53 protein-coding genes, 1 tRNA gene and 1 pseudogene (1 of these 55 only partly in view) are annotated in these 55725 nt (G+C 74.1%); 22 read left to right on the top strand and 33 right to left on the bottom strand.

Annotation, left to right across the window (positions count from 1 at the left end; all coding sequences use genetic code 11):
• Positions 1–382, top strand: partial view of a RecB family exonuclease gene (locus JOE61_RS00275; protein WP_193668830.1) — the 3' end only. The gene continues 509 nt to the left of window position 1, outside the view; only the last 382 of its 891 coding nucleotides appear in the window; the start codon falls outside the window, past its left edge; its stop codon occupies positions 380–382.
• Here JOE61_RS00275 and JOE61_RS00270 read toward each other — a convergent pair.
• The 5 genes from JOE61_RS00270 to metH form a co-directional block, all read right to left on the bottom strand.
• Positions 379–1005, bottom strand: a complete 627-nt coding sequence (locus JOE61_RS00270) for a response regulator (protein ID WP_193668831.1) — start codon at positions 1003–1005, stop codon at positions 379–381. The genes JOE61_RS00275 and JOE61_RS00270 overlap by 4 nt on opposite strands.
• A complete protein-coding gene (locus tag JOE61_RS22365; RefSeq protein WP_193668832.1) occupies positions 1002–2342 on the bottom strand; it encodes a sensor histidine kinase in 1341 nt (446 codons plus the stop codon). Before JOE61_RS22365 ends, JOE61_RS00270 begins: the two co-directional genes overlap by 4 nt.
• Positions 2339–2764, bottom strand: coding sequence for a hypothetical protein (locus JOE61_RS00260; protein WP_193668833.1), 426 nt, complete (start codon positions 2762–2764; stop codon positions 2339–2341). The genes JOE61_RS22365 and JOE61_RS00260 overlap by 4 nt, the downstream gene beginning before the upstream one ends.
• 313 nt (positions 2765–3077) lie before the next feature.
• Complete coding sequence (locus JOE61_RS00255) at positions 3078–3749, bottom strand: HAD family hydrolase (RefSeq protein ID WP_307822719.1); 672 nt, start codon at positions 3747–3749, stop codon at positions 3078–3080.
• 3 nt (positions 3750–3752) lie between these two features.
• Entirely contained in the window at positions 3753–7490 is a 3738-nt protein-coding gene (gene metH / locus JOE61_RS00250) for a methionine synthase (protein ID WP_193668939.1), read from the bottom strand.
• A gap of 186 nt (positions 7491–7676) precedes the next feature.
• Between metH and JOE61_RS00245 the strand changes: the two genes are divergently transcribed.
• The gene (locus JOE61_RS00245; RefSeq protein WP_193668835.1) at positions 7677–8525 is read left to right on the top strand and encodes a PAC2 family protein; all 849 of its coding nucleotides are present in this window, start codon (positions 7677–7679) and stop codon (positions 8523–8525) included.
• A 19-nt stretch (positions 8526–8544) separates the two neighbouring features.
• Here JOE61_RS00245 and mshC read toward each other — a convergent pair whose 3' ends face one another.
• Genes mshC through JOE61_RS00225 form a run of 4 tightly spaced genes read right to left on the bottom strand, consistent with a single transcriptional unit; the run spans position 8545 to position 11978 of the window.
• Entirely contained in the window at positions 8545–9783 is a 1239-nt protein-coding gene (mshC, locus tag JOE61_RS00240) for a cysteine--1-D-myo-inosityl 2-amino-2-deoxy-alpha-D-glucopyranoside ligase (protein ID WP_193668836.1), read from the bottom strand.
• Positions 9784–9839: 56 nt separating this feature from the next.
• The gene (locus tag JOE61_RS00235) at positions 9840–10649 is read right to left on the bottom strand and encodes an SCO1664 family protein (RefSeq protein ID WP_193668837.1); all 810 of its coding nucleotides are present in this window, start codon (positions 10647–10649) and stop codon (positions 9840–9842) included.
• Positions 10639–11214, bottom strand: a complete 576-nt coding sequence (locus JOE61_RS00230; protein ID WP_193668838.1) for a DUF3090 domain-containing protein — start codon at positions 11212–11214, stop codon at positions 10639–10641. The genes JOE61_RS00235 and JOE61_RS00230 overlap by 11 nt, the downstream gene beginning before the upstream one ends.
• Positions 11215–11219: 5 nt before the next feature.
• Positions 11220–11978, bottom strand: coding sequence for a histidine phosphatase family protein (locus JOE61_RS00225; RefSeq protein WP_193668839.1), 759 nt, complete (start codon positions 11976–11978; stop codon positions 11220–11222).
• Between the two features lie 54 nt (positions 11979–12032).
• On the opposite strand from JOE61_RS00225, the gene JOE61_RS00220 reads away from it, so the two are divergent.
• A complete protein-coding gene (locus JOE61_RS00220) occupies positions 12033–13013 on the top strand; it encodes a magnesium and cobalt transport protein CorA (protein ID WP_193668840.1) in 981 nt (326 codons plus the stop codon).
• 15 nt (positions 13014–13028) lie between these two features.
• Here JOE61_RS00220 and JOE61_RS00215 read toward each other — a convergent pair whose 3' ends face one another.
• Together JOE61_RS00215 and JOE61_RS00210 are read right to left on the bottom strand one after the other, a co-directional pair.
• On the bottom strand, positions 13029–13247 hold the full coding sequence (locus tag JOE61_RS00215) for a DUF5703 family protein (protein ID WP_227491662.1): 219 nt from the start codon (positions 13245–13247) through the stop codon (positions 13029–13031).
• A gap of 96 nt (positions 13248–13343) precedes the next feature.
• Entirely contained in the window at positions 13344–14291 is a 948-nt protein-coding gene (locus tag JOE61_RS00210; RefSeq protein ID WP_193668841.1) for an aldo/keto reductase, read from the bottom strand.
• Positions 14292–14364: 73 nt separating this feature from the next.
• Between JOE61_RS00210 and JOE61_RS00205 the strand changes: the two genes are divergently transcribed.
• Entirely contained in the window at positions 14365–15189 is an 825-nt protein-coding gene (locus JOE61_RS00205; RefSeq protein WP_307822718.1) for an undecaprenyl-diphosphate phosphatase, read from the top strand.
• 22 nt (positions 15190–15211) lie between these two features.
• Here the strand turns inward: JOE61_RS00205 and JOE61_RS00200 are convergent, their stop codons facing one another.
• Entirely contained in the window at positions 15212–16564 is a 1353-nt protein-coding gene (locus JOE61_RS00200) for a M20/M25/M40 family metallo-hydrolase (protein WP_193668842.1), read from the bottom strand.
• A 148-nt stretch (positions 16565–16712) separates the two neighbouring features.
• On the opposite strand from JOE61_RS00200, the gene JOE61_RS00195 reads away from it, so the two are divergent.
• From JOE61_RS00195 to JOE61_RS00180, 4 genes are all read left to right on the top strand, one after another.
• A tRNA-Leu gene (locus JOE61_RS00195) sits at positions 16713–16798 on the top strand.
• Positions 16799–16887: 89 nt separating this feature from the next.
• Positions 16888–17265: a hypothetical protein gene (locus tag JOE61_RS00190; protein ID WP_193668843.1), complete on the top strand. Its 378-nt coding sequence runs from the start codon at positions 16888–16890 to the stop codon at positions 17263–17265.
• A 107-nt stretch (positions 17266–17372) separates the two neighbouring features.
• Positions 17373–18401 (top strand): sodium:calcium antiporter, encoded by a 1029-nt coding sequence (locus JOE61_RS00185; RefSeq protein WP_204797111.1) that lies wholly within the window; start codon positions 17373–17375, stop codon positions 18399–18401.
• Positions 18402–18473: 72 nt separating this feature from the next.
• Positions 18474–20021, top strand: a complete 1548-nt coding sequence (locus tag JOE61_RS00180; protein ID WP_307822716.1) for an alpha/beta hydrolase family protein — start codon at positions 18474–18476, stop codon at positions 20019–20021.
• A gap of 24 nt (positions 20022–20045) precedes the next feature.
• Here the strand turns inward: JOE61_RS00180 and JOE61_RS00175 are convergent, their stop codons facing one another.
• The 3 genes from JOE61_RS00175 to JOE61_RS00165 are packed head-to-tail and all read right to left on the bottom strand — an operon-like array spanning position 20046 to position 23211.
• Positions 20046–20759 carry a glycosyltransferase family 2 protein gene (locus JOE61_RS00175; protein ID WP_193668844.1) on the bottom strand — a complete coding sequence of 238 codons (714 nt, stop codon included), beginning with the start codon at positions 20757–20759 and terminating at the stop codon, positions 20046–20048.
• On the bottom strand, positions 20756–22147 hold the full coding sequence (locus tag JOE61_RS00170) for a PIG-L family deacetylase (protein ID WP_193668845.1): 1392 nt from the start codon (positions 22145–22147) through the stop codon (positions 20756–20758). Before JOE61_RS00170 ends, JOE61_RS00175 begins: the two co-directional genes overlap by 4 nt.
• A complete protein-coding gene (locus JOE61_RS00165; protein WP_193668846.1) occupies positions 22123–23211 on the bottom strand; it encodes an acyl-CoA dehydrogenase family protein in 1089 nt (362 codons plus the stop codon). Before JOE61_RS00165 ends, JOE61_RS00170 begins: the two co-directional genes overlap by 25 nt.
• A gap of 188 nt (positions 23212–23399) precedes the next feature.
• Here JOE61_RS00165 and JOE61_RS00160 point away from each other — a divergent pair, with 188 nt between their 5' ends.
• Positions 23400–23987, top strand: a complete 588-nt coding sequence (locus JOE61_RS00160; RefSeq protein WP_193668847.1) for a LysR family substrate-binding domain-containing protein — start codon at positions 23400–23402, stop codon at positions 23985–23987.
• 16 nt (positions 23988–24003) lie between these two features.
• Here the strand turns inward: JOE61_RS00160 and JOE61_RS00155 are convergent, their stop codons facing one another.
• The gene (locus tag JOE61_RS00155; RefSeq protein WP_193668848.1) at positions 24004–25437 is read right to left on the bottom strand and encodes a GuaB1 family IMP dehydrogenase-related protein; all 1434 of its coding nucleotides are present in this window, start codon (positions 25435–25437) and stop codon (positions 24004–24006) included.
• Positions 25438–25468: 31 nt separating this feature from the next.
• Entirely contained in the window at positions 25469–25864 is a 396-nt protein-coding gene (locus JOE61_RS00150; RefSeq protein ID WP_193668849.1) for an ankyrin repeat domain-containing protein, read from the bottom strand.
• A gap of 53 nt (positions 25865–25917) precedes the next feature.
• Between JOE61_RS00150 and galK the strand changes: the two genes are divergently transcribed.
• Positions 25918–27117 (top strand): galactokinase, encoded by a 1200-nt coding sequence (galK, locus tag JOE61_RS00145; RefSeq protein WP_193668850.1) that lies wholly within the window; start codon positions 25918–25920, stop codon positions 27115–27117.
• A 7-nt stretch (positions 27118–27124) separates the two neighbouring features.
• Here galK and JOE61_RS00140 read toward each other — a convergent pair whose 3' ends face one another.
• Positions 27125–28474, bottom strand: coding sequence for a DUF2252 domain-containing protein (locus tag JOE61_RS00140; RefSeq protein WP_193668851.1), 1350 nt, complete (start codon positions 28472–28474; stop codon positions 27125–27127).
• A 117-nt stretch (positions 28475–28591) separates the two neighbouring features.
• Here JOE61_RS00140 and JOE61_RS00135 point away from each other — a divergent pair, with 117 nt between their 5' ends.
• From JOE61_RS00135 to JOE61_RS00125, 3 genes are all read left to right on the top strand, one after another.
• Positions 28592–28879 (top strand): YiaA/YiaB family inner membrane protein, encoded by a 288-nt coding sequence (locus JOE61_RS00135; RefSeq protein WP_193668852.1) that lies wholly within the window; start codon positions 28592–28594, stop codon positions 28877–28879.
• Between the two features lie 96 nt (positions 28880–28975).
• A complete protein-coding gene (locus JOE61_RS00130) occupies positions 28976–29398 on the top strand; it encodes a hypothetical protein (protein ID WP_193668853.1) in 423 nt (140 codons plus the stop codon).
• A gap of 122 nt (positions 29399–29520) precedes the next feature.
• On the top strand, positions 29521–30213 hold the full coding sequence (locus tag JOE61_RS00125; RefSeq protein WP_193668951.1) for a hypothetical protein: 693 nt from the start codon (positions 29521–29523) through the stop codon (positions 30211–30213).
• 84 nt (positions 30214–30297) lie between these two features.
• Here JOE61_RS00125 and JOE61_RS00120 read toward each other — a convergent pair whose 3' ends face one another.
• Together JOE61_RS00120 and JOE61_RS00115 are read right to left on the bottom strand one after the other, a co-directional pair.
• Positions 30298–31527, bottom strand: coding sequence for an acyl-CoA dehydrogenase family protein (locus JOE61_RS00120; RefSeq protein ID WP_193668854.1), 1230 nt, complete (start codon positions 31525–31527; stop codon positions 30298–30300).
• A gap of 13 nt (positions 31528–31540) precedes the next feature.
• Entirely contained in the window at positions 31541–32917 is a 1377-nt protein-coding gene (locus tag JOE61_RS00115) for an acyl-CoA dehydrogenase family protein (RefSeq protein ID WP_193668855.1), read from the bottom strand.
• Positions 32918–33030: 113 nt separating this feature from the next.
• On the opposite strand from JOE61_RS00115, the gene def reads away from it, so the two are divergent.
• A complete protein-coding gene (gene def / locus JOE61_RS00110; protein ID WP_193668856.1) occupies positions 33031–33618 on the top strand; it encodes a peptide deformylase in 588 nt (195 codons plus the stop codon).
• A 53-nt stretch (positions 33619–33671) separates the two neighbouring features.
• On the opposite strand, the gene JOE61_RS00105 is transcribed toward def, so the two are convergent.
• Genes JOE61_RS00105 through cobA form a run of 3 tightly spaced genes read right to left on the bottom strand, consistent with a single transcriptional unit; the run spans position 33672 to position 36424 of the window.
• Complete coding sequence (locus JOE61_RS00105) at positions 33672–34280, bottom strand: hypothetical protein (protein WP_193668857.1); 609 nt, start codon at positions 34278–34280, stop codon at positions 33672–33674.
• A 34-nt stretch (positions 34281–34314) separates the two neighbouring features.
• Positions 34315–35118 (bottom strand): TrmH family RNA methyltransferase, encoded by an 804-nt coding sequence (locus tag JOE61_RS00100; protein ID WP_193668858.1) that lies wholly within the window; start codon positions 35116–35118, stop codon positions 34315–34317.
• 1 nt (position 35119) lies between these two features.
• On the bottom strand, positions 35120–36424 hold the full coding sequence (gene cobA / locus JOE61_RS00095; protein ID WP_193668859.1) for a uroporphyrinogen-III C-methyltransferase: 1305 nt from the start codon (positions 36422–36424) through the stop codon (positions 35120–35122).
• A gap of 86 nt (positions 36425–36510) precedes the next feature.
• Between cobA and JOE61_RS00090 the strand changes: the two genes are divergently transcribed.
• Positions 36511–37041 carry a YbhB/YbcL family Raf kinase inhibitor-like protein gene (locus JOE61_RS00090; protein ID WP_193668860.1) on the top strand — a complete coding sequence of 177 codons (531 nt, stop codon included), beginning with the start codon at positions 36511–36513 and terminating at the stop codon, positions 37039–37041.
• A gap of 19 nt (positions 37042–37060) precedes the next feature.
• On the opposite strand, the gene JOE61_RS00085 is transcribed toward JOE61_RS00090, so the two are convergent.
• From JOE61_RS00085 to JOE61_RS22360, 4 genes are all read right to left on the bottom strand, one after another.
• On the bottom strand, positions 37061–37690 hold the full coding sequence (locus tag JOE61_RS00085) for a CE1759 family FMN reductase (RefSeq protein ID WP_193668861.1): 630 nt from the start codon (positions 37688–37690) through the stop codon (positions 37061–37063).
• Complete coding sequence (locus tag JOE61_RS00080) at positions 37687–38775, bottom strand: LLM class flavin-dependent oxidoreductase (protein ID WP_193668862.1); 1089 nt, start codon at positions 38773–38775, stop codon at positions 37687–37689. The genes JOE61_RS00085 and JOE61_RS00080 overlap by 4 nt, the downstream gene beginning before the upstream one ends.
• Before the next feature lie 78 nt (positions 38776–38853).
• The gene (locus JOE61_RS00075; protein WP_307822715.1) at positions 38854–39519 is read right to left on the bottom strand and encodes a class F sortase; all 666 of its coding nucleotides are present in this window, start codon (positions 39517–39519) and stop codon (positions 38854–38856) included.
• An 83-nt stretch (positions 39520–39602) separates the two neighbouring features.
• Positions 39603–40766, bottom strand: coding sequence for a PP2C family protein-serine/threonine phosphatase (locus JOE61_RS22360; protein ID WP_193668863.1), 1164 nt, complete (start codon positions 40764–40766; stop codon positions 39603–39605).
• Positions 40767–40890: 124 nt separating this feature from the next.
• Here JOE61_RS22360 and JOE61_RS00065 point away from each other — a divergent pair.
• The 4 genes and pseudogenes from JOE61_RS00065 to JOE61_RS00050 form a co-directional block, all read left to right on the top strand.
• Positions 40891–42330, top strand: a pseudogene (locus JOE61_RS00065) (catalase); the annotation flags it as partial.
• Positions 42331–42437: 107 nt separating this feature from the next.
• Positions 42438–43289 carry a glycerophosphodiester phosphodiesterase gene (locus JOE61_RS00060; protein ID WP_193668865.1) on the top strand — a complete coding sequence of 284 codons (852 nt, stop codon included), beginning with the start codon at positions 42438–42440 and terminating at the stop codon, positions 43287–43289.
• A gap of 12 nt (positions 43290–43301) precedes the next feature.
• Positions 43302–44282: an alpha/beta hydrolase gene (locus tag JOE61_RS00055; protein ID WP_193668866.1), complete on the top strand. Its 981-nt coding sequence runs from the start codon at positions 43302–43304 to the stop codon at positions 44280–44282.
• A 22-nt stretch (positions 44283–44304) separates the two neighbouring features.
• Positions 44305–44694: a DUF4267 domain-containing protein gene (locus tag JOE61_RS00050; RefSeq protein ID WP_193668867.1), complete on the top strand. Its 390-nt coding sequence runs from the start codon at positions 44305–44307 to the stop codon at positions 44692–44694.
• On the opposite strand, the gene JOE61_RS00045 is transcribed toward JOE61_RS00050, so the two are convergent.
• From JOE61_RS00045 to JOE61_RS00030, 4 genes are all read right to left on the bottom strand, one after another.
• Complete coding sequence (locus JOE61_RS00045; RefSeq protein ID WP_193668868.1) at positions 44695–45465, bottom strand: sulfite exporter TauE/SafE family protein; 771 nt, start codon at positions 45463–45465, stop codon at positions 44695–44697.
• 10 nt (positions 45466–45475) lie between these two features.
• On the bottom strand, positions 45476–46618 hold the full coding sequence (locus tag JOE61_RS00040; RefSeq protein WP_193668869.1) for an SPFH domain-containing protein: 1143 nt from the start codon (positions 46616–46618) through the stop codon (positions 45476–45478).
• Positions 46619–46678: 60 nt separating this feature from the next.
• Positions 46679–47140: an NfeD family protein gene (locus JOE61_RS00035; protein ID WP_193668870.1), complete on the bottom strand. Its 462-nt coding sequence runs from the start codon at positions 47138–47140 to the stop codon at positions 46679–46681.
• Positions 47141–47207: 67 nt separating this feature from the next.
• Positions 47208–48002: an ABC transporter ATP-binding protein gene (locus JOE61_RS00030; protein WP_193668871.1), complete on the bottom strand. Its 795-nt coding sequence runs from the start codon at positions 48000–48002 to the stop codon at positions 47208–47210.
• A 36-nt stretch (positions 48003–48038) separates the two neighbouring features.
• Here JOE61_RS00030 and JOE61_RS00025 point away from each other — a divergent pair, with 36 nt between their 5' ends.
• Together JOE61_RS00025 and secD are read left to right on the top strand one after the other, a co-directional pair.
• Complete coding sequence (locus JOE61_RS00025) at positions 48039–48815, top strand: Rv1486c family protein (protein ID WP_193668872.1); 777 nt, start codon at positions 48039–48041, stop codon at positions 48813–48815.
• A 68-nt stretch (positions 48816–48883) separates the two neighbouring features.
• Positions 48884–51214, top strand: coding sequence for a protein translocase subunit SecD (gene secD, locus JOE61_RS00020; protein ID WP_193668873.1), 2331 nt, complete (start codon positions 48884–48886; stop codon positions 51212–51214).
• A 13-nt stretch (positions 51215–51227) separates the two neighbouring features.
• Here the strand turns inward: secD and JOE61_RS00015 are convergent, their stop codons facing one another.
• Positions 51228–53675 carry a zinc ribbon domain-containing protein gene (locus JOE61_RS00015; RefSeq protein WP_193668874.1) on the bottom strand — a complete coding sequence of 816 codons (2448 nt, stop codon included), beginning with the start codon at positions 53673–53675 and terminating at the stop codon, positions 51228–51230.
• A 107-nt stretch (positions 53676–53782) separates the two neighbouring features.
• Between JOE61_RS00015 and serB the strand changes: the two genes are divergently transcribed.
• Entirely contained in the window at positions 53783–55018 is a 1236-nt protein-coding gene (gene serB / locus JOE61_RS00010) for a phosphoserine phosphatase SerB (RefSeq protein ID WP_193668875.1), read from the top strand.
• Positions 55019–55036: 18 nt separating this feature from the next.
• On the opposite strand, the gene JOE61_RS00005 is transcribed toward serB, so the two are convergent.
• Complete coding sequence (locus JOE61_RS00005; RefSeq protein ID WP_193668876.1) at positions 55037–55558, bottom strand: SixA phosphatase family protein; 522 nt, start codon at positions 55556–55558, stop codon at positions 55037–55039.
• Positions 55559–55725: the final 167 nt, after the last annotated feature.

The raw sequence follows: 55725 nt of genomic DNA, 5'->3' as shown, positions 1-55725 counted from the left end.
CGACCGGCTCGACGTGGCACCCGACGGGGCGCTGCGGGTGGTCGACTACAAGACCGGACGCTCACCGGCGGTGGGCTTCGAGCAGCGGGCGCTGTTCCAGATGCGGTTCTACGCCCTGGTGCTCTGGCGCACCCGCGGTGTGCTTCCCGCGCTGCTCCAGCTGGTCTACCTGGGCAACGGCGAGATCGTGCGCTACGAGCCCGACGAGGCCGACCTGCTGGCCACCGAGCGCCGGGTCCAGGCGATCTGGGAGGCGATCAGCACCGCCCGCGAGAGTGGCGAGTGGCTGCCCAGGCGCAGCCGTGCCTGTGACTGGTGCGCCCACCGGTCCATCTGCCCCGAGTGGGGCGGCACACCCCCGCCGCTGCCCGAGGCACACTAGAGGTCGTGGCGCTGGGCCCACACCGCGGCCTGGGTGCGGTCCACGACCCCGATGCGGGCGAAGGCCGAGGTCAGGTGCGCCTTCACCGTGCGCTCGCTGATGTCGAGGCGGCGGGCGATCTGCTTGTTGGCCAGGCCGTCGCGGACCAGGCGCAGCACCTCGACCTCGCGGGCGGTCAGCTGGGGCCGGGAGCTGCCGGAGCGGGCGCCCAGGAGCGCTCGCGCGGCCCTGGGGTGGATCGGCGACTCGCCGCGGGCCACGGCCCGGATGCCGGCCAGCACGTCGTCGGGGTCGGCGTCCTTGAGCAGGTAGCCGACCGCGCCGGCGTCGAGGGCGTCGAGGATCCGCTCGCTGTCGGAGAAGCTCGTCAGCACCAGGACGTCGACGCCCGGCACCTCCGCGCGCACCCGCCGGGTCGCGGCCACGCCGTCGACACCGGGCATCTGCAGGTCCATCAGGACCACGTCGGGACGCACCTCGCGGACCACGTCGACCGCCTGCAGCCCCTCGCCTGCCTGCCCCACGACGCTGATGTCGTCGGTCGAGGCCAGCAGCTGCGCCAGCCCGGCCCGGATCACGGCGTGGTCGTCGACCAGCACCACCCGGATCGGCCCCGCGCTCACCGGCGCACCTCGAGGCGCACGATGGTCCCCTCGCCCGGTGCGGAGCGCACCTCGAGCCGCCCGCCGGCGTCGGCGACGAGGCTGCGCAGGCCGGTGAGCCCGAAGTGCTCGGGCCCGCGGTGGCACGCCTGGTCGAAGCCGATGCCGTCGTCGACCACCTCCAGCAGGCTGCCCGAGCCGGTGCCGCGCACGGTGACGGCCAGCGTGGATGCCTCGGCGTGGCGCACCGTGTTGCGCACCGCCTCCTGGGTCACCCGCCACAGCATCGCCACCTCGGCGGCGGGCGCGTCCTCGACGTCCTCGACGCTGGCCGAGGCAGTGATGCCCGCCGCGCTGACCGGGGCGAGCAGGTCGGCCACGGCCGAGGCCAGGCCCTTGCCGTGCAGGTCGGGCGGGTGGATCTCGGCGAGCAGCGAGCGCAGCGAGCGCAGCCCGTCACGCAGCGAGTCGCCGGCGCCGGCCAGGCGCCCGCGCAGGTGTGGCGGCACCTCGAGGTCGCGCGACACCGCGGAGAGCGAGAAGGCGGTGCCGGCGAGGTCCTGCACGACGCCGTCGTGCAGGTCGCGCGCGATGCGGCGGCGCTCCGCGTCGGAGGCGGTCATCGCCGCCTCCAGCAGGCGCTCGCGCTCGCGGCCGGCACGGCGCACCTGGGTGGTGAGCAGCCCCAGCATCACCGCCGAGATCAAGGAGAGCAGCACGAGCGGCCCCAGGGTGATCCACCGGAAGGCGCCGAAGATCTCGCTGCGCCCCTCCTCCAGGCCGTCGAGGGCCCAGTAGGCGACGAAGAGGACCGGCTCGCCGGTCTCGGTCTCGATGCGGGTGAAGATCTTGACCAGCCCGCGCTCGTCGCCCGCCCGGTCGAGGCTGCGCGGTGACGCCGGGTCGGCGAGCTCGGAGCCGGTGCCGCCCTCGCGCAGCACCCGCTGCTGGGCGCTGCTCAGGGCATAGCGCTCGCGGCTGATGATGGGCACGGCGTCGGGGTCGTCCTGGCTGTAGATCAAGGTGCCGTCGGGTGCGAAGAGGTCGACGCTGTCGACGTCGCGGGCCTGCAGCAGGTTGGGTACTTTGCGGAAGAACTTGTCGACGGCGCCGAACTTGCCGCTGAGCAGGCCGGCAGCGACGTACGGCTCGGCCGTGGTCTGGGCCAGGAGCTCGCTGACCGACTCGGCCTGGGCGCGGGCGGCGTCGCGGGCGGCGTCGTCGGCGATCACGTTGGTGGCCACGAAGATGGCGGCCACCAGCACCGCGCTGACGGCCAGGAGCAGGGCGACCGGGCTGCGGAACCAGGTGGCACGCGCGGGCGGTGCACCCAGCGCACCGGGGAGGGGGGTGCTCACCCGTTGAACGTGACGTCGCCGCGACAGATCTCGTCGCTGTCCTTGTTGCCGGCGCGGAAGACGATCTCGTCGGGGCCAGTGAAGTCGACCATCGAGCGCGCGACCCGGAAGGACCTGTCGGCGTCACGGGCGGTGACGGTGCCCTTGGCCGAGACGTCGTCGTTGTGCTTGAGCTTCCAGCCCCACTCGTCGGTGTCGTCGCTGAAGACGGCCGCGGTGACGGTCAGGCTGCCGTTGGCCTCCTGGTCGACCTTGAGCTTCCAGGTGCTGTCGGGTGCGCCGCGGCACGGACCCGAGGCCACCACGTCGGCCTTGGCCGCGGCCGGCGAGGCGACCAGCCCGCAGGGCGCCAGCCCCGCGGCGAGCAGCAGGCCGAGCGCCAGGGCCGACCGGCCGGAGGTGCTGCGCTCGAGGTGGCTCATGGTGGCCCTCTTGGTCTGCTCACCGCGCACGGACGCGGATCTCGGGTGGGTCGTCACAGGATCGCACGCGACTGACCCGGCGACCAGCAGTTCTGCGGCCGGGACCCGGTCCCGGCCGCGCTCGGCACCGTCACCACCCGGCCATCTGGGCCGGGCGCCGCTCGCCCAGGGAAGGCGTGGTGGCGTTGTCGAGCACGGCCGGTACGGCGAGGCAGGTGCCCTGCTCCCGTCGTTCCGAGTGGTTCCATGCTGCGCCCTGCGTGGTCCCGGTCACCATCGTCCGGTGGTACTAGTACCCCCGGGACGGCGCGGCTCAGCGCATCAGCAGGTCGCCGAGGTCCCGCGGGGACAGACCCTCGAGCGTGGGTCGCAGCACGCGCCGCGGCCCGGGCAGCACCGGCACGTGGTTCTCGACCACCAGCACCGTGCAACCGGCGGCCTCGGCCGACTTGGCGCCGGTGTTGGAGTCCTCGATGGCCACGCAGTCCCGCGGTGCGACGCCGAGGGCGGCGGCCGCTGTCAGGTAGGGCTCGGGGTGCGGCTTGCCGAGCTCGACCTTGTCGCCGGTGACGATGACCCGGAACGTCTCGGGCGGCAGGTGCGCAAGGATCGGTGCCACGAACCGCTCGTAGGACATCGTGACCAGCGCGCAGGCGATCCCCGCCCCACTTGCCTCGAGCAGCAGCTCCCGCGCTCCCGGCACCCAGGGCACGGCCCGCTCGACGCGGGCCACCACCCCGTCGAGGAGCTCCTCGACGATCCGCTCAGGCGTCAGGTCGATGCCCATGTGCTCGCGGATGTAGCGCCCCGAGGTCAGCAGGTCGTTGCCGACCAGGTCGAGGGCCTGCGCCCGCGACCAGGTGCCGCCGTACCGCTCGGCGAGGGCGAACTCGGTCTCGATCCAGTAGGGCTCGGTGTCGACCAGGGTGCCGTCCATGTCCCACAGCAGGGCTGCGGGCAGCCCCGGGCTCGCGTCGTCGGCCACGGGTCAGTCCTCGGGGTCGTAGCCGAGGTTCGGCGAGAGCCAGCGCTCGGCCTCGGCGAGGCTCCAGCCCTTGCGCTCGGCGTACGACTCGACCTGGTCGCGCGCGATCCGGCCGACCACGAAGTACTGCGACTGCGGGTGGCTGAAGTACCAGCCCGACACCGAGGCGCCCGGCCACATCGCCATCGACTCGGTCAGCGAGATGCCGGTGCTGGCCTCGACGTCGAGCAGCTCCCACAGGGTCAGCTTCTCGGTGTGGTCGGGGCAGGCCGGGTAGCCGGGCGCGGGGCGGATGCCCTCGTAGCGCTCGGCGATGAGGTCCTCGTTGCTCAGCTGCTCCTCGGGCTGGTGGCCCCAGAAGTCGGTGCGCACGCGCTGGTGCAGCCGCTCGGCGAACGCCTCGGCCAACCGGTCGGCCAGCGACTCGAGCAGGATCGCGTTGTAGTCGTCGTTGGCGTCCTTGAAGGCCTGCACCCGCTCGGGGAGCCCGATGCCGGCGGTCACCGCGAAGCCGCCCACGTGGTCGGCCAGGCCGGTCTCGCGCGGTGCCACGAAGTCGGCGAGCGACTTGTTCGGCACCCCGTCGCGGTGCTGGCCCTGCTGGCGCAGGTGGTGCAGCCGGGTGCGCTCGGCGGTGCGCTCGTCGTCGGTGTAGAGGATGGTGTCGTCGCCCTCGCCGGCGGCGGGGAAGAAGCCGTAGACGCCGCGGGCGCCGATCCACTTCTCGGCGACGACCCGGTCGAGCATCTCCTGGGCGTCGTCGTAGAGCCGGCGCGCGGCCTCGCCGGTGGCGGGGTTGTTGAGGATGTCGGGGAAGCGCCCCTTCATCTCCCAGGCGTTGAAGAACGGCTGCCAGTCGATGTAGTCGCGCAGCTCGGCCAGGTCGTAGTCGTCGAGGACGTGGACGCCGGGCCGGTGCGGGACCGGCGGGGAGTAGTCGTCCCAGTCGATCGGAGTGGCGTTGGCCACCGCGTCGGCGTAGGACAGCTTGGGCCGGTCGGTCTTGTGCGAGTGGCGCTCGCGCAGCGAGTCGTAGTCGGCCTTGACGTCGGCCAGCAGCGTCGTACGCCGCTCGGCGTGCAGCAGCGCGGCCGCGGTCGGCACCGAGCGGGAGGCGTCCTTGACCCAGACCACCGGCCCGTCGTAGCGCGGGTCGACCTTGACCGCGGTGTGGGCGCGCGAGGTGGTGGCGCCCCCGATGAGCAGCGGGATCTCGAGGCCCTGGCGCTGCATCTCGGTGGCCATCGTGACCATCTCGTCGAGCGAGGGGGTGATCAGGCCGGAGAGCCCGATGATGTCGGCGCCGACCTCGCGGGCGGTGTCGAGGATCTTCTGCGCCGGCACCATCACCCCGAGGTCGATGACCTCGAAGTTGTTGCACTGCAGCACCACGCCGACGATGTTCTTGCCGATGTCGTGCACGTCGCCCTTGACGGTGGCCATCACGATCGTGCCGTTGGTGTCCTTGGCGGTGGCGTACTCGGGCTTGTCGAGCTTCTCCTGCTCGATGAACGGGATGAGGTGGGCCACGGCCTTCTTCATCACCCGCGCCGACTTCACCACCTGGGGCAGGAACATCTTGCCGGCGCCGAAGAGGTCGCCGACCACGTCCATGCCGTCCATCAGCGGGCCCTCGATGACCTCGATCGGCCGGCCGCCCCTCGCGTCGATCTCGAGGCGCAGCTCCTCGGCGTCGGCCTCGGCGTAGGTGTCGATGCCCTTGACCAGCGCGTGCGTGATGCGCTCGGAGACCGGCAGCGCACGCCACTCCTCGGTGGCGGCCTCCTTGGCCTCACCGACCCGGTTGTGCTCCTCGGCGATCTCGAGCAGCCGCTCGGCCGCGTCGGGGCGCCGGTTGAGCACGACGTCCTCGATCCGCTCGCGCAGCTCGGGCTCGACCTGGTCGTAGACCACCAGCGCACCCGCGTTGACGATGCCCATGTCGAGGCCGGCCTCGATGGCGTGGAGGAGGAAGACCGCGTGGATGGCCTCGCGGACCGGGTTGTTGCCGCGGAAGGAGAAGCTGACGTTCGAGATGCCGCCCGAGACCCTGGCGCCGGGCAGGTTCTGCTTGATCCAGCGGGTGGCCTCGATGAAGTCCTGGCCGTAGGAGGCGTGCTCCTCGATGCCGGTCGCGACCGCGAAGACGTTGGGGTCGAAGATGATGTCCTCGGCCGGGAAGCCGACCTCGTCGACCAGGATGCGGTAGGCGCGCTCGCAGATCGCCTGGCGGCGCAGGAGGTTGTCGGCCTGGCCGTCCTCGTCGAAGGCCATCACGACCGCGGCGGCGCCGTACTTGCGGCACAGGCGGGCGTGGGCGACGAACGCCTCCTTGCCCTCCTTGAGCGAGATCGAGTTCACGATCGGCTTGCCCTGCACGTTCTTGAGCCCGGCCTCGATGACCTCGAACTTCGAGGAGTCGACCATCACCGGCACCCGGCTGATGTCGGGCTCGCTGGCGATGAGCTTGGTGAAGCGGTCCATGGCCGCGACGCCGTCGATCATGCCCTCGTCCATGTTGACGTCGATGACCTGGGCGCCGTTCTCGACCTGCTGGGCCGCGACGCTCAGGGCGGTGTCGAAGTCGCCGTCCTTGATGAGCTTGCGGAAGCGCGCCGAGCCGGTGATGTTGGTGCGCTCGCCGACGTTGACGAAGAGGCTGTCGCCGTCGATCGTGAACGGCTCGAGGCCCGAGAGCCGCATCGCCGAGGGCACGGTCGCAGGCGTGCGAGGCGAGTGCGGGGCGACCGCCTCGGCGATCGCCGCGATGTGCGCCGGCGTCGTGCCGCAGCACCCGCCGACGATGTTGACGAACCCGGCCTCGGCGAACTCCCCGACCACCGCGGCGGTCTCGGCGGCCGCCTCGTCGTACTCGCCGAACGCGTTGGGCAGCCCCGCGTTGGGGTAGACCGAGACGAAGGTGTCGGCGACCCGGGACAGCTCGGCGACGTAGGGCCGCATCTCGCGGGCGCCCAGGGCGCAGTTCAGCCCGATCGCGAGCGGCCGGGCGTGGCGCACCGAGTTCCAGAACGCCTCGGTGGTCTGGCCCGACAGGGTGCGCCCGGAGGCGTCGGTGATGGTGCCCGAGATGACCAGCGGCCAGCGGCGGCCGAGCTCCTCGAAGACGGTCTCGACGGCGAAGATCGCCGCCTTGGCGTTGAGGGTGTCGAAGATGGTCTCGACGATCAGCAGGTCGCTGCCGCCGTCGAGCAGCCCCAGCGTGGCGGTGCGGTACGCCGCCACGAGGGCGTCGAAGTCGATGTTGCGGGCGCCGGGGTCGTTGACGTCCGGGGAGATCGAGGCGGTGCGCGTCGTGGGGCCCAGGGCCCCGGCGACGTAGCGCGGACGCTCCTCGGTGGCGACCACGTCGGCCGCGCGCCGGGCCAGCCGCGCCGACTCGAGGTTGAGCTCGTAGGCCAGGGCCTCGAGCCCGTAGTCGGCCAGCGAGACCGCGTTGGCGTTGAACGTGTTGGTCTCGATCAGGTCGGCGCCCGACTCGAGGTACTCGCGGTGGATCGACTCGATGATCTCGGGCTGGGTCAGGGTCAGCAGGTCGTTGTTGCCGACCAGGTCGCTGGGCCAGTCGGCGAAGCGCTCGCCGCGGTAGCCGGCCTCGTCGGGACGGTCGCGCTGGATCGCGGTGCCCATCGCACCGTCGATGACCAGGATCCGCTGGGCCAGGGCCGATCGCAGCTCGTCGGTGGCGTCACGGCGCCACTCCCCCGCGCCGACGCGCTCCATGGGGGTCTCGGTGCTGGGCTGGCTCACGCGGCTCTCCTCTCGTGGGGCACCGGCGGCGCCCCGAGCGGGTCCCGCCAGCCTAGGAGGGTGTCCGAAGGCTGGACAGGGTGTTCAGATGGTGACACCGGCGCGCGCGGCGGGCGAAATCCCCGGGGAGGTGAGCTGGGGGGTGACTACGCTGGGTCGGTGATCGAGATCGAGGACGCCCCTGACCTGGTCGACCCCATCGTGATCGCGGCCTTCGAGGGCTGGAACGACGCGGCCGACGTGGCCTCGTCGGTCGTCGACCACCTCATGCTCGCCTGGGGCGCCCGGGTGGTCGGCGCGGTGGACCCCGAGGACTTCTACGACTTCCAGGTCAACCGCCCGGTCGTGGGCAGCGACGAGCTCGGGCACCGGCGCATCACCTGGCCCACCACCCAGATCGCGGTCGCCTCCCCGCCCGACCTGGGCCGCGACATCATCCTGGTCCGCGGCATCGAGCCCAACATCCGCTGGCGCCAGTTCTGCGCCGAGCTGCTCGCCGCGGTCGACGAGCTGGGCGGCGAGCTGGTGGTGACCCTGGGGGCCCTGCTGGCCGACACCCCGCACACCCGCCCGATCCCGGTCACCGGCACCGCCACCGAGCCCGAGCTGGTCGACCGGCTCAAGCTCGAGCAGTCGACGTACGAGGGCCCGACCGGCATCGTCGGCGTCTTCCAGGACGCCTGCGTGCGCGTCGACATGCCCGCGGTCTCCTACTGGGCGGCGGTGCCGCACTACGTCGCCCAGCCGCCCTGCCCGAAGGCCACCTTGGCGCTGATCGGCCAGATCGAGGACCTGCTGGAGATCTCGATCCCCCTCGGCGAGCTGCCCGAGGAGGCGCGCGCCTGGGAGCGCGGCGTCGACGAGCTGGCCGAGGACGACGAGGACGTCGCCGACTACGTGCGCGCCCTCGAGGAGACCCGCGACACCACCGACCTGCCGGAGGCCTCGGGCGAGGCCATCGCCCGCGAGTTCGAGCGCTACCTCAAGCGGCGCCAGAGCGACGACTGACCGGCCGCCGCCGCTCGCGTCAGAGCGACAGGCCGAGGGCCGCGTCGAGGACGCGGTGCACGCCGAGGGCGGCCTGGGCGTCGGAGGTGTCGGCGAGCCCGTCGGTGCCCAGCGTGGCGCGCGCCCAGTCGTCGACCACGCCCACCGCGGTGGCGGCGTCGAGGTCGTCGGCGCAGGCGGCCAGCACGGCCTCCACCACCGGGGCCGACGGCGCGCCGGCACCCAGCGACAGAGCGCGGCGCCAGGTGGCGAGCATGTCGACGCTGGCCAGCAGGTCGGCGTCGGTCCACTCCCATTCGGAGCGGTAGTGGTGGCGCAGCAGGGTCAGCCGGATGGCCATCGGGTCGACGTCGGCGTGGCGCAGCGCCGAGACGAAGACGAGGTTGCCCTTCGACTTCGACATCTTCTCGCCGTCGTAGGCCACCATCCCGGCGTGGATGTAGACCTGCGCGAAGCGGGCGCCGGGCTCGGCCACCTGGGCGTGGCCGGCGCACATCTCGTGGTGCGGGAAGACCAGGTCGCTGCCGCCGGCCTGCACGTCGAAGTCGTTGCCGAGGTGCTCCACCGCGATGGCGGTGCACTCGACGTGCCAGCCGGGGCGCCCGGGCCCGAAGGGGCTGGGCCACGACGGCTCGCCGGCCCGCTCGCCGCGCCAGACCAGGCAGTCGAGGGGATCCTTCTTGCCGGGGCGGTCGGGGTCGCCGCCGCGCTCGGGGAAGATCCGCAGCATCGTCTCGCGGTCCATCCCCGACTCCTCGCCGAAGGCGGGGTCGGCGTGCACCGAGAAGTACCAGTCGTCCTCGACCCGGTAGACCGACCCGGCGGCCTGGAGCCGCTCGATCAGGTCGATGACCAGCGGGATCGACTCGACGGCGCCGACGTAGTCGCGCGGCGGGAGCACGCGCAGCGCCTGCATGTCCTGGCGGAAGAGCTCGGTCTCGCGCTCGGCCAGCGCCACCCAGTCGACACCGACCTTGGTGGCCCGCTCCAGCAGCGGGTCGTCGACGTCGGTGACGTTCTGCACGAAGGCGACGTCGTGACCGGCGTTGCGCCACGCCCGGTTGAGCAGGTCGACGCCGACGTACGTCGCCGCGTGGCCCATGTGGGTGGCGTCGTAGGGCGTGATGCCGCAGGCGTAGAGCCGGGCGGTGCCCTCGGGCACCACCGGGCGGCGCGAGCCGCTGGGGGTGTCGTGCAGCGAGACAGCCGGGCCGCTCGCGGGGAGGGCGGGCATCTCCGGGGCAGACCAGGCACGCATGGGGCGAGCCTAGAGGGTGCCCGGCCCGGGACGAGGATCGACCACCGTCGCCGGGCTCAGAACGGCGGCCAGGGGATGGCCGGGCCGTCGGCGTCGGGGGCCGGCATGGTGCCTCGGGCCAGCAGCCGCTCACAGCGCCGGGCCAGCGCCTCGATCTCGTCGTCGGCGAGCAGGGGCACCAGCCGGTCGGCCAGCGGCTCCCCCGCTCCCCCGCACTCCGCTCCGCGAACCCCGTCGCGCACCCGTTCGACAGCGGCCCGGTCGGCGTCGGTCAACGGTGCGCCCAGCCAGCCCCAGAGCACCGTGCGCAGCTTGGGCTCGGTGTGGAAGGCGATGCCGTGGTCGACGCCGTAGCGGCGCCCGTCGCCCATCGCCAGCACGTGCCCGCCCTTGCGGTCGGCGTTGTTGAGCAGCACGTCGAGCACCGCCATCGAGCGCAGCGCCGCAGTGTCCTCGTGCACCAGGGAGACCAGCCGGTCCTCGGCGTCGTAGCCGTCGAAGACGTGCAGGTAGCCCTCGGGCGTCGACCCCGAGGGCACCAGGGTCACGGCCTCGGCCTCCGGGTCGGGCTCCTGCCACTCCTGGACCATGCCGGGGCCGTGCGGGCCCTCGCGCAGCCAGGTGCGCGGCACCAGCACCGGCCGGTCGGGGCCGGCGAAGACCTGCGCCACGACGTGGGCCGCCACCTCGCGGTGGGCCAGCACGGCGCCGGGGAAGTCCCACAGGGGGCGCTCGCCGGCGATCGGCTTGTAGACCACCTGGAGCTCGCCGATGGTGCCCAGGAAGGTGGCGTTCGACGCGGGCAGGATGCGCCCGCGCAGCTCGAGCTCGTGCTCGACCAGGTCGACCTGCTGCTCAGGGCTCACGGCGGCGGAACCCGTTGGCCCGCACGCACAGGTGGCCGTCGGGGTCGATCGGGTTGCCGCAGAACGGGCAGCTGGGCCGCCCGGCCTCGAGGACCTGCTCGGTGCGCTGCACGAAGGCCCGCGCGGCCCCGGCCTCCAGGCGCACCAGGAGCACCTCGTCGGGCTCGGGCTCCTCGAAGTCCTGGTCGACCTGCTCCGGGGAGACCACCGCGGCCTCGCTGTAGGGGAAGACCTCGATCACGATGCGCTCGTCGTCGGGGTCCCACGACAGCGTCATCGTGCCCGCGCGGAACTCCTCGTCGATGGGCTGCTCGAGCGGGTCGGTGTCCTGCAGGCCCAGGGGCGCGACGGCCGGGATCACGGCGGTGGAGGTCTCGGAGCCCATCACCTCGTCGAGCAGCTCGTCGACCCGCTCGGCCAGCGCGGCGACCTGCTGCTTCTCCAGGGCCACGCTGACGACACGGCTGCCGCTGCGGGCCTGGAGGAAGAACGTGCGGGACCCGGGCTCGCCGACGGTGCCGGTGACGAAGCGCTCCGGCGGGTCGAATGCGTGGACGACTGGCATGGCCCTCAGCCTAGGGGCGCCGCGGAGCCGGCCGACCCACCCGGTCGTGCGGGGACGGGCTCGTCGGGCCCCGCGCCGCCGCCGACGGGGGCGTCGCCCGTGCTCGCCTGCTCGTCGGCCGCGGGCGGCGGCACCAGCCACGCCAGGTCGCCGGCGTGGGTGTTGCTGGCCAGCACGTAGGGCCGCTGCTCGGTGTAGCGCACCATCGAGATCGAGGCCGGGTCGACGCCGATGCGCTGGAAGAGGTCGAGGTGCAGGCCCAGCGCGTCGGCGAGCACCGACTTGATGATGTCGCCGTGGCTGACCACGGCCCACACCGCGCCCGGGCCGTGCTCGGCCTCGACCCGCGCGTCGAGGCGGCGTACGGCGGCCACGGCGCGCGCCTGCATGCCCGCCATCGACTCCCCTCCGGGGAAGGTGACGGCGGAGGGCTGGGTCTGCACGGTGCGCCACAGGGGCTCGCCCGCCAGGTCCTTCAGCGCGCCGCCCTGCCAGTCGCCGTAGTCGCACTCGGTGACGCCGTCGTCGGTCTCGAGGACCGGGGCCGCGCCCTGCTGGGCCAGCACCGCATCCGCGGTCTGGCAGCAGCGCAGCATCGGGCTGGTCACCACCGCCGCGAGCGGCACCCCAGCGAGCCGCTCCCCCGCCCGCTGCGCCTGCGCGCGACCGGTCTCGTCGAGCTCGACGCCGGGGGTGCGTCCGGCGAGGACGCCGGTGGCGTTGGCGGTCGTGCGTCCGTGCCGGATCAGCACCATCGTGGCCATGCCCCGGACTGTAGCCGGGGACACCCGAGCCGGCCGGGGCACTAGCGTGGCCCCGTGATCGTCGACGCGGCCGTCTACCACGACGGCGTCCGGACCCCGGTGGACTGCGAGGACGCCGACTACGCGGCGCTGCGCGCCCGCGCCAGCGAGCGGGGCGGCTTCGTGTGGGTGGGGCTGCACGAGCCCGGTCCCGAGGAGCTCAGTGCCGTGGCCGAGGCCTTCGACCTGCACCCGCTGGCCGTCGAGGATGCCGTCAAGGCCCACCAGCGACCCAAGCTCGAGCGCTACGAGCACGGGCTCTTCCTGGTGCTCAAGACGCTCTGGTACGTCGACGAGGAGGACGCCGTGGAGACCGGCGAGGTCAACCTCTTCGTCGGGCCCGACTTCGTCGTCACGGTGCGCCACGGCCACGGCCTGGAGCTCAGCCCGGCGCGCTCCTTCCTCGAGTCCAGCGAGCAGGTGCTGACCCACGGGCCGTCCTCGGTCGTCTACGCCGTGTGCGACCGGGTCGTCGACGCCTACGTCGCGGTGGTCGACGAGCTGCAGGTCGACGTCGACGAGGTCGAGGAGTCGGTGCTCTCGCCCGCCCGCACCAACGACTCGGTGCGCATCTACACCCTCAAGCGCGAGATCGCCGAAGTGCGCCGCGCCGTGCAGCCGCTGCGCGAGCCGCTGCACCGCTTCAGCGACGGCGCGGTGCACGGCGTCGACCCCGAGGCCGGGCCGTTCTTCCGCGACGTCCTCGACCACCTCAACCGCACCGCCGAGCTCGTCGACAACCTCGACGCCCTGCTCTCGACCGCCTTCGACGTGCACGTCGCGCGGATCCAGCTGCAGCAGAACGACGACATGCGCAAGATCTCCGCCGGCGCGGCGCTGGTGGTCGTGCCGACCCTGATCGCCGGGGTCTACGGGATGAACTTCGAGCACATGCCCGAGCTGGGTTGGGCGCTGGGCTACCCCTTCGCGCTGCTGCTGATGGTGGCGGCCTCCGGGCTGCTGTGGTGGCAGTTCCGGCGCTCCGGCTGGTGGTGAGCCGGGTCAGACGGGTCAGGCGGTGCGCACCGCACGGATGATCTTGCGGCGCAGCACCACGCGACGGGTGCCGTCGGCGGTGATCTGCACGCGGTCGAGCTCCCAGCCTCCGTGCTCGGCACGGTCGACGAGCAGCTTGGTCACGACGTTGCGGCTGAACTCGCGGGAGAACGACACGCGGTCGAACTCCCACTCCACTCCGCGGCGCACGGGGCGCAACGGGGTGCGGGTCATGGTGCCTCCTCGAGAGGATCGGGTGCTGCGGCAGACAGTCTTGCGGACCGGCTCAAGGCTGCACGCAGTGTCGGCGCCAGTCGGGATCAGCCAGCGTCAGTCGGCCGAGACGTCGTCGAGTGCCGCGGTGATCTCGCCGGGCAGCTCGACGTCCTCGGTCTCCAGCGCGCTGGCCAGCTGGGCGGCGGTGCGTGCGCCGACGATGGGGGCGGTGACCCCGGGCCGGTCGCGGACCCAGGCCAGCGCCACCTGCAGGGGGCTGAGGTCGAGGCCCTCGGCGGCGCGGGCGACCGCCTCGACGACGCCGGCCGAGCGCTCCTCGAGGTAGGCGCCCACGAAGGAGGAGAACTGCGAGGTCGCGGCACGCGAGTCGGCCGGGGTGCCGGTGCGGTACTTCCCGGTCAGCACCCCACGACCCAGCGGCGACCAGGCGAGCACGCCCAGGCCGGTGGCCTCGGCGGCGGGCAGCACCTCGTGCTCGATGCCCCGGTTGAGCAGGGAGTACTCCACCTGGGTGGAGGCGAGCACGGTGCGCCCGGGCACGGCGCGCTGCCAGGTGGCGGCCTGCGCGGTCTGCCAGCCGGCGTAGTTGGAGATCCCGACGTACGACGCCCGGCCGCTGCTCACGGCCAGGTCGAGCGCCGAGAGCGTCTCCTCCAGCGGAACGCCGTCGTGCCAGGTGTGCACCTGCCACAGGTCGACGTGGTCGACGCCCAGGCGGCGCAGCGAGGCGTCGAGGGTGCTCAGCAGCCGCCCGCGCGAGGTGTCGACGCGCAGCTTGCCCTTGCGCAGCCCCAGGCCGGCCTTGGTGGCCAGCACCACGTCGTCGCGGTCGACGACGTCGCCGATCAACGAGCCGAGCAGCTCCTCGGAGTGCCCGTCGGCGTACGCCGCGGCGGTGTCGACGAGGGTGCCGCCGGCCTCGACGAACGAGACCAGCTGGTCGCGCGCCTCGTGCTCGTCGGTGTCACGGCCCCATGTCATCGTCCCCAGGCCGAGGCGGGAGACGCGGAGCCCGGTCGCGCCCAGTGAGCGTTGCTGCATGGCCACAACCTAGCGGCGCCGCCCGTGTGAGTCGGCGTCGGCTCGCCCAGCGGCGTCTCCTAGGCTGACCCGCGTGCTGGACCTCCTCAAGGCTGTCGTGCTCGGCCTCATCCAAGGGCTCACCGAGTTCCTCCCGATCTCCAGCAGCGCCCACCTGCGGATCTTCCCCGAGCTCTTCGGCTGGGGCGACCCGGGCGCGGCGTTCACCGCGGTGGTGCAGATCGGCACCGAGCTGGCGGTGCTCATCTACTTCCGCCACGACATCTGGCGCATCGCCTCCACCTGGCTGCGCTCGCTGTTCCAGCCCGAGTGGCGCGGCCACGTCGACGCCCGGATGGGCTGGTACATCATCATCGGCTCGCTGCCGATCGTGGTGCTGGGCATCGCGCTCAAGGACGTCATCGAGCAGGACTTCCGCAGCCTGTGGATCATCGGCAGCACCCTGGTCGTGCTGGGCGTCGTGCTCGGCATCGCCGACCGGTACGGGCGCAACGACCGGGCGATCAAGAAGATGGGCCTGCGCGACGCGCTGCTGATGGGCCTGGCCCAGGCCGCGGCGCTCGTGCCGGGCGTCTCGCGCTCGGGTGCGACCATCTCGATGGGGCGCTTCCTGGGCTTCGAGCGCGCCGCCGCGACCCGGTTCGCGTTCCTGCTGGCCATCCCCGCGGTCGTGGGCGCCGGGCTGTTCCAGCTCTCCGAGATCCCCGGCGGCGACAACGCCTACGGCTGGGGCCCCACGCTGGTGGGCACCGTCGTCTCGTTCATCGTCGGCTACGCCGCCATCGCGTGGCTGCTGCGCTACGTCAGCACCAACTCCTACACGCCGTTCGTCGTCTACCGCGTCCTGCTCGGCGGCACGGTGCTGGTGCTCCTGGGCACCGGCGTGCTCACCGCCTGACCCGCGGCCCCGGCCCGGGGGCTCAGACGTCGTCGAGGAACGTGTCGAAGACCCGCGCGCCGAACTCCAGCGCGTCGACCGGCACCCGCTCGTCGACCCCGTGGAAGAGAGCGGTGAAGTCGAGGTCGGCGGGCAGGCGCAGCGGGGCGAAGCCGTAGCTGCGCATCCCGAGGCTGCGGAAGTGCTTCGCGTCGGTGCCGCCGCTCATCAGGTACGGCGCCACGATGCCGTCGGGGTCCTCGCTGAGGATCGAGCGGTTCATCGCGCGCACCAGGTCTCCGTCGTACGGCGTCTCCCAGGGCTGCTGGTGGGAGAGGTGCTCGATCTCGACGCCCTCGCCGACGAGCTCGGCCAGGGTGGCGAAGAACTCGTCCTCGAAGCCGGGCAGGAAGCGACCGTCGACGTGGGCGGTGGCCTCGGTGGGGATCACGTTCACCTTGTAGCCGGCCTGCAGCATCGTGGGGTTGGTGGTGTTGGAGATGACCGCTCCCAGCATCCGCGCCGCGCCGCCGAACTCCTCGATCAGGTCGGGTGCGTTCTCGGGGGTGGCCTGCACCCCGGCCAGGTCGCCGACGGAGGCCAGCAGGACCTCCATGGTCGGGGTCAGCCGCACCGGCCAGTCGTGGGCGCCGATGCGCGCCACGGCGGCGGTGAGCCGCGAGACGGCGTTGTCGGTGTTGAGCATCGAGCCATGCCCGGCGCGCCCGCGGGCGGTCAGCCGCATCCAGGCCATCCCCTTCTCGGCGGCCTCGACCAGGTACATCCGGCGCCCGCGCACGGTGACCGAGAAGCCGCCCACCTCGCCGACGGCCTCGGTGACGCCCTCGAACAGCTCGGGGTGGTCACGCACCAGCACCTCGGCGCCCTTGTGGCCACCGGCCTCCTCGTCGGCGGTGAAGCACAGCACGATCGGCCGCGTCGGGATCCTGCCAGCCCGCTGCCGGGCCCGCACGACGCTGAGGAGCATCGCGTCGAAGTCCTTCATGTCGACCGCCCCACGGCCCCAGACGTAGCCGTCCTGGACCTCGCCGGAGAAGGGGTGCACCTGCCAGTCCTCGGCCGCGGCGGGGACGACGTCGAGGTGGCCGTGCAGCAGCAGCGCGTCGCCCTCGGTGCCGCCCCAGCGCGCCACGACGCTGGTGCGCCCGGGCTCGGACTCGAAGAGCTGCGAGGAGATCCCGACCTCGTCGAGCAGCGCGGCCACGTGCTCGGCGGCCTTGCGCTCCCCCGGCCCCTCCTGGTCGCCGTAGTTGGAGGTGTCCATCCGGATCAGGTCGCGACAGATCTCCACGACCTCCGCGGCGGGGTCGTAGCCGCGCTCGGTGCCGGCGTGCGCGCTGTGCTCCTGACGGGGGTCCTCGGCGGGGGTCGACATGGCACCAGCATGGCACCGCCACGGTGGCTGTCCACCCCGTGACGGGTGGGGCGCGAGGGGTCCGGGCCGCCGTTGCCGCGGCGTACGCTGGTGGGCAGGGGCCGATGCGAGGTTTCGGCCCCTGCTTTGCTACTGTTCCACCGCACTCGTCCGGGTGGCGGAATAGGCAGACGCGCTAGCTTGAGGTGCTAGTGCCCGTATTAGGGCGTGGGGGTTCAAGTCCCCCCTCGGACACTGGAAAGGCCCCGGCTCCACGGGGCCTTTTCTTCATTTCGGGCCCATGGACCCTGGGCGCCGGGCACGCCGGCCCGCACCGTGGACGGATGAGCCCACACCCCGACAGCCGGGCGGTCGCCGAGCGCGCGATGGCCGACCTGACGAACGTCCTCACCAGGACCAGCGACCACCGGGTCCTCAACGTGCAGTGCCGCCACGCCCACCACCTCGCCGCTGTCTACGACACCCCCGCGGGACTGGTCTACCGGGCCACCACGGGCCCGCACGCGCACGGGTCGAAGGACTACGTCGACACCGCCCACGACGGAGCGGGCCACCGGCGCATGTTCACCGACCTGCTCGAGCCCGGTCCGCTGGTCGTCGACGAGGTCCCCGCCTGGTGCGACTGCGGCCTGTGGTCGCTCTCGCGGGCCGACCTGCTGGCGCGCACCCGCGACGGGGGCGGCACCGTCCACCTGCCCTGACTGGGCCGCCCCACGGGTCGCGCTGGTGGGGTGGTCTCGGGCGCCGGAGGTGCTCGGTACGGTCGGGACACCACCGTCCGACGACCACCGCCGTCCGGGAGGCGCCCGTGCTCGAGTCGATGACCCTCGACGTCGCCTGGGTCCTCTTCGCGGTCTGCGCGGGCGTGATCGGGGTGGCCGGCGTGCGGCTCGCGGGCCTGGTCGACCGGATCGCCGACCGCACGGGCCTGGGCGAGGCGGTGGCCGGCGCGGTGCTGATGGGCCTGACCACCTCCCTCAGCGGCAGCGTGCTCTCCGTCTCGGCCGCGGTCTCCGGGGACGCCGAGCTGGCGATGTCGAACGCCGTCGGCGGGATCGCCGCGCAGACGCTCTTCCTGGCGGTGGCCGACATCGCCTACCGCCGGGCCAACCTCGAGCACGCGGCCGCCTCGATCGGCAACATGATCCAGGGCGCGCTGCTGATGGCCCAGATGTCGTGGCTGCTGGTCGCCTTCGCGATGCCGCAGTGGACCGTCGGCCACGTGCACGTGGTCACGCCGCTGCTGCTCGCCTCCTACGCCTACGGCCTGCGGCTGGTGCGTCAGACCCAGGCCCAGCCCATGTGGACCCCCGCCCGCACCCACGAGACCCGTGTCGACGAGCCGGAGGTGGCCAACCAGCGCGAGTCCCTGGCTGGACAGGTCGTCGCCTTCCTCCTGCTCGCGGCCACCATCGGGACCGCCGGCTACGTGCTGGAGAGGAGCGCCTCGGTCATCGTCTCCCAGACGATGCTCGAGGCCGCGCTGGTCGGCACCCTGTTCACCGCGGTGGTCACCTCGCTGCCCGAGCTGGTCACCACCGTCGCGGCCGTGCGCAACGGCTCGCTGACCCTGGCGGTGTCGGGCATCATCGGCGGCAACGCCTTCGACACCCTCTTCGCCGCCTTCTCCGACGTCGCCTACGGCGAGGGCTCGATCTACCACGCCGTCTCCAGCACGGTGGTCTTCTGGACCGCGCTGGGGGCGCTGATGACGGCCGTGCTGCTGATGGGCCTGATCCGGCGCGAGGAGCGCGGCCCGGGCCGCATCGGCTTCGAGAGCGCCGCGATGATCGTGCTCTACGCCCTCGGCGTCACGGTCGTGGTCGCAGGCACCTGAGCGTGTCGCCGGGCGCGGTGGCTCGTTGAGGGGGCACCGACCTGTGCCGCTCACCACCACGGAGGACCCCCGGTGCGCCTGCCCCACCGCCTGCCCCACCGCCTGACCACCTCGATCGCGCTGCTGGCGGCGCCCGCCCTGCTGCTGGGCCCCACCACGTCCGGCGCGGCGGGCTCCGCGGAGCCCGAGCCGGGCCCGGAGCCCGGCTCGGCGGCGTACGTGCAGCGCGACACCGAGAACGTCGCCGACGCCTACGGGCGCATCCACGGCGAGGGCGGCCAGCTGCGCAACCCCGCCTACCTGCCCGCGCTGGTCGCGCAGAGCTCCGCGCTGTCGGTGGCCCGGCTGCTGGCCCAGGCCGCCGAGCCGACCCGTCCGGCCCTGACGGCCGGCAACCTGGTGCCCGGCTGGGACGTCGGCAACCCGCTGCGTGCCTCGTGGTCGGGCACCCGGGGCCGGTCGCAGCGGGTGGCCTTCACCAACCGCTACGGCGCGCTGCTGCGCGGCACCGTGTGGGCACCGGCCGAGGGCGCCCGCGACCCCTACTCCGGCCGGCGGCTGCGTGGACCGTTCCCGGGCGTGGTGATCACCCCGGGCTCGGTGCAGGGCTCCGAGGGCATGTACGAGTGGCTGGCCCAGGACCTGGCCGAGCGTGGCTACGTCGTGCTGACCTACGACGTGCAAGGCCAGGGCGGCAGCGAGACCTTCCCGCACCCCGACGGCTCGGCGTTCCCGTTCTGCGACCCGACCACGGAGCCGCCGCCCGCCGAGGTGAGCGACGAGATGACCGGCTGCCCGGGGGTGCCGTTCCAGCAGCAGGCCAACTTCGAGGTCGGCACCCGCGACGCCTTGTCCTTCCTGCTCGCGACGCCGGCGCGACCGTGGGCCAACCCGGGCAGCACCGGGGCCGCCGTCGACGCCGCCAACCCGTTCCACCGCCTGCTCGACCGGCGCCGCGAGCGTCACCCCGTGACCCCGGGCCGGCGCCACCGGATCGCGGTGATCGGCCACTCCCTCGGCGCCGCGGCGGTCTCGCAGGTGCAGGCCGTCGACAAGCGGGTCGCCACCGTCGTGGCCCTCGACAAGCTCGGCACCCCCACCGCTGACGACGTCGACCTGCGCCCGGTGGTGCCCGCCCTCGGCGTGCAGTCCGAGTACGGCTTCGCCGTCACGCCGTGGCAGCTATCGGGCGGCAGCTCCATCCAGCCGCAGCCCAGTCCCGACGGGCCCGACCCGCGCCGCGAGAGGGCGACCGGGTGGGACGCCTGGGACGCCGCCGGGGTCGACTCGATGATGCTGGTCCCCCGCGCCTCCACCCACCTGGAGTACACCGACATCCCGCTGGTGCTGCCGGCCAGCCGCTGGGGCCAGGCCCTGACCAGCGTCACCGTGCAGCGCTGGCTCGACCGCTACCTCAAGCACCGCGGCGGGCCGCGGGCGCTGCTGCGCCAACGCATCGACTACCTCGAGCCGACGGGCGGCGGGGCCTGGTCACCGGTGCGGCTGCGCCGCGACGAGCACCTGAGCTTCTACTACTGCTCGGCCTACCGCCTCGACGCCGCCGGCTCGACCCAGCGCCGGGTCCTGCGCGACGGGGACGTCACCGACGTGGGCTGCTGACCTCGACCTGCTGACCTCGACCAGCTAGGCCGACGCGCCCTCGGCCACGGCGATGCGCAGCGCGCGCAGGTAGCCCGCGAAGCCGTCGGGCGCCCGGCCGTGCTCGCGGGCCGAGGTGATGACCGGACGCCCCTGCCGCACCGCGGGCGTCCCGGCCTCGAGGAGCGCGCGCACCAGCTCGACGTCCTCGCCGGTGCCCAGGTCGGCGAAGCCACCCACCGCCCGGTAGGCCGAGAGCCGCACCCCGAGGTTGGCGCCGTGCACGTGCAGCCGCCCGCCGCGGTGCCGCTCGTGCCACGCCGCGAGCACGGGAGCGTCGAGGCCGGCCGCGTCGGGCTGCACCGGCCCGACGAGCAGGTCGTGGCCGTGCTCGGCGGCGGCCAGGTGGTCGTCGAGCCACGACGCCGGCACCCGGCTGTCGGCGTCGGTCGTGGCCACCCAGGTGCGCTCCCACCTGTCGGGCGCGCACCCCGCGGTCCCGGTGTCGACGCCCAGGGCCCGCGCTGCCCCGACGCTGCGCGCCCCGCAGTGCACGGTGCGCACGCCGTGGGCGGCAGCGACCTCGGCGCTGGCATCGGTGCAGGCGTCGAGCACCACGACGACCTGCACCCGCGGGGCGGCGGCCTCCCGGGCGCGCACGCGGGCCGCAGCGGTCTCGATGGCCTCGAGGCAGGCGCCCAGCACCTCCTGCTCGTCGTGGACCGGGACGACCACCACGAGCGCGTCGATGCCGCTCACTCGGTGGGATCCGGCAGACGGTGCTCCGGGCCCAGCAGCAGCAGCTCGACGTCGCGGTCGCGGTACTCGGCGATGCGCGACCAGCCCGGCAGCGCCTCGAAGGCACGGTGCACCGCGGCGCCGTCGAGCGGCCACCCCTGCACGGGGTGGCGCCAGTGGGCCAGCAGCACCAGGCCGTCGCGGTCGAGGCCGTTGGCGCTCTGGCGCACCAGCTCGTCGAGGTCGACGGGGCTCAGGAAGTACCCGACCTCGCTGAGCACGATCACGTCGTAGCGCCCGTCAGGCCAGTCCTCGGGGAGCAGCCGCTGCTGCACCTCGACGTTGGCGAGGTCCTCGGTGCGCCGCCGGGCCGCCTCCACGGCCGCCCGGCTGGAGTCGACCGCCAGGACGTCGTCGCAGCGCTCGGCCAGGGCGCGGGTCAGCACCCCCGTCGAGCACCCGAGCTCGAGGACCCGTCCGTGGTGGCGGGCCGGCAGCATCGCCAGGGCCAGCGCCCGCTTGCGCTCCTCGTACCACCGGGTGTCGGCGCCCCAGGGCTCCGCCACGGAGCGGTGCAGCTCGTCGAGGGTCTCGTCGCGTGCCGGCGCCTCGACGAAGACCTCCTGCTCGCCGAGGAAGTGCGCCAGCACCTCGGGCTGCAGCAGCGTCTCGTCGCCGGGCTCCTCCGAGAGCGGTCGCACCTGGGAGGCGTGGGCGTGCACGGCGTGCCGCTTGTGGGTGCAGGTGCCCGGGTCGAGCGGCAGCCGGCGCAGGTCGACCCAGGGCGCCTCGTGGGGCTCGGCCCGGTGCCAGAACCAGATCGGGTACTCCAGCAGCCGGGCGCCGGTGCGCCGGGCGGCCGCGGCGCAGATCCGCCCCGCGGCGTCGTGGTCGGGGTGCCCGTCGTGGCGCCACGGGCCGACCAGCAGGGCGCGGCTGCCGTCGCCGACGAGGGCGCTGAGCCGGTCGGTCCACCGGGCCTCGTCGGCCTCGACGTGCCCGTCGGCGGAGCCCCACCAGTGCACCGGGACACCCTCGGCGGCACCGCCCAGGGCGTCCAGGGCCGCGCGCGACTCCTCGAGGCGCCGGGCCGCGAGCTGCTCGCGCCCGTGCGTGGGCGAGGAGGGGTGGCTCGCCTCCCCCGCGGTGAGCAGCACCATCTCGATCCGCGGGCGCTCCTCGTCGGGCAGCCGGAGCAGCCGCGACAGCAGCCCGCCGGCGCCGAGGGACTCGTCGTCGGGGTGGGCGGCCACCACGACCACGTGCTCCAGGCTGCGGCCGTCGCGGGCGGAGAGCTCCAGCGGCGGCACCCCGGACCAGCGTCGGTCGTCGTGCCAGCTGCTCGCGGGGGTGCCGGGCACGTCGTGGCGGAAGCCGGCCTGGCTCATGTCGCCGACCTCGTCGTCCACCACGGCCCCTCGTGCTCGGCCTGGCGACCGAGCGCGGCGAGGTCGCGCTCGGCGTGGTGCTGGCGCAGGTAGAGGCGCAGGTCGGCGAGCGCGGCGGCGTACGACGCGTCACCGACCTGCGGGCCCGGCCCCAGGGCGTGCTCACAGGCCGCGAGCACCCCCTCGGCGGAGGCGACGACCACCGAGCGGACCCGCGTGGCCAGGGCTGCGGCGGCCGAGCCGGTGACGCCGCCGGAGTCGACGACCGCGGCGGCCTCGGCCAGCACGGCCCGGGACGCGGTCAGGTGCTGGTCGACCGCCCCGAGGTGCAGGTGGGCGACCTGGTCGAGCTCGCGACCGACGGGCTGTGCCAGGCGCCGGGCCAGCCCGACCGCGCCGCCGTACCAGACGGCGGCCACCCCGATGCCGCCCCAGGCGAAGCCGTCCCGCTCGAGGTACCAGCCGGGGGCGCCGACCGGCGTCACCGCGGCGCCCTCGACCTCGATCGGGGTGCTCACCACGTCGGGCAGGCCGCGGGGCACCCAGCGCTCGGCGTGCTCACCCGTGCGCACCGCCGGGTCGCGCAGGTCGAGCGCGAAGAGCCCGCGGGTGCGGTCGTCGACCCAGGCGGTGACCAGCGCGTGGCTGAGGTGGGAGGCGAGCGAGCACCAGGGCTTGGTGCCCTCCAGCAGCCAGCGCTCGCCGTCGGGACGCGCGACGAGGCGCACGCCCGGGCCCTCGGCGGCGAAGACGCCCCAGGTGGCGCCCGGTCCGGCCGCGACCGCGACCCCGGCCTCGTCGAGGATCGCCAGGGCGTCGAGGTGCGGCTCGACGGCGCGGGCCAGCTGGAGGTCGTGGGCGCCCAGCGTGGCCAGGCTCTCCCACAACGTGGCGGTGGACCCCGAGGCGGGACGCGGCACCACCGCGCCGAGCGCGGCGGCCAGCTCGAGGTGGCCGCCGACGTCGCCGCGCTTGGTGCCGTCGGCCAGGGCGCCGGTGACCAGCTCGCGAGCCCCTCCGGGCTCACCGGCCCGGGCTCGTGCTCCTGCGGGCATGGGTGGGTCGAGGGACACCCAGGGGTCCATGCAGTGCTCTCCTCACGCGGGGGATGTGCGCCGCCGGCCCGGCACCGTCGGGAGCTGCTGCGTAAGAGCTCCGTACGGGCGCCGAGCCCGCGACAACTACCCCATAACCGTTGCACGGCAGCGTGAAACGCCATCGGCGTGGTTTCACCCCTAGGAGGGGGGAGGAGGTTGACGGCTAGGCTCTCGGGGTGCCTACGCCCACCCCGTTCCGCCTCGGCTTCGTCACCGGGGCCACCCCCGACAAGTGGGCGCGCACCTGGCGCGACCGCTCCCGCGACCCACTCGAGCTGGTGCCCGTCGAGCAGGAGGACCAGGAGCGGGTGGTGCGCCACGGCGAGGTCGACATGGTGCTGGCGCGCCTGCCCGTCGACCGCGACGGGCTGCACTGCATCACCCTCTACGAGGAGCGGGTGGTGGCCGTGATGGGCCACGAGCACGTCGCCACCGTCGTCGAGGAGGTCGGCACCGACGACCTCGCCGACGAGCAGCTGGTCGCGCCGCACGCGTCGGGCTGGACCCCCCGTGCGCCCCAGCTGGACTGGCCGGCGATGAGCGTGCGCGAGGCGGTCGAGACCGTCGCCGCCGGCACCGGCGTGCTGCTGGTGCCGATGTCGGTGGCGCGGCTGCACCAGCGCAAGGACGTGACCTACCGGCCCGTGCACGACCTGGAGGGCACCACCGTGGGCCTCGTGTGGCGCACCGACAACGAGGACCCGCGGGTGCAGACCTTCATCGGGATCGTGCGCGGGCGCACCGCGAACTCCTCGCGCGGCTGAGCCGCGCCGGGGCCGGCTACCAGGACGTGGCCAGCGGGCGGCCCTCGGTGTAGCCGGCAGCCGACTGCACCCCCACGACCGCCCGCTCGTGCAGCTCCTCCAGCGACGCCGCGCCGGCGTACGTGCAGGCCGAGCGCACGCCCGAGCAGATCTCGTCGACGAGGTCCTCGACGCCGGGGCGCTGGGGGTCGAGGTACATCCGCGACGAGGAGATGCCCTCCTCGTAGAGGCCCTTGCGGGCCCGGTCGTAGGCGGACTCGGCGGAGGTGCGGTTGGCCACGGCGCGCGCGGAGGCCATGCCGAAGGAGACCTTGTAGGAGCGGCCGGCGTCCTCGACCAGGTCGCCCGGGGACTCGTGGGTGCCGGCGAACCAGGAGCCGATCATCACGCTCGAGGCCCCGGCCGCCAGGGCCAGCGCGACGTCGCGCGGGTGCCGCACCCCGCCGTCGGCCCACACGTGGCCCCCGGCCTCGCGAGCGGCCGCGGCGCACTCCAGCACCGCCGAGAACTGCGGGCGGCCGACCCCGGTCATCATGCGGGTGGTGCACATCGCGCCCGGTCCCACGCCGACCTTGACGACGTCGGCCCCGGCGGCCAGCAGCGCGCGGGTGCCCCCGGCGTCGACGACGTTGCCGGCCACGACCGGCACCTGCGGGTCGAGGGCGCGCACGGCGCGCAGCGCCTCGAGCATCCGGTCCTGGTGGCCGTGGGCGGTGTCGACCACGAGGGTGTCGACCCCGGCGTCGAGGAGCTGGGCGGCCTTCTCGCCGACCTCGCCGTTGACGCCGACGGCGGCCGCGACCCGCAGCCCGCCCCGGTCGTCGACCGCCGGGGTGTAGAGCGTGGCGCGCAGCGCCCCGGCCCGGGTCAGCACGCCCACCAGGGTGCCGTCGGGGGCGACGGCGACGGCCAGCGGCGCCCGGGCTGCGTCGATGGCGTCGAAGGCCGCGCGCGGGTCGGTGTCGGCGGTGATGGTGACCGGCGTGCGGGTCATCACCTGGTGCACCTGGGCGAAGCGGTCGACGTCGGTGCAGTCCTGCACCGAGACCACCCCGACCGGCCGGCCGTCGTCGACCACGACCGCCGCGCGGTGCGCGCGCTTGGGCATGAGCGACAGGGCCTCCGCGACGGTCTGGTGCGGCGCGAGCTCGATGGGGGTGTCGAAGACGAGGTGCCGGCTCTTGACGAAGGAGACCACGTCGCGCACCACCGGCACGGGGATGTCCTGCGGCACCACCACCATGCCCCCGCGGCGCGCGACCGTCTCGGCCATCCGGCGCCCCGCGATGGCGGTCATGTTGGCGACCACCACCGGGATGGTGGCCCCGGAGCCGTCGCTGGTCGCGAGGTCGACGTCGTAGCGGCTGGCGACCGAGGAGTGCCCCGGCACCATGAAGACGTCGTCGTAGGTCAGCTCGTGCGGCGGGGCCGCGTCGTTGAGGAAGCGCACGCCCGCGACCCTACGACCCGGGGCCGACCGCTCAGAGGGTGCGACCGAACATGGCCGCGGTCTCGCGCGCGGTCGGGGTGCCGGCCTCCGGGTCGGCGCCGGCGGCGAGCAGGGCGGCCACGACCTCCTGCTCGTCCTTGAAGACCGCCCCGGCCAGCGGGGACTGCCCCCGGTCGTTGAGCGCGTCGACGTCGGCGCCGCGCTCGGCCAGCCCGGCCACCACGCCCGCGTGCCCGTGGTAGGCCCCGAGCATCAGCAGGGTGTTGCCCTGCGCGTCGGTCAGGTCGACCGGGACCCCGGCGTCGACGTAGGCCAGCAGCCTCTCGACGTGGCCCAGCCGGGCGAGGTCGAGCATCTGGTGCGCCAGCTCGGTGAGGTCGGCCACCTCGGAGAGGTCGGTCGGGTCCGCCGGGGTCTGCTCGCTCATGGGCCCATGGTGGCAGCCGCCGGGGTGGGGACCGCAGTCCCTAGGCTGGACGCATGACGTGGACTGCTCCCGGTGACCCCGCTGACGTGGTGACGCGCCTGACCGGCGCCTTCGAGACGGCGTACGACGCCCCGGCCGAGGTGGTCGGTCGCGCGCCGGGCCGGGTCAACCTGATGGGCGAGCACACCGACTACAACTCCGGGCTGGTGCTGCCCGTCGCGCTGCCGCACGCCACCTGGGCGGCGGTGCGCCGCCGGGACGACGGCGTGGTGCGGATCCGCAGCCGCCAGCAGGAGCAGGGCTGGGAGGGCACGGTCGAGGACTGTGCCCCGGGCGGTGCCACCGGCTGGGCGGCGTACGCCGCCGGGGTGCTGTGGGCCCTGGGGGCCGGCGCTCCCCCGGACGCCGAGCCGCTGCAGGTGCCCGGGCTCGACGTGCTCATCGACTCGACCGTGCCGGTGGGGGCGGGGCTGTCGAGCTCGGCGGCCCTGGAGTGCGCGGTGGGTGCCGCCGTGGTCGCGCTGCTGGGCCACGACCTCGACGACGCCTGGCGCGCGCGCCTCGTGGCCGCGACCGTGCGCGCCGAGACCGAGGTGGTCGGGGCCCCCACCGGGGGCATGGACCAGGGGGTGGCGGTCGGCGCCGGGGCGGGGCGCGCCCTGCTGCTGGACTTCGCCGACGGGTCGTCCCGCCCGGTCGACCTGGGGCTCGGGGACGCCGGCCTGACGCTCCTCGTCACCGACACCCGGGTCTCCCACGAGCTGGTCGACGGCGGCTACGGCCAGCGCCGCGCCGACTGCGAGGAGGCCGCCCGACTGCTCGGGGCGCGCTCCCTGCGCGACGTGGAGCCGCAGCAGGCCGAGTCGCTCGACGACGAGCGCCTGCGGCGCCGGGCCCGCCACGTGGTCGGCGAGATCGAGCGGGTGCGGCACTGCGTCGAGGCGTTCACCGCCGGCGACCTGCCCGCCCTGGGCCGGCTCTTCCTGGCCTCGCACGTCTCGATGCGCGACGACTTCGAGATCTCCTGCCCCGAGCTGGACGCGGCCGTCGAGACAGCGGTCGAGGCCGGCGCGGTGGGCGCCCGGATGACCGGTGGCGGCTTCGGCGGGTCGAGCGTGGCCCTGGTGCCCGAGGACCGGGTGGACGCGGTCGCGCGGGCGATCGACCTGCGCTTCGTGCGCGACGGCGCCACTCCCCCTGCGCACCTGCGCGTCGAGCCCGCCGTCGGCGCGACCGCCCAGCGGCTGGGCTGAGGGCCGCTCAGGTCGAGGAGATCCCGATCCGCCCCTCGCGGAAGGCCTCGACGAACAGCGCGTGGTCGGTGCGCACCCGGTCGGCGTACGTCGTGGCGAAGTCGGTGACCCACGAGACCAGCTCGTCGCGCCGCTCCCCGACGCTGGCCGCGACCGCCTCCTCGACCTGGAAGTCGACGAGGTCCTGGTCGCTGTCCTCGTCGGAGGCGCAGTGCACCTTCGCGGTCGCGCGCCCCAGCAGCTCGACGACCTCGCCCATCTCGTCGGGCTCGGTGATGCCCGACCACTCGAGGTCGAGCTCGTAGGGCGAGACCTCCGAGACCACGTAGCCCACGCCGTCGATGGCGGCGTGGCCCAGCAGGGGGTCGGTGTGCACCTGCAGGGCGCGCTGGCTGACCGCGGTGCGGTGGCCCTCGTGGTCGAAGTAGTCGTCGACCTCCGCGGTGTCGACGAAGCGGCTCACCGCGGGCACGTTGGCCTGCTTCATCGACAGCACGACGTCGTTGTCGAGCGCCTGGCTCTGGCCCTCGATGAGCAGGTTGTAGGCCGGCAGCCCCGCGCTGCCGATGCCGAATCCCGACTTGCCCACGACGTCGTGCAGCTCGTAGAAGACGTCGCGCGGCGAGCGCCGCTCGTCGGGGATCGTCTCGAGGTAGTCGCGGTAGGCCTGCACGACCCGCTCCCGCTCGTCGTCGTCGAGGCGCCGCACGCTGGCGTCGTCGCGGAACGTGCGGTGGCCCTGGTCGCCGCGGGTGGTGTTGGCCGCCAGCAGGTCGGTGCGCCGCTGCTCGCGGGCCTGCAGCAGCACCTCGTGCACCGGCCCGGAGGTGTTGTGCAGGTAGAGCGCGTAGTCGCCGCCGCCGCCGCCGGCGCCGTCGGCGTAGCGGTCGACCTGGTCGAGGTAGGCGCGCAGGTAGCGCTCGACGAGGTCGCGCACCTCCTGCTCGGGCAGCGCCTTCTGCCAGCCGACCAGCGCCAGGGACGCCGCGAAGCGCTGCAGGTCCCAGGTGAAGCGGCCCAGGTAGGCCTCGTCGAAGTCGTTGACGTCGAAGACGAAGCGGCCGTCGGAGTTGAGGTAGGTGCCGAAGTTCTCGACGTGCAGGTCGCCGTGGATCCAGATCCGGCCGCTGCGCTCGTCGGCGAAGTCCTCGCTCCACACCTGCGACCCGGCCGAGCCACCGGTGCGCCCGGTCACGTCGGCGTAGAACAGGCACGCGGTGCCACGGTAGAACGAGTGCGGGTCGGCCGCCATCTTGCGGTACTTGCCGCGGAAGGCGGCGGGGTCGGCCTCCATCAGGTCGGCGAAGGCCTCCCCCAGCACCTCGATGATCGTCTCGGTGCGGTCCTGGTCGTCCATGGCGCCACTGTGCCAGCCGGCGGGGCCGGTCCTGACCACCCGTTGAGCACCGGGGCTCAGCGGGGTCGGGTACGCCGACGCATCCGCCGACCCCTCACCCGGAACCAGGGTGGAGCCATGAGCACACCCACCCAGAACAGGACCACGAACGCCTTCTACGCCCAGGCCGGCATCTCCTTCGGCCTGGCCCTGCTCAGCATGGTCGTGGCCGTGCTGTACCTGCCCGTCGACCCGTGGGTCCGCGCCTTCCTCGCCCTCGGCACCCTCTACCTGACCACCTCCGCCTTCACGCTGGCCAAGTGCGTGCGCGACGCCCAGGAGACCTCCTCGGTGGTCAACCGGCTCGACCAGGCCCGCGTCGACAAGATCCTCGCCGACCACGACCCGTTCCGCTCCGTGTCCTGACCCCGACCCCGACCCCTGGCCCCGGCCCCTGGGCTCCGGCCCCGGCGCGTGCTTGACTGCCAGGGCAACCGATCGATCCCCACCGAGAGGACGCCCATGAGCTCCAGCAAGCAGCCGAGCACCAGTGCCAGCACCGCCGTCGGAGGGGTCGGACGCCGCGTCGTGGGCACCCTGCGCGTCGGCGGGCGGGTCGGCCTCCGGGTCGGCGGCCGGGCGCTGGAGCGGTTGCGGCCGGTGGTGGAGCGGGGGCTGTCCATGGCGCCGGGCACCCGGGGGAACCCGCCGGGCGAACGCGCGCGCACCCCTGCCCAGGACCGGGAGGTGCCGGACCGGTCGCCCGAGCGTGCGCCCGACGTGACGCCGGCCGACGTGGCCGCCAGGGTGGCGCCGAAGCCGGACCTCGCCGCAGCTGCTGCGAGCGACGGGTCCAGCCGTGCGCCGCGCTCGGCGCCGGGCGACCGCCTCCCGCCGCGCCGGCCCGCCCCGGCACCCGAGCCGGTGCGCCCGGCCGACTCCTGATCCCTGCTCACCCCTGCGTGCGGGGCCGCCGGCCTCCTCGGATGGTTGACTCGTGGCGTCCCGCCGCGGCCGTCCGGTCGCCGGCACCCCGTACCCCCGACCAGCTCCAGGAGGACACCGTCGTGCCCACCCCGCTCTCCAAGATCCCCGTGGTCGGTCCTGTCGCCGACGTGGCCACCGACCTGGTCACCGGCGTCGCCAAGCTGCCCGCTGCGGCGGCGGACAAGGCCGTGACCCAGGTCCGCTCGGGCGTCAGCCTGGGACGCCTGGCCGTCGAGGGCACCGCTCGTGGCCTGGTGCAGAAGGTCAGCGGGCGCGGTGCCCACGCGGCCCCGTCGGCTCCTCCGGCTCCTCCTGCTCCGGCCGCTGCTCCGGCCGCTGCTCCGGCCGCTGCTCCGGCCCCGGCCGCCCCCGCCGAGGACCCGGTCACCGACATCGACGCCGGTGCTGCCGACGTGCAGGTCGAGGCGACCCCGGCCGACGTCGCAGCAGCCAAGAAGCCGGCGAAGAAGGCCCCGGCCAAGAAGACCACTGCCAAGAAGGCCCCGGCCAAGAAGACCACTGCCAAGAAGGCGCCCGCGAAGAAGGCCGCCGCCAAGAAGGCACCGGCAAAGAAGGCACCGGCGAAGAAGACCGCCGACCAGGTGCCGCTCAAGTCCGAGCCGACGCCGGCCTCGGCGGCTCCGCCGGTGCCCGAGGGCCCCGAGCAGCTCGGCCAGCTGGGTGACGACCGCACCGAGCCGCTGTTCGACGCCTCGACCGCCAAGCAGGTCGCGTCCGAGTCCGAGACCCTGCAGCAGGGCAGCGACGGCTGAGCCCAGCGGCCACGCCGCACGACGACGGCCCGGGACCCACCAGCGTGGGTCCCGGGCCGTCGTACGTCGTGAGGGTGCGGCGCGCTACTTCAGCTGCGCGCTGGTGAGCCCCAGGACCCGGCGGGCCACGATCAGCTGCTGGATCTGCTGGGTGCCCTCGAAGATGTCGAGGATCTTGGAGTCGCGCGACCACTTCTCGAGCAGCTCGGTCTCGCTGTAGCCCAGGGTGCCGGCCAGCTCGACGCACGAGAGCGTGATGTCGGAGCCGACGCGGCCTGCCTTCGCCTTGGCCATCGACGCCTCGAGCGAGTTGGGCTCGCGGTTGTCGGCCATCCAGGCGGCCTGCAGCGTCAGCAGCCGCGCGGCCTCCCAGTCGGCCTCCATCTGCAGGAACTTCGCCGCCGCCGCCGACTGCACCACCGCGGGCCGGTCGTAGTCGATGACGACCCCGGCCTGCTCCAGCAGGTCGCGGGTCAGGTCGAGGGAGGCCTTGGCGCAGCCGATGGCCATGGCGGCCACCAGCGGCCGGGTGTTGTCGAAGGTGGCCATCGCCCCGGCGAAGCCCTGCTTGACGTCGACCTCCGGGGTGCCGAGGAGGTTCTCCTTCGGCACCCGGCAGTCCTCGAAGATGATCGTGGCGGTGTCGGAGGCCTTGATGCCCAGCTTGTGCTCGAGGCGGTCGACACGCATGCCGGGGGTGCCCTTGGGCACCACGAACGACTTGATGGCCGCGCGGCCCAGGTCGCGGTCGAGGGTGGCCCACACGACGATGGCGTCGGCACGGTCACCGCTGGTGACGTAGATCTTCTCGCCGTTGATGACGTACTCGTCGCCGTCGAGGACCGCGGTGGTCGAGATGTTGGCCGAGTCCGAGCCGGTGCCCGGCTCGGTGATCGCCATCCCCGCCCACACGCCGTCGAAGCGCTCGGCCTGCTCGTCGTCGGCGACCGAGGCGATGGCGGAGTTGCCCAGGCCCTGGCGCGGCATCGAGAGCAGCAGGCCCACGTCGCCCCAGCACATCTCGGCGATCGACATCACCGAGGCCAGGTTGGCGCCGTTCTTCGAGCCGGCACCCTTCTCGGTGCCCTTCTCAGCGGGCGTCTCGTCGCGGCGTACGCCGGCGGCGCCGGCACCCTCCGCGGCGCCCGACTCGGAGAGCCCGTCGATCATCGCGGCGAGCATGTCGAGCTCGGTGGGGTAGGCGTGCTCGGCCTTGTCGTACTTGCGCGAGATCGGGCGCAGCATGTTCATGGCGACCTGGTGGGCCTGGTCGCGCAGCGGGCGGAACTTCTTGGGGTCGTCCAGATTGATCATGGTGTGGTTGCCCTCAGACGAGGACGGCTCCTTCCATCACGCCGACGGCCCGCAGGTCGCGGTACCACCGCTCGACCGGGTGCTCCTTGACGAACCCGTGGCCGCCGAGCAGCTGCACGCCGTCGAGACCGATGCGCATGCCCTTCTCGGCGCACAGGCGGCGCGCCAGCGCCACCTCGCGGGCGACGTCCTTGCCGGCGGCGGCGCGGCCGGCGGCCTTGTAGGTGAGCAGGCGCATGGCCTGCAGCTCGATCGCGATGTCGGCGACCATGAACGCCACCGACTGGCGGTGGGCCACCGGCTCGCCGAACGCCTCGCGCTCCTTGACGTAGGGCGTGACGTAGTCGAGCACGGCCTGGCCGGTGCCCACGGCCAGGGCGCACCAGGCCAGCCGCGAGAGCCGCACGCACTCGGCGTACGTCGACCCGTCGGTCTCGCCGAGGACCGCGTCGGCGGGCAGCGTGACGCCCTCGAGACGCAGGCGGGCCATCGAGGCGGCCCGCACGCCCATGCCGGGGTCGGACTCCACGCTCAGGCCCGGGGTGGAGGACTCCACCAGGAACAGCACCGGGCTGCCCTCCAGGTCGGCGCCGACGACGAACAGCTCGGCGTCGGCGGCGCGCACGACGGCGCTCTTGAGGCCGTCGAGGACGAACCCGTCGGGGGTGCGGCGGGCGGTGGTGCTCGGCGCCAGGGCGTCGAAGAGCACGGTGGGCTCGCTGAGGGCCAGCGCGGCGGCGGGCACCTCGTCGCCGGTGAAGGCGGGCAGGTAGGTCTGCTGCTGGGCCTCGGTGCCCCACAGGCCCAGGGCGGTGGCGACCGCGCCGGGCGCGAGGGTGGCCACGGCCAGGCCCATGTCGCCGCGGGCGAGCGCCTCGGCCACCAGGGTGCCGGCCACGGCCGAGCGCTCCTCGGAGATGCCGCCGAGCGCCTCGGGCACGCCCAGGATCGGCAGTCCGATCTCGAGGCTGGCCTTGAGCACCGGCTCGGGCGCGGCGCAGGTCTCGTCGGCCTCGGTCGCGGCGGGGCGCACCACCTCGTCGGCGAACTCGGTGACCACGTCGACGAGCATCTGCTCGTCCTCGCCGGGCGTCAGGTCGAAGACGCCCTTCGGCGCGGTGCTGGGCACCCGGACCCCGGGCTGCTGGCGGCTGCCGGCCCGGGTGAAGGCGCGGTTGGCGCGGGTGGCGGCCTGGAAGCCGGTGCGCGTCGCGGTGTAGACCGCCTGCTCGGCCTGCTTGCGCAGCCCGACGCGGTCGAGGAGGTCGCTCTGGGCGAGCTTGCCGAGGGCGGCCACGGCGTAGCCGATCGGGTCGCGCACCTCGGTGCCGGCCAAGCCGTGCCTTCCCCCGGGGCGCAACCGCGCCGGGAGGCTCTTGGTGAGGTCCATGACGCTAATGTAACTGTGAGTTACACATTGCGCTACAGACGATCCGGGTGGTCCGGGTCACAGCCGCCGGCCGGGTTGGGCCGCCGGGGTGCTGCCCTCCTAGGATCGCGGGCATGCCCGAGCAGCCTGAGCACGCGCCGTACGGTCCCCTCCCCGAGGGCGGCACGGTCCGCCCGGTCACCCGGTGGGGCACCCCGGTGATGCACCGTCCGCAGGAGCCGGTGACGGCGTACGACGACGAGCTGCGCACGCTGGTCGCCGACATGGTCGCGACCATGTACGCCGCCGACGGCGTCGGGCTGGCCGCCTGCCAGATCGGCGTCGACCGGGCGGTCTTCGTCTTCGACTGCCCCGACGAGTCGGGCGAGCGCACCGTCGGCGTCGTGTGCAACCCCGAGCTCGAGCTGCCCGAGGGCAAGGAGCGCCAGCTCGACGACTCCGACGAGGGCTGCCTGTCCTACCCCGGCGCGTTCGTGCCCTGCGCCCGGCCCGACACCGCCACCGTCACCGGCACCGGCCTCGACGGCCAGCCGGTCACCTTCACCGGCGACGGCCTGCTGGCCCGCTGCCTGCAGCACGAGACCGACCACACCCGGGGCACCGTCTTCGGCGACCGCCTGCCCACCAAGCAGCGCAAGAAGCTCGCCAAGGAGCACGACAAGCTGGTCGAGGAGTACCCCGAGGGCTGGCCGGCCGACTGAGGTTCCGGGCGCCTGCAGGGGTCCCCGGTCAGTCGGGGACTCCGGCACCGGCCCTAGGCACCCCGGGCGGGGAAGGCGGTCCCGCCACCGGCGGCCAGCGCCTCGGCGACGATCTCGAGGTGCTGCTCGCGCAGGTCGTCGGGCAGCGGCGGGAGCACGTCGTCCCAGAAGGCCAGCATCGCGCCGCGGCCCTGCATCATCCCGGCGGGGCGGGCCATCGCCCACAGGTGGAAGTGCTCGGAGCCGTCGCCCCAGCGGGCGAGGTGGGTGCGCGCGACGCCGGGCACGGCCTTGACGGCGTTGCTGACGCGCTGGAGCAGCGGCCCGAGCGTGGCCAGGAGGTCGAGGGGCGCGTCGTCGAGGAGCACGTGCTCGCGAGGCGCGACCCCGCCCACGAAGGGCAGGCCGAACGGTGTGAACCCCGACCGCACCTGCCACAGGTCGTCGTGCCAGATGGTGTGCTCGGAGGGTCGGCAGTGCCCGCACTCGCTGCGCTCGAGGGTGCCGGCGCGCGGCGCCTCCGGCACCAGCATCGGCTCCAGGGGGCGCAGGGTGACGTCCTCGAAGCAGGAGAGCCGGTCCTCGACGAGCGGCTTGCCCGAGAGCCGCTCCCCGATGGGCAGGGTGCGGTGGTACGGCGAGTCGGCCGGCTGCTGGTCCATGCCGCTCACGCTAGGCGGCGGTGCCCGTGCAGGGTCAGCGGCGCGCGGTGACGTAGCAGGCCACCGCCGAGGCGGCCGCGACGTTGAGGGAGTCGATGCCCTCGTGCATCGGGATGATCGCGCGCCGGTCGGCGCTGTCCTGCCAGCGCTCCGAGAGCCCGTGGCCCTCCGAGCCCAGCACCAGGGCGACCCGGTCGAGCCCGGCGACGGCCTCCTCGACCGGCACCGCGTCGTCGGCGAGGGTGAGCGCCACCGTGGTGAACCCGCGCGCCGACAGGGTCGGCAGCGCGTCGTACCACTCGGGCAGGCGGGTCCAGGGCAGCGTGAAGACGGCCCCCATCGAGACCTTGATGGCACGCCGGTAGAGCGGGTCGGCGCAGCGCGGCGCCAGCAGGGCGGCGTCGAAGCCGAGGGCGGCGCCGCTGCGCAGGATCGCGCCGACGTTCGTGTGGTCGACGATGTCCTCGAGCACCAGCACCGAGCGCGCCCCAGCGAGGACGTCCTCGACCGGCGCGAGCGGGCGGCGCTCGAGCGAGGCCAGCGCCCCGCGGTGCACGTGGAAGCCGGTCACCTGCTCGGCCAGGTCCTCGCTCAGCACGAAGCAGGGGGCCGCCGAGCGCTCGAGCACGTCGGCGAGCCCGTCGAGCCAGCGCGGTGCCATCAGGAACGAGCGGGCGTCGTAGCCCGACTCCACGGCCCGGCGCACCACCTTCTCGCCCTCGGCCAGGAAGAGGCCGTGCTCGGCCTCCAGGTCCTTGCGCAGCTGTACGTCGCGCAGGTCGCGGTAGTCGCGCAGCCGCGGGTCGTCGGGGTCGCTGATCTCGACCAGCTCGGCCACGTCACTCCTCCACGAAGTCGCCCGGCCGCACCGTCACCGGTTCGGCGTAGTGGCCCGGTCGGGCCACGGCGACCACGTCGCCGACGACGATGATCGCAGGCGCCCGCACCCCCTGCTCCACGATGTCGTGCGCCAGGTCGCCGAGGGTGCTCAGCACCGTGTGCTCCTCGGGCATGGTGCCCTCGACGACCACCGCCACCGGGGTGGAGGCGCGTCGGCCGCCGGCCATCAGCGACTCGGCGATCAGCGGGGCGTTCTGCACCGCCATCAGCAGCACGATGGTGCCGCGCATCCGCGCGAGGGCCTCCCAGTCGACCAGCGACTGCGGGTGGCCGGGCGGGACGTGACCGGTCACGACGGTGAACTCGTGGGCGACCCCGCGGTGCGTGACCGGGATGCCCACCCCGGCGGGCACCGAGATCGCCGACGTCAGCCCGGGCACGACGCTGACCGGCACGCCCGCGGCGCGGCAGGCCAGGATCTCCTCGAAGCCGCGGCCGAAGACGAAGTTGTCGCCGCCCTTGAAGCGCACCACCCGCTTGCCCTCGAGCGCTCGGTCGACGATGACCTGGTTGATGGACTCCTGGGTGGCCTGGCGCCCGCGCGGCAGCTTCGCGACGTCGACCAGCTCGACGTGGGCGGGCAGCTCGTCGAGCAGCTCACGGGGGGCCAGCCGGTCGGCCACGACCACGTCGGCGCCGGCCAGGGCGTGCCGGGCCGCCACGGTGGCCAGCTCCGGGGCCCCGGGCCCGCCACCGACCAGCACGACGCCGGCGGTGCGCTGGTGCGCGTCGCGCACGGTCAGCCGGCCGTCGCGCAGCGCCGTCATCACCTCGTCGCGCACGGCCGCGGAGCGCCGGGGCTCACGGTTGGCCAGCACCGCCACCGTGACGCCGTCGTGGCGGCCCACCGCGGGCGTCCAGGCGCTGGCCTCGCGGGCGTCGTCGGCGCGGGTGCAGAAGACCCGCTGCGCCTCGGCCTCGGCCAGCACCGCGGCGTTGACCTCGGCGTCGTCGGTGGCCGCGACGACGTACCAGGACCCGTCGACGTCGCGGGGCTCGAAGCCTCGCTGCTCCCACCTCAGCTCCGCGCCGAGGCCCTCGATCGCGGGGGTGACCTGGGGAGCCACCACCACCACGTCGGCACCGGCCGCGATCAGGGCCGGCACCCGGCGCTGGGCGACCTGTCCCCCGCCGACGACCAGCACCCTGCGCCCGGCCAGCCGCAGCCCCACCGGGTACGGCGGTGCCTCGGTGGGGGCGCGACGGGTGGCGTCGGCGGTGGGGTCGTCGGGGAGCTCAGCCATGTCCCCATGCTGACCCGCGGCCCCGACCCGGGGGTGCACTGACCGGGTGGTGGTCACTGCGCGGGCGCCGGGCTACGTTCGGCTACATGAGCAACCTCGAGCGTCCCGTTGCCCCCGATCCCTACGACCTCCTGCCCCCGGTGCCGTCCTTCGACGTGGCCAGCACCGACGTCAGCCAGGGTGAGCCGCTCGCCGACGCCCAGGTCGGCGACGGCGGGAACACCTCGCCGCAGCTGTCGTGGAGCGGCGCCCCGGACGGCACCAAGAGCTTCACCGTGACCTGCTTCGACCCCGACGCGCCGACCCCCAGCGGCTTCTGGCACTGGGTGCTGGTCGACCTGCCCGCCGACACCACCGAGCTGCCCGCCGGCATCGGCTCCGAGGGGGCCGACCTGCCCGGGCAGGCGTTCATGTGCCGCAACGACACCGGCTCGAAGGCCTTCGCCGGTGCCGCCCCGCCGCCGGGCGACATGCCGCACCGCTACTTCTTCGTCGTGCACGCCGTGACCGAGGAGACGCTGGGCGTCGACTCCGACGCCACCCCCGCGGTGGTCTCGTTCAACCTCGCCTTCAAGACCGCCGGTCGGGCGGTCCTGCACGGCACCTACCAGCACTGAGCCTGCACTCAGCCGGGCCTCAGCCCGTCGGCCCCGCGCCCGCCCGGCGCAACAGCTCCTCGAAGGGCGTGGGGTCGGCGAGCCGCTCGTCCACGGTGGGCCGGGGCCGGGTGGCCGCCGCGCCGCCCAGGAGCGCGACCAGCTCGCCGGCGGCGCGCTCCACCCGGTCGTCCAGCCCCGCGTCGCCGAAGTCGTCGGTCGCGGCGAAGACACCGGTCGGCGCCACGACCGCGCGCAGGTGCGCGAAGAGTGGGCGCAACGCGTGGTCGAGCACCATCGAGTGCCGAGGCGTCCCGCCGGTCGCCGCGACCACGACAGGCGTCCCGTCCAGCGCGTCCCGGTCGAGCACGTCCACGAAGGTCTTGAAGAGCCCGCTGTAGGAAGCCGCGTAGACCGGGGTGACCGCGACCAGCGCGTCGGCGTCGCGCACCGACTCCAGCGCCGTCGCGAGCTCCTCCCCCGCGAACCCGGTCGTCAGCCGGTCGGCCAGCGGGTGCGCGAGCCGGCGCAGCTCCACGCGCTCGACGTCGACCCCGTCCTCGGCCTCGCCGCCGAGGCGGCGTACGACGCCGGCGGCGAGGCGGTCGGCGAGCAGCGTCGTCGACGACGGCACGCCCAGGCCGGCGCTGAGCACCACCAGCCGCGTCATGCGGTCACCTCCTGGTCGGCACGGGCCGCGACGAGCGCGGCGTGGGTCGGGGCGTCGGGCACGTGCGCGGGGCGACCCTCGGCGAAGCCGGCCCGCAGGTCGGGAAGGATCTCGCCGAGCAGGTCGAGCTGCTCGAGGACGGTCTTCAGCGGCAGTCCCGCGTGGTCGACGAGGAACAGCTGGCGCTGGTAGTCGCCCACGTGCTCGCGGAAGCCGAGGGTCCGCTCGAGCACCTGCTGCGGCGACCCGACGGTCAGCGGCGTCTGCGAGGTGAAGTCCTCCAGGGACGGGCCGTGCCCGTAGACCGGCGCGTTGTCGAAGTAGGGCCGGAACTCCCGCACCGCGGCCTGGCTGTCCTTGCGCATGAAGAACTGTCCGCCCAGGCCGACGTAGGCCTGGTCGGCACGGCCATGCCCGTAGTGCTCGAACCGCTCGCGGTAGAGGCGCACCATCTGGGCGGCGTGCGCGGGCGGCCAGAAGATGTGGTTGTGGAAGAACCCGTCGCCGTAGTAGGCCGCCTGCTCGGCGATCTCGGGGCTGCGGATCGAGCCGTGCCACACGAACGGCGCCACGCCGTCGAGCGGTCGCGGGGTCGCGGTGAAGCCCTGCAGCGGCGTGCGGAAGCGTCCCTGCCAGTCCACGACGTCCTCGCGCCAGAGCCGGTGCAGCAGCGCGTAGTTCTCGACCGCCAGGTTGATGCCCTCCCGGATGTCCTTGCCGAACCACGGGTAGACCGGGCCGGTGTTGCCGCGGCCCATCATCAGGTCGACGCGACCCTCGGTGAGGTGCTGCAGCGTGGCGTAGTCCTCCGCGATGCGCACCGGGTCGGTGGTGGTGATCAGTGTCGTGGCGGTCGAGAGCAGGATGCGTCGGGTCTGGGCGCCGATCCAGGCCAGCGTGGTCGTCGGCGCCGACGCCACGAAGGGCGGGTTGTGGTGCTGGCCGACCGCGACGACGTCGAGGCCGATCTCCTCGGCCTTGAGCGCGATGGCGACCTGGGCGCGGATCCGTTCGTGCTCGGTGGGGGTGCGGCCGGTGGTGGGGTCGGTGGTCACGTCCCCGACGCTGAAGATCCCGAGCTGCATGGTGCTGACGCCTCCGAAGATGGTTGAAATGCGAACTGCCCGGTCAACGACGGGGCCGAGCCGGATGTTCCCCCCGGCTCAGGCACCGGCCTCGACCGGTGCGGCGACCACGACCACGTTGCTGCGGTAGGCGCGTCCGTCCCAGTCCTCGCAGGTCAGCACCACGAGCCGTCCGGCGACCTCCTGGCTGAAGAGGCGCCCCGCGTCGCGGGCGATCCGGCCCTTGTCGTAGACCCGCACGCTGCGCACCTCGTAGTCCAGGTCGGCGCCGTCCGCGCGCACCGTCATCCGGTCGCCCGCCTCGAGGGTCTCGAGGTCGTCGAGGGCTCCCCCGCCGCCGTGCACGGTGTGGCCCACGACCAGGGCGCTGCCGGTGGTCGCGCCCGGGCGGGCACCCTGCGACCACCAGCCCAGCCGCTGGGGGTCCCGGGGTGGCACGAGCACCCGGCCCGGCGCCTCCACGGCCAGCACCGGGGCGTCCACGCCGAGGGCGGGGATCCGCAGGCGGTCCGGGTCGGCGCGACGGGTCTCGGCGTACGTCGCCTTTTGCGTGGTGTCGACCCCGGCCGCCACCGCGTCCTCGGAGGCCGGCGCGTCGGTCTGCGCGGAGGCCGGGGGTCGCGGCGCCTCGTCACCCGGCCGGGTCGCGACGACGGCCACCAGCACCACCAGGAGGCCCAGCGCGGCGGCTGCCGCGACGCCGAGGACCCGTCGTCGGTAGTGGTCCATCGAGAGGGGCGGCACATCCTCCACCCTGCCCGACGCCACCCCTGGCCCACACCCACCCCTGCCGGTCCGGGCCGGCTCAGCGCGAGATCCGGGCCGGGTCAGCGCGAAGTTCGGGCCGGGTCGGGGGTGGGCAGGCGGTGCAGCACCAGGACGGCGCGGTCGTCGTCGCCGCGGGCGACACGGCGCAGCACGCGCCGCGGCAGTCCAGCCAGGCCGGTGGGTCCGGCGGGCCCGGTCGGCCCCGTCAGCTCGGTGGCGGTGCTGCGCAGCCACTCGATGCCCGCGTCGATGTCCTGGCCGGGGCGCTCGACGACACCGTCGGTGTAGAACATCAGGGCGTCCCCGGGCTCCAGCCGGCCGCGGCTCGGCTCCGCCTCGGCCTGCACGGTGACACCGAGCGCGGTGCCCCGGGCGGTGTCGACGCGCCAGCCGCCGTCGGCGCGGTCGAGCCTGAGCACCGGCGGGTGCCCGGCGCTGAGCACCTCGTAGTCGCCGCTGCACAGGTCGAGGCGCACGTGCACGGCGGTGGCGAACGCCTCGTCGGACTCCTGGCGCAGCAGGAAGTCGTTGGCCGCGGCCACCAGCCGGCGTGGCGGCACCGCGCCCAGCAGGCCGCCGAGCGCGCCCGCGAACTGGAGCGCGGCGGTGCCGGCGGCCACGCCCTTGCCCACCACGTCGACCAGGATCATCTCCAGGCACCGGGCCTCCTCGTCGAGGCGGGCGACCAGGAAGTCGCCGGCGTAGCCCACCGAGTCGGCGGCCAGCATCGCGCTCTCGCTGCTCCAGCCCGCCGGGAGGGGCGGCACGACGCCCTGGCGCTGGAGCCGGTCGCGCAGGTCGGAGAGGACGGACTCGCCGAGCAGGGTCGGCAGGCCGCTGCGCTGCCGGCTCGACTGCAGCAGGACCAGGGCAGCGGCGACCACCAGGGTGATGGTGGCGGTGACCCGGGCGGCGTCGAGCTCCTGGGGGCCGACGGCGTCGGCCACCGCGACCGCGACGGTGCCCACGACTCCCCAGGTGGTGACCAGGACCAGCGGACGGAAGCGCAGCAGCAGCATCCCGACGAGGAGCCACACGAACACCGGCCCCACCGGCGCCAGCCAGTAGGCGAAGGACGAGACCACCAGGGTCAGGGTGAGCAGCACGAGCAGCACCACGGCCACGTAGCGCTGGCTGGCCGGGCTCCCCGAGCGCCATCCGTCGACCCGGTCCTGCACGTAGCGCACGACCTGCGTCCACATCTGCGCCGGCCTCGAGGTCACCGGCCGAAGACTAGGCCGTGCCGGCCCTCCGCGACCCGGACACACCCGAAGGAGAGTTTTCTTGACCGGATCAAGAAAGAGCGGCAGGGTGGTGGGTGATCCACGACCCCCAGGAGGGACCTCGATGACCCAGCACCACGGCTCCACCGCCGGCAACGGCGCCCCCGCCCCGAGCGACCGCAACAGCCTCACCGTCGGCCCCGACGGCCCGATCCTGCTGCACGACCACCACTTCATCGAGCAGATGGCCCACTTCAACCGTGAGCGGGTGCCCGAGCGCAACGTGCACGCGAAGGGCTCCGGCGCGTTCGGCACCCTCGAGATCACCGGCGACATCTCGCAGTACACCAAGGCCGCCGTGCTGCAGCCGGGTGCGCGGACCGACATGCTCGCCCGCTTCTCGACCGTCGCCGGCGAGATGGGCTCCCCCGACACCTGGCGCGACCCGCGCGGCTTCTCGCTGAAGTTCTACACCTCCGAGGGCAACTGGGACCTGGTCGGCAACAACACGCCGGTCTTCTTCGTGCGCGACACGATGAAGTTCCCGCACTTCATCCGCAGCCAGAAGCGGCGCGGCGCCAACGGCCTGCGCGACAACGACATGCAGTGGGACTTCTGGACGCTGAACCCCGAGTCGGCCCACCAGGTGACCTGGTTGATGGGCGACCGCGGCATCCCGAAGACGTGGCGGCACATGAACGGCTACGGCAGCCACACCTACATGCTCTACAACGAGGCCGGGGAGAAGTCGTGGGTGAAGTTCCACTTCATCTCCGACCAGGGCGTGGAGTGCCTGACCCAGGAGGACGCCAACCGGATCGCCGGCGAGGACTCCGACTTCCACCGCCGCGACCTCTTCGACACCATCGAGGCCGGCGAGCACCCCAGCTGGACCCTCAAGGTGCAGGTGATGCCCTACGAGGACGCCAAGACCTACCGGTTCAACCCCTTCGACCTGACCAAGGTGTGGCCGCACGGCGACTACCCGCTCATCGAGGTCGGCAGGATGACCCTGCACACCAACCCCGAGAACCACTTCGCGCAGATCGAGCAGGCCGCCTTCGAGCCCTCCGCGATCGTGCCGGGCATCGGCTTCTCGCCCGACAAGATGCTGCTCGGCCGGGTCTTCGCCTACGCCGACACCCACCGCTACCGGATCGGGCCGAACTACCAGCAGCTGCCGGTCAACCGGCACCGTGTCGAGGGCGCCTACACCTACCAGTTCGACGGGCCGATGGCCTACGACCACACCGGCGATCGGTCGAAGTACGCCCCGAACTCCTACGACGGCCCCTTCTCCGACCTGACCGGGCCGGCCGAGGACGGCTGGGAGACCGACGGCGCCATGGTCCGCGAGGCGTACACGCTGCGCCCCGAGGACGACGACTTCGGCCAGGCGCGCACGATGGTCAACGAGGTCTGGGACGACGCGGCCCGCGAGCGGTTCGTCTCCAACGTCGCCGGCCACCTGGCGGGCGGCGTCAGCGAGCCGGTGCTCGAGCGTGCCTTCGAGTACTGGCGCAACGTCGACGAGCAGATCGGCAAGCGCATCGAGGACGCCGTGCGGGCCGGCCAGCACGGCGACCCCGCGCCGCACCCCACCGAGGCGCTCGAGACGGTCTGAGCCCGTCCGCGACGCACGGGGCGCCACTGTCCGTAGAGTGGCGCCCCGTGCGTGCCAAGGAGCCGGTGCTGGTCAGTGCCCACCGTTGCGGCGCCGGTGGCGACCGGGCGCTCGAGAACACCCGGGTCGCCCTCGAGAACGCGCTGGACCTCGACGTCGACTTCGTGGAGTTCGACGTGCAGCGCTGCGCCGACGGCGTCCTGGTGCTCTACCACGACGACTGGATGTGGGTGGAGGAGCGGCGGGTGCCCCTGGCCGCGCTGAGCTTCGAGGAGTTCTCGTCGCGGGCGCCGCACTTCCTGCGCTACGAGGAGGTGCTGGACGCCCTGGCCGGGGTCACCCGGGCCCACATCGACCTGAAGTTCACCTCGCCCGCCAGCCTGTACGCCGAGCCCGCCGCCACGTGGGAGGTGCAGGCCGCCCGGCGGGCGGTGCAGGTGCTGGGCGCCGACCAGGTCATCGTCACCACCCTGGAGGACAAGGCCGTGCGGGCGGTCCGCGACTGGTCGGACGCCGAGGGCCACGACCTGCTGGTGGGCCTGTCGCTGGGGCGCAGCGTGCGGGGGCTCCCCTGGCACCGCCAGGCGCGGATCCGCGCCTCCGAGCTGCTCCCCCGACTGCGCTACACCGAGTCCCGGGCCAACCTGGTGGTCGCCAAGCACACCCTGGCCCGCTTCGGCGTCGCGGCCTTCGCCCGGCGCCGCGGCCTGCCGCTGCTGGTGTGGACCGTCGACACCGAGGACTCGCTGCGCTACTGGATGCGACCGGGCCGGGCCTGGCTGGTCACCAGCAACGAGCCGGCGCTGGCCCTGACCGCCCGCGACGGCTACCCCCGCCACCGCAGCGGGCGCACCCCCCGGCCCCCACGGGCCCCGCGCACCCGGCGCCAGCCGGACTGAGAGGCTTCAGCCATGCCGCACGACCCCGTCGAGGCCGTCACCGACGTGCTGGGCGAGCCCTGGCTCGCCGAGACCATCGAGCTCGGCGAGGACCACGAGGGCCCCCTCGTCGCCACCCTGGTCAGCCACCGCACCCCCCGGCCCTCGCGACGTGCGGTGCTCTACGTGCACGGCTTCGCCGACTACTTCTTCCAGACCGAGTTCGCCCAGTGGTGGCTCGAGCGCGGCTACGACTTCTACGCCCTCGACCTGCGCAAGTACGGCCGCTCCATCCGGCCCGGGCAGACCCCGACGTACGTCACCGACCTGGCCGACTACGACGCCGAGCTCGACGTCGCCTGGCAGCGCATCACCGAGCGCGACGGCCACGAGCAGGTCGTGGTGGCCGCCCACTCCACCGGCGGCCTGGTCACGCCCCTGTGGCTCGACCGGCGCCGCCCCTCCCAGCTGGCCGGGGTGGTGCTCAACTCGCCGTGGCTCGACCTTCAGGGCAGCGTGCTGCTGCGCACCCTGGGCACCGCGGTGATCAAGCAGCTCGGCGCGCGCCAGCCGATGCGCGAGATCCGCCGCGACGTCTCGGGGCTCTACGGCCGCAGCCTGCACCGCGACCACGGCGGCGAGTGGGACTTCGACCTGACCTGGAAGCCCCTCGAGTCCTTCGCCGTGTACGTCGGGTGGTTGCGCGCGGTGCGCACCGGCCACGCGCGGCTGCAGCGCGGGCTCGACGTGGCGGCGCCGGTGCTGGTGCTCTCCTCGGACCGCTCGACGGTGCCCACCGAGATGGGCGACGACGTGCACACCGCCGACATCGTGCTGGAGGTGCCGCAGATCCGCCGCTGGGCCACGGCGCTGGGGGCGCACGTGACCTACGTGGCGGTGCCCGGGGCGCGGCACGACGTCGTGCTCTCCCGACCCGAGGCGCGCCAGCGGGCCTACGCCGAGCTCGAGCGCTGGCACCGCGCCTACGTGGGCGAGACGCCGCACCCGGGCTGAGGATCGCCGCTAGGGTCCGGGCATGAACCCCGTCACCGGACTCTCCCTCGGCCGGATCGCCATCGGCGCCGCCGCCCTCGCCCGGCCCGACCTCGTCACCCGGATGTTCGGCGTCGACGTGGCCGCCAACCCGCAGGCGGGGTTCGTGGCCCGGCTCTTCGGCTCGCGCGAGGTCGCCCTCGGCGTGGCCACGCTGGCGGCGTCCGGGCGCGGACGCACCGGCCTGGTGCTGCTGGGCGTGGGGGTCGACCTGGCCGACGCCGTGGCCGGCCACCTGGCCCCGCGCGAGCAGGGCCTCGAGGTCCTCGACGCCCGCGTGATGAGCGGCGTCGCCTCCGGCGCCGTCCTCTCGGGGCTGATGGGCCTGCGCACCGGGCCCCGTGGCCGCGCGAGCGGCCCGGCGCCCGACTAGTCAGCCGAGCACCAGCACCACGAAGGCGGTGGTGCCGACCGCGACGATCACCGCGCGCAGCAGCAGCGGCGGCAGCCGCCGCCCCAGGTGGGCACCCAGCTGGCCGCCGACGACCGCGCCGACCGCGATCACCGCGACGATGCGCCAGTCGACGTCGGCCACGGCCACGAACACCACGGCCGCGACCCCGTTGACGATGCCGGCCAGCACGTTCTTGACGGCGTTGAGGCGCTGCAGGCCCTCCTCGACGCCGATCCCGAGCACCCCCATCAGCAGCACGCCCTGCGCGGCGCCGAAGTAGCCGCCGTACACGCCGGTGGCCAGCACGGCCGGCCACACCCAGGCGGCGCCGTCGCGCGCGGCGGCGCCGGGTCCGAGCGCGGCCCGGCGGGCCGCCACCCGGCGCGAGATGGCCGGTTGCACGACCACCAGCACCACGCCGAGCAGCACCAGCACCGGGACGATGGTGGCGAAGGCGCCCTCGGGCAGCACCAGCAGCAGCACCGCGCCGAGCAGGCCGCCCAGCAGCGAGGCCAGTCCCAGGCGCAGCACCCGGGCGCGCTGGCCCGCGAGCTCTCGGCGGTATCCCCAGGCCGCGGACAACGACCCCGGGACCAGGCCCACGTTGTTGGAGACGTTCGCCGTCACCGGTGGCACACCGAAGGCGAGCAGGGTCGGGAACGTGATCAGCGTGCCGGAGCCCACGACGGCGTTGATGGAACCGGCCGCGACCCCGGCGAGCAGGATCGCGGCCGTCTCGAGCAGGCTCACCAGCGGCCGGTCACTCCGAGCCGCCGCCCGGGGCGGGGTCGCCCGGCGCGGGGTCGGTCGGCGCGGGGTCGCTCTGCGCGGACTCGCTGCGGGCCCGGCCCGGGTTGGCGGCGCGCGCGGCCTCCTCGATGGCGGCCTGCACCGCGGCGTTGCTCGAGCCGCTGCTGCCGGCGGTCTCGGGGACCTTGGGCTCGCTGGGGCCCATGTCGACGCGCTTGAGCGGGCCCTCGACCTCCTGGGGGATGCCCTTGAGGTCGTTCATCGTCGAGCCGAGCCCCTCGAGGGCCTTGCCGATCTCGCTGGGCACGATCCAGACCTTGTTGGCGTCGCCCTCGGCGATCTTGGGCATCATCTGCAGGTACTGGTAGGCCAGCAGCGACTGGTCGGGACGGCCGTCGTGGATGGCCTGGAAGACGGTCTGGATGGCCTGGCCCTCACCCTGGGCGCGCAGGATCTGCGACTCCCGGTCGGCCTGGGCGCGCAGGATCTGCGACTCCCGGTCACCCTCGGCGGTCAGGATCGCCGACTGCTTCTGGCCCTCGGCGGTCAGGATCGCCGACTGGCGCTCGCCCTCGGCGGTGAGGATCAGCGCGCGCTTGTCGCGGTCGGCGCGCATCTGCTTCTCCATCGAGTCCTTGATGGAGGGCGGCGGGTCGATGCCCTTGAGCTCGACCCGGTTGACCCGGATGCCCCACTTGCCGGTGGCCTCGTCGAGCACCCCGCGCAGCCGCGTGTTGATCTCGTCGCGGCTGGTCAGCGTCTCCTCGAGGTCCATGCCACCGACGATGTTGCGCAGCGTGGTCATCGTCAGCTGCTCGACGGCCTGGATGTAGTTGGCGATCTCGTAGGTCGCGGCCACCGAGTCGGTGACCTGGAAGTAGATGACGGTGTCGATCGAGACCACCAGGTTGTCCTCGGTGATCACCGGCTGCGGCGGGAAGCTCACGACCTGCTCGCGCATGTCGATGACGTAGCGCACCTTGTCGATGAACGGGACCACGATGTTGAGGCCGGGCGAGAGGGTGGTCTTGTACTTGCCGAAGCGCTCGACGATCGCGGCGCGCGCCTGCGGCACGATCCGGATCGTCTTGGCCAGCACGACGGCGACGAACAGGAACAGCACCGCGGCCACGATGAGGATGGCGAGACCCATGAGTTCTCCTCGGGTGTTGGGACGTGCGGGGTGGTCGAGCGGGTGGTTCTGGCGGGTGGGTCAGGACTCGAGGCGCGGGACGGGGTGCACGTAGGCCGTGGCGCCGCGGATCTGCAGCACCTCGACGGTCTCGCCCGGCTCGATGGTGGTCATGGTGTCGTACGGCGCGGCGCTCCACTCCTCGCCCGCCAGGCGGACCCGGCCGACGTCGGTGGCGCTGATGCGCACGGTGACCTGGCCCTGGGTGCCCAGGAGGCGGTCGTGGCCCAGGGTGAGCTCGGGCCCGCCGTGCAGCCGGGTGATCAGGCGGGGGCGCAGCAGCGTCAGCGTCGCCAGGGAGGCCGCGGCGGCGGCGAGCAGCTGCAGGGCCAGCGGCAGGTCGAAGGCGCCGGCCACGGCGCCGGTCAGCGCCCCGACGGCGAGCATCATGAAGATCAGGTCGAGGCTGAACATCTCGACGACGCCCAGGGCGGCCGCGAGGCCGAGCCAGGCGACCCAGCTGTTGTCGCTCCACCACTCCATGACCTCACCCTACCCAGACGCCGGGGCGGGTCTTTACCTGACGCGGCAGCTGGGGACGAGCGAGGGATCAGTGGGCGCGGGTGCGGCGCCGGGCGGTCCAGCGCTCGTCCTCGTGGGTGACGTGCAGCGGCATCCCGAAGGTCGCCGAGAGCGCCGCCTCGGTGAGCACCTGGTCGAGCAGCCCGGCCTCGACCACGCGACCCTCGCGCAGCAGCAGCGCGTGGGTGAAGCCGGGCGGGATCTCCTCGACGTGGTGGGAGACCAGCACCGTGGCCGGCGAGTCGGGGTCGTAGGCCAGCATCGACAGCGTCGCGACCAGGTCCTCGCGACCGCCCAGGTCGAGACCGGCGGCCGGCTCGTCGAGCAGCAGCAGCTCGGGGTCGCTCATCAGGGAGCGGCAGATCTGCACCCGCTTGCGCTCCCCCTCCGAGAGGGTGCCGAAGGTCCGGTCGGCCAGGTGCAGCGCACCCAGCTCGCGCAGCAGCGACTCGGCCCGCTCGTGGTCGAGCTCGTCGTAGGCCTCGCGCCAGCGGCCCACGACGGCGTACGACGCGGAGACGACGAGGTCGCGCACCTTCTCACCGCGGGGGATCCGCTCGGCGAGCGCGGCGCTGGTCAGGCCGATGCGGGGGCGCAGCTCGAAGACGTCGACGGTGCCCAGCACCTCCTCGAGCACGCCCGCCACCCCGTCGGAGGGGTGGATCTGGGCGGAGGCCAGCTGCAGCAGCGTGGTCTTGCCCGCCCCGTTGGGGCCGAGCACGACCCAGCGCTCGTCCTCCTCGACGGTCCAGCTGACCCGGTCGAGCAGGGTGGCCTGGCCCCGGCGGACGGAGACGTCGGCGAACTCGAGGACTGCTGCCATGGCGTCACCCTAACCACCGGCGTACCCTCACCCGCCGTGACCTCACCCCTGCCCGCCGCCGCCCGCCTCGCCTGGTGGGGCACGTCGTGGCTGCGCGGGCACGTCGCCGCCGACCTGGTGGTCGACGCGGTCATCGACGACCAGGCCACGCACGCCGTGGCCGGGCTGGGCGCGATGGGCCTCGGCGGGGACGGCACCGAGACCCTGGTGGGCGGTCTGGCGCGGCTGCGGGTCGAGGGCGCCGACACGATCGGCGCCGCCTTCGGCGTGGAGGGCGACCCCGTCGGGCTGGGCGGTCCGCCCGCCTTCAACGCCGCCGCGCTGGAGGCGGGCGAGGCGGTGGTGGTCACCGGCGCCGCCATGCGCGCCCTGCCGGGTGCTCCGGCATCCGTGGGCCTGGTGCCCTGGGTCGTGGGTGCCGCGACCACGTGGGTCGCCGAGCCGGCCGGGCGCCGCCAGCTGCCCGACGTGGGCGAGGCCGACCGGGCCCTGCGCGCCGCCCTGCCGCAGACCGCCGACCTCCTGGCCGCCCTCGAGGTGGCGCGCTGGCGCCCCGAGGTGGCCGACCGGCTGATGGACCTGCGCCACCGCGACGGCCTCGACGCTCCCCCGGGAGTGCCGGCACGCTGCGTGGAGCTCGCCGCCCGGGGGCTGCAGGCCCTCGAGATCGCCGACCTGGCGCTCGAGGACGACGGCGGCGCCATCACCGCCGCCGAGGCCCAGGCGCGTGCGCAGGCGCTGCGTCCGCTCGCCCGGGCCGGGCGCCGGGCGCTGGTGGCGGCCTGCTCGCCAGAGGTGTGGCCGCCGGCCTGACCGGCCCCGCGGGGTGGTGCGCGGAGCCCGGTGTGTGACGTAAAGGACCGATGACGGACCATGTGCGCATGCGCAAGAGCTCGTGGTGGCGTTTCCTCGTCGCCGTCCTGGTCCTGGTCGGTGCCGCCCTGCTCACCCTGGGCTCCTCGCCCAAGCTGGGCCTGGACCTCTCCGGAGGCACCCAGATCACCCTGGAGGCGAGCTCGACCGACACCGTCGAGGCCAACGCCGAGAACACCGACCGTGCGGTGGAGGTGCTGCGCGGTCGCGTCGACGCCCTGGGCGTCACCGAGCCCACGCTGGTGCGCTCGGGCGAGAACCGGATCCTGATCGAGCTGCCCGGCGTCGAGGACCCCCGCGAGGCGGCGGAGGTCATCGGCCGCACCGCGCGCCTGACCTTCCACCCGGTGCTCGGCACCGACCCCAGCATCGTCGGCAACACCGGCGAGGAGCCCGAGGAGGGCTCGCAGCAGCCCGACACCGACAAGCAGGGCCGCTTCGCCACCACCGACGAGGACGGCTCCCCACTGGTGCTCGGCCCGGCCCAGCTCGAGGGCGACGACGTCTCCAGCGCCACCGCCGGCATCCAGGAGCAGGGCGTCCAGTGGGTCGTCGACGTCGAGTTCGCCAGCAAGGGCCAGGACGCCTGGGCCTCCCTGACCGGCGACGCCGCCTGCTTCCAGCAGGGCGACCCCCAGCGCCGCATCGCGATCGTCCTCGACAGCGAGGTGATCAGCTCCCCGCAGGTCCAGGACTCCACCTGCGACGTCGGCCAGCTCGGCGGGCGCACCCAGATCAGCGGCAGCTTCACCGAGTCCTCCGCGCAGAACCTGGCGCTGCTGATCGAGGGCGGCGCGCTGCCGCTGCCCGTCGAGATCATCTCCCAGCAGGTCGTCGGCCCCACGCTCGGCGACGAGGCCATCGACGCCTCCTTCCAGGCCGGCCTCATCGGCCTGCTGCTCACCGGCCTCTTCATCACCTTCGCCTACCGCCTCTCCGGCTTCCTGGCCGTGGTGGCACTGGGCTGCTACGCCCTCATCTCGTACGCCGTGCTGGTCGCGCTCGGCGCGACCCTGACGCTGCCGGGCCTCGCGGGCTTCGTGCTGGCCATCGGCATGGCGATCGACGCCAACGTGCTCGTCTTCGAGCGGGCCAAGGAGGAGAGCTCCGAGGAGAACGCGCCCCCGGCGAAGGCGATCTCCACCGGCTTCTCGAAGGCCTGGTCAGCCATCCTCGACTCCAACGTCACCACCCTGCTGGCCGGTGGCCTGCTCTTCTTCCTCGCCACCGGCCCCGTGCGCGGCTTCGGCGTCACGCTGACGATCGGCGTCGTGGCCTCGATGTTCTCGGCGATGGTCATCAGCCGGGTGCTGGTCGAGTTCGCCACCTCGCGCAAGGCCGTGCGCCGCCGCCCGGCGCTGACCGGCTTCGCGAAGACCGGCAAGGTCCACGACGTCCTGCTCGAGCGCAACCCCGACATCATGGGCCGCTCGCGGATCTGGCTGGCCACGTCCGCGGCCGTCGTGGTCGCCGCGCTGGCCGGCATCGGGCTCAACGGGCTCAACCTCGGCGTGGAGTTCACCGGCGGCCGCGTCCTCGACTTCACCACCTCGCAGGCCGCCGACGCCGGCGACGTCGAGACCGTGCGCGCCGACCTCGACGACGCCGGCTTCGACGACGCCGTGGTGCAGACCTCCGGTGACGGCGACCTGGTGGTCAAGGTCGGCGACGTCGACAACGACCAGGCGCAGGTCATCCGCGACACCGTCGCCGCCGCGGTGCCGGGCTCCGACCTCGAGTCCGACTCACTGATCGGGCCGTCGCTGGGCGACGAGCTGCGCAACAAGGCGCTGATCGCGCTGGGCATCGCCCTGGCCGCCCAGATGCTCTACCTGGCACTGCGCTTCCGCTGGGTCTTCGGCGCGTCGGCGGCGATCGCGATGCTCCACGACGTCTCGATCGTGATCGGTGTCTTCGCCTGGCTCGGCCGCCCGGTCGACGGGGTGTTCCTCGCCGCCGTGCTGACCGTCATCGGCCTCAGCGTCAACGACACCGTCGTCGTCTTCGACCGCGTGCGTGAGAAGTGGCGCGGCACCCGCGAAGGCGCCGTCACCTTCGCGGAGTCCTGCAACGAGGCCGTGCTGGCCACGGTGCCCCGCACGATCAACACCGGCCTGGGCACGATGTTCATCCTGGGCGCGCTCTTCGTGCTCGGTGGCGACTCGCTGACCGACTTCGCGCTCGCCCTGCTCATCGGCCTGGTCGTCGGCACCTACTCCTCGGTCTTCACCGCGACCCCGCTGGCGGTGCTGATGCACCGGGTCTGGCCCGTGGAGCCCCGCGAGCCGCGCTCCAAGAGGGTCGAGCGGGCCCCCGACGACAGCGGCGCCGTCATCTGAGCCTCCCCGCGGCTCACCTGAGCCGGGCCAGGTAGTGCCCGGCGTGGCGCAGGTCGCGCACGCGGCGCTCCCAGGTGGTGCCGACCCCGAGCAGCAGCGCGCCGGCCGCCGCCAGCAGGACCCACTGCGGCGTCGCTGCGGCGTACGGCGCCAGCTCGCGCAGCACCAGGAGCCCGCCGGCGACCGCCCCGACCAGCAGCGGCGCCTGCCAGCACAGCCGGGCGCCACCCAGCACCAGGACCAGGCAGCCCAGGCCCAGCAGCAGGGCGCGCCACGAGACGGGGTCCTGGGCCAGCACCCACAGCAGGCTCGGCAGCACGGCCAGCACCAGCCCGGGCAGCAGGGTGGCCACCGAGCCCCGCTCGGGGGCGCGGCGCAGGGCACGCAGCCCGACGACGAGCAGCGCGAGCGCGGTGGGTGCGGTGTAGGCCTCCGGGGCCTCGACACCGATGTCGGCCAGGCGCACCCAGGTGGCGGCCGCGAGCAGCAGGCCACCGGCCCAGGCGACCCGTCGACGGCGGTCGTCGGTGAGCGCCCGGGCCACCAGCAGCGCGCCCAGCAGGGTCAGGTGCAGCGCCGAGGAGACCGACCGGTCCCCCGCCGCCAGCACCCCGGCCACCGCCGGCCAGGGCACCACCAGCACGGTCGCCAGGTCGACCTCGGTACGTCGCGCCACCAGGGCCAGGACGCCCACGACCAGCACCGTCGCCGCGCCCCGGGAGGCCACGTCGACGCCGGCCAGCTCGCCGACGGCCCACAGGGCCGCCGCCCCCGCGACGGGCAGCGCCGCCCAGGCCTCCGCCCCACCCGGACGGCCCGCGAGGGCCCGGTAGCCGCAGGCGAGCACCACGAGACCGGCCGCGACGGCGGCCAGGGCCGCGCTGGGCAGGGCCACCACGCCGCCGGCGGCCCCGACCACGAGGCCCGACCAGACCGCACGCCGGTTCCCGAGCGCCACCAGGCCCGTCGCGGCGAGCGCGAGCGGCAGCACCACCGCCGCCAGGGGCGCCTCGAGCAGGGCGGCCGTGGCCAGCGCCGCGACGGCGAGCGCGGCGCCCACGGTGACGCCCGTGTGCCGCTGCCGGGCCGCCGGCGCCGCGCCCAGCGCCGCGACGCCCAGGGCGAGCACGGCCGGCACCAGCAGGCGGGCGTCCCAGGCGGTGGCGGGCGCGTCGACGCGCACGCCCACCGTGGCGTCGTACACCGCGGCGACGTCGAGCAGCGCCTCCAGCGCGACGGCGTGCAGCGACACGACCGCGACCAGCACCGGCAGCACGAACGCCAGGGCGACCCCGACCGGGACGACCCGTCGTCGAGGCAGGACGCGCGCGGTGCCCGCGGCCGCCAGGCCCCACACCGCGACGAGGGCACCGGTCGCGACCAGCACGGCGTCGGCACCCTCGTCGAGGGCCGGCAGCACGAGCACCAGGCTGCCCAGCGACATCGCCGCCACCTCGGGCAGCACGGCCACCGCGCCGCGGCGCACGAGGGGGTCGAGCAGCGGCAGCAGCGCGAGCGCGGCGGCCACCAGCAACCAGGTGACCCCGCCCTCCGCCCAGAGGCCGCGCAGGCTCAGGTCGGCGCCGTTGTCGGCCAGGGAGATCGCGAGCAGCACCAGCCAGGCCACGCAGCCCACCACGCCCGCGGCGACACGCAGCACCCCCAGCCGCGTGCGCGCGGCGAGCACGACGAGGGCCGCGGCGGCCACCACGCAGCCCGCCCAGACACCTGACGCGCTGGCGGCCCCGCCGTCGGCGGTGCGCTCCTCGACCACGGCCGCCAGGGAGCCGGCGAGGCCGAGGAGCGCCGGTGCGATGACCAGCTGGGCGACCACGGGCCGTGCCCCGGCGAGGCGCAGGTGCAGGGTGGACAGCGCGAGCCCGGCCGCGACGACCACCGCACCGAGGACGAGCCCCGACCCGCTGGTGCCGGGCTCGGGCGCCCAGCCCGACTGGCCGGCGCCCAGCACGTCGAGCACGACGAAGCCGAGGGTGACCGCGCAGAGCGCCTCCGCGGCCGCGACCAGGTCTCGACGCGACAGCAGCACCGAGGCGCCGCCGGCCGACACCGTCAGCACCAGCAGCACGGCGGTGCGCCCGGCAACGCCGAGCCACGACCAGGCGACCGCCAGGAACACCACGGCCGCGACCAGCAGGCAGGCGGCGCCCAGGGCCAGCAGCAGCTGCGGCACCGTGGCCTGGCCCAGACGTCGAGGCACCAGTCGTCGAGGCACCGGTCCTCGGCGGGTCCGGGGCACGGTCCCGGTCGCCGGCGCCCGGGTGGGTGCGTCGGCGCGGGCCCGCAGCCGGACCACCAGCTCGTCGGCGTGGCGCAGCGTGGCCAGCAGCTCGTCGGCGAGCGGGTCACGCAGCGGCAGCCCGCAGCGCGGGCACGCGTCGGGCTCCGGCGGCAGCACCGCCCCGCAGTCGGGGCACAGGTCGGGGCGCGCGTAGCTGGGCATGGGTCCAGCACACCGCGCCCGGGGCGTCGCCGCCACGGTCGAAGGGCTCAACCGCCTGGGTACGGGTGCTCATCTCCCGTGCCGGCGGCGCTAGCCTCGTGCCTGCGATGAACCAGCCACTCCCGCCGCCGGACGGCGTACGCCCCGAGACGCTCCTGATCACCCTGACCGGTCGCGACCGCCCGGGCGTGACGTCCTCGGTCTTCGCGACCCTGGCGCGGGCCGGGGTGGAGGTCGTCGACCTCGAGCAGATCCGGTTGCGGCGCCGCCTGATCCTCGGCGTGCTGGTCACCGTGCCCCAGGACGCCGCCGGTCTGCAGCGGGCCGTGGAGGAGACCGCGGGCTCGCTCGACATGAGCGTCGAGATCGAGGCCGGCACGGGCGACACGCGGCCCCCGGCCCGGGGCGGCTCCCACGTGACCGTGCTCGGCACGCCCCTCACGGCCTCGGCGATGGCCGCGGTGGCCGGGCGGATCGCCGAGGCGGGGGCCAACATCGACCGCATCGAGCGGATGGCGCGCTACCCCGTGACCGCCTTCGACCTGCACGTCTCGGGCGCCGAGCCGGAGCGGCTGCGCGAGCTGTTGGCCCTCGAGGCCGCCAGCCAGGGCATCGACGTGGCGGTCCAGCCCGCCAACCTGCTGCGCCGCGGCATGCGGCTGATCGTGATGGACGTCGACTCCACGCTCATCCAGGGCGAGGTGATCGAGATGATCGCCGCCCACGCCGGCTGCGAGGCCGAGGTCGCCGAGGTCACCGAGCGCGCGATGCGCGGCGAGCTCGACTTCGAGGAGTCGCTGCGCTCGCGGGTGGCGCTGCTCGAGGGCGTGCCGGCCCGCGCGCTGCACGAGGTCTACGACGCCATCCAGCTCGCGCCGGGGGCGCGCACCATGGTGCGCACGCTGCGTCGCCTGGGCTACCGGTTCGCGATCGTCTCGGGCGGCTTCACCCAGATCACCGACCGGCTCGCCACCGAGCTCGGCATCCACTTCGCCCGGGCCAACGAGCTCGAGATCGTCGACGGCCACCTGACCGGGCGCATCGTCGGCGAGGTCGTCGACCGGGCCGGCAAGGCCCGGGCGCTGCGGGAGTTCGCCGACGAGATCGGTGTCGACGTCGCCTCCACCATCGCCATCGGCGACGGCGCCAACGACCTCGACATGCTCGCCGCCGCCGGGCTGGGCATCGCCTACAACGCCAAGCCCATGGTCCGCGACGCCGCCGACACCTCGGTCAACGTGCCCTACCTCGACGCGATCATCTACCTGCTCGGGATCAGCCGCGAGGAGGTCGAGGCCGCCGACCGCGCGGTGGGCATCACCACCCCCGCGCCGCCCCTCTGAGGTCCGCCGCTGTGGCTCTCAGCCGCGGGCGACGTGGTGGGCCAGCACGGTCGCCGACTCCTCGGCGAGGTCGGCCCACGCGGTGCTGACCGCGAAGACGGTGAGCGCGCTGGTCGGGTAGCCCCCGAGCAGCGCCGTCACCGCCTCGGGGTCCCCGTCGCCGTCGTCGAGGACGTGCGCCAGCGAGCCGATGGTGGGGTTGTGGCCCACGACCACCAGGGTGCGCACCTGCGCGGGCACCAGCCGCACCAGGTCGAGCGCCGCGTCGGTGCCGGCCTCGTAGAGACCCCGGTCGAGGTCGGCGGCCAGCTCCCAGCCGGCGCCGGCGCACATCTGGTCCCAGGTCTGGCTGGTGCGCACCGCCGCGGAGACGAGGGCGTGGTCGGGAGTCACGCCCAGCTCGGCCAGCCACCGCCCGGCGGCCGCGGCGTCGCGGCGCCCGCGGGCGCTCAGCTCGCGCACGGCATCGGTCGCGGCCGCGCCGACGGCCTGGGCGTGCCGGGCCAGGACCAGGCGTCGGGGGGCGGTCTCGCTGCTCACCGGCACACTCTCTCAGCCGCGCGGGCGCCGATCCAGCACCACCGGGCCCGCGTCACCTGCGGGGTGAGGTGGCTCATGCCCTAGCGTGTCGCCATGCCCAGAGGTCCCCTGATGATCATCGGCGGCGCGGAGGACAAGCTGCGCCGCCGCACCGTCCTGCAGGACTT

The organism is Nocardioides salarius (assembly GCF_016907435.1).
Taxonomy (GTDB): domain Bacteria; phylum Actinomycetota; class Actinomycetes; order Propionibacteriales; family Nocardioidaceae; genus Nocardioides; species Nocardioides salarius.
The sequence above is the reverse complement of the archived record's forward strand: the minus strand, read 5'-3'. Positions and strand labels throughout refer to the sequence as shown.

What these genes read in the sequence shown, in the direction of transcription:
- JOE61_RS00260 (WP_193668833.1), bottom strand. Translation starts at nt 2,764, where the DNA reads ATGAGCCACCTCGAGCGCAGCACCTCCGGCCGGTCGGCCCTGGCGCTC.
- metH (WP_193668939.1), bottom strand. Translation starts at nt 7,490, where the DNA reads ATGGAGCGCGTCGGCGCGGGGGAGTGGCGCCGTGACGCCACCGACGAG.
- mshC (WP_193668836.1), bottom strand. Translation starts at nt 9,783, where the DNA reads ATGCGTGCCTGGTCTGCCCCGGAGATGCCCGCCCTCCCCGCGAGCGGC.
- JOE61_RS00230 (WP_193668838.1), bottom strand. Translation starts at nt 11,214, where the DNA reads ATGCCAGTCGTCCACGCATTCGACCCGCCGGAGCGCTTCGTCACCGGC.
- JOE61_RS00225 (WP_193668839.1), bottom strand. Translation starts at nt 11,978, where the DNA reads ATGGCCACGATGGTGCTGATCCGGCACGGACGCACGACCGCCAACGCC.
- JOE61_RS00215 (WP_227491662.1), bottom strand. Translation starts at nt 13,247, where the DNA reads ATGACCCGCACCCCGTTGCGCCCCGTGCGCCGCGGAGTGGAGTGGGAG.
- JOE61_RS00210 (WP_193668841.1), bottom strand. Translation starts at nt 14,291, where the DNA reads ATGCAGCAACGCTCACTGGGCGCGACCGGGCTCCGCGTCTCCCGCCTC.
- JOE61_RS00200 (WP_193668842.1), bottom strand. Translation starts at nt 16,564, where the DNA reads ATGTCGACCCCCGCCGAGGACCCCCGTCAGGAGCACAGCGCGCACGCC.
- JOE61_RS00190 (WP_193668843.1), top strand. Translation starts at nt 16,888, where the DNA reads ATGAGCCCACACCCCGACAGCCGGGCGGTCGCCGAGCGCGCGATGGCC.
- JOE61_RS00165 (WP_193668846.1), bottom strand. Translation starts at nt 23,211, where the DNA reads ATGGACCCCTGGGTGTCCCTCGACCCACCCATGCCCGCAGGAGCACGA.
- JOE61_RS00150 (WP_193668849.1), bottom strand. Translation starts at nt 25,864, where the DNA reads ATGAGCGAGCAGACCCCGGCGGACCCGACCGACCTCTCCGAGGTGGCC.
- galK (WP_193668850.1), top strand. Translation starts at nt 25,918, where the DNA reads ATGACGTGGACTGCTCCCGGTGACCCCGCTGACGTGGTGACGCGCCTG.
- JOE61_RS00140 (WP_193668851.1), bottom strand. Translation starts at nt 28,474, where the DNA reads ATGGACGACCAGGACCGCACCGAGACGATCATCGAGGTGCTGGGGGAG.
- JOE61_RS00135 (WP_193668852.1), top strand. Translation starts at nt 28,592, where the DNA reads ATGAGCACACCCACCCAGAACAGGACCACGAACGCCTTCTACGCCCAG.
- JOE61_RS00130 (WP_193668853.1), top strand. Translation starts at nt 28,976, where the DNA reads ATGAGCTCCAGCAAGCAGCCGAGCACCAGTGCCAGCACCGCCGTCGGA.
- JOE61_RS00120 (WP_193668854.1), bottom strand. Translation starts at nt 31,527, where the DNA reads ATGATCAATCTGGACGACCCCAAGAAGTTCCGCCCGCTGCGCGACCAG.
- JOE61_RS00115 (WP_193668855.1), bottom strand. Translation starts at nt 32,917, where the DNA reads ATGGACCTCACCAAGAGCCTCCCGGCGCGGTTGCGCCCCGGGGGAAGG.
- def (WP_193668856.1), top strand. Translation starts at nt 33,031, where the DNA reads ATGCCCGAGCAGCCTGAGCACGCGCCGTACGGTCCCCTCCCCGAGGGC.
- JOE61_RS00105 (WP_193668857.1), bottom strand. Translation starts at nt 34,280, where the DNA reads ATGGACCAGCAGCCGGCCGACTCGCCGTACCACCGCACCCTGCCCATC.
- cobA (WP_193668859.1), bottom strand. Translation starts at nt 36,424, where the DNA reads ATGGCTGAGCTCCCCGACGACCCCACCGCCGACGCCACCCGTCGCGCC.
- JOE61_RS00090 (WP_193668860.1), top strand. Translation starts at nt 36,511, where the DNA reads ATGAGCAACCTCGAGCGTCCCGTTGCCCCCGATCCCTACGACCTCCTG.
- JOE61_RS00085 (WP_193668861.1), bottom strand. Translation starts at nt 37,690, where the DNA reads ATGACGCGGCTGGTGGTGCTCAGCGCCGGCCTGGGCGTGCCGTCGTCG.
- JOE61_RS00080 (WP_193668862.1), bottom strand. Translation starts at nt 38,775, where the DNA reads ATGCAGCTCGGGATCTTCAGCGTCGGGGACGTGACCACCGACCCCACC.
- JOE61_RS00055 (WP_193668866.1), top strand. Translation starts at nt 43,302, where the DNA reads ATGCCGCACGACCCCGTCGAGGCCGTCACCGACGTGCTGGGCGAGCCC.
- JOE61_RS00050 (WP_193668867.1), top strand. Translation starts at nt 44,305, where the DNA reads ATGAACCCCGTCACCGGACTCTCCCTCGGCCGGATCGCCATCGGCGCC.
- JOE61_RS00040 (WP_193668869.1), bottom strand. Translation starts at nt 46,618, where the DNA reads ATGGGTCTCGCCATCCTCATCGTGGCCGCGGTGCTGTTCCTGTTCGTC.
- JOE61_RS00035 (WP_193668870.1), bottom strand. Translation starts at nt 47,140, where the DNA reads ATGGAGTGGTGGAGCGACAACAGCTGGGTCGCCTGGCTCGGCCTCGCG.
- JOE61_RS00030 (WP_193668871.1), bottom strand. Translation starts at nt 48,002, where the DNA reads ATGGCAGCAGTCCTCGAGTTCGCCGACGTCTCCGTCCGCCGGGGCCAG.
- secD (WP_193668873.1), top strand. Translation starts at nt 48,884, where the DNA reads ATGCGCAAGAGCTCGTGGTGGCGTTTCCTCGTCGCCGTCCTGGTCCTG.
- JOE61_RS00015 (WP_193668874.1), bottom strand. Translation starts at nt 53,675, where the DNA reads ATGCCCAGCTACGCGCGCCCCGACCTGTGCCCCGACTGCGGGGCGGTG.
- serB (WP_193668875.1), top strand. Translation starts at nt 53,783, where the DNA reads ATGAACCAGCCACTCCCGCCGCCGGACGGCGTACGCCCCGAGACGCTC.